The organism is Mesorhizobium sp. M6A.T.Ce.TU.016.01.1.1, from assembly GCF_003997065.1.
Lineage (GTDB): Bacteria > Pseudomonadota > Alphaproteobacteria > Rhizobiales > Rhizobiaceae > Mesorhizobium > Mesorhizobium mediterraneum.
Genome location: NZ_RZTJ01000028.1, coordinates 1 through 54,611 on the forward strand (window position 1 = coordinate 1; position 54,611 = coordinate 54,611).

The following is a 54,611-nucleotide window of genomic DNA, read 5'->3' on the forward strand; positions in this document are numbered from 1 at the left end:
CTTAACCTCTGTTTTATGCATGTCGTTATCCCAAAACCGCTGCGCACTTTGGGCGACATGCATTGGCGTCCTTAGCGGACGCTGGCGACCGCGTCGGAGCGGCCGTCGTTGATCGTTACCCAAGCACCCGAATTCTGGCTCGATTGGCGCTTCAGGTAGGTGTAGTCGGTGTTGGTCCAGGACAGCACCCTGGACTCCAGATTGTCGAGGATGAACTCTCCGAGGCTGGTGCGCACGGTCAGCACCGCATGGCCGTCTCCATTCGGCTGGCGCGCAACCGTCATCAGCAGGTCGCCGGCCGGAATGCCGATGTTCATCAACGCGCGGCGCTTCGCCAGCGCATAGTCCTCGCAGTCGCCGAAGCCGCTGGTGGGATAGGACCAGACTTCTTCCTTGCCCCAAAGTTCCATGTCGGTGCGCGGCGCGATCTTGCTGTTGACCGAATTGTTGATGCTCACGATTTTCGCCCACAGCTTGCGGGTCAGCTCGACCGGCGCCTGCTTCGGCGTGCGCTCATTGCATTCCTGCGGAATCTTCTGGCAGAACTCGTAATGGCCGACCGGCTGTGTGGTGCGGCTGCCAGTGTGCATGAAGGCAGGTCCCGCTGCGTACGCCGTTCCCCAGGCGGTAAGCTGCATCGCCATTGCCAAGAGCAACAGCTTGCCCCTCGTCTTCTTCATCGTCCAGTCTCCCCGTTTGAGGAGACAATGACACGATTGGATTTATTCGACGCAAAGGCTCGAAGTAGATATTAAGTAAAACGCCTGTAGAATAAACATAAAATTTGAATCGTTTAAGTATAAAATTGTTGAGGCATTTTCGCGGAGCCGCATCGGCACGGCGTGGCGCCTTGGCGCGGCATCGGTTGGCAAGCCGCGTCGGTCGGTGCGGGACAACGAAAAAACCGGCCGAAATGGGCCGGTTCGTTTGCGATAATGTGTTGTTGTTTGTCAGGTGCCGGATGCGTTGAATTCGGAATCGAGCGTTTCGGGCCGCTGGATGACGGCGAACTCGATGGCGACGCCGTCCTCGAAATGGCGCACCACCTGGCCGCGCATGGTGCCCAGCATGACCTGGATGCCGATTGCCGGCTTGACGTTGATCTCGACCGCGGCGCCCGAAAGCGACAGGTCGATGATGCGGCACTGGTACTGGCGCCCGTCGGCGAGCTGAAGCACGCTGGTCGGATTGCGCGGCGCCACGCGTTCGTGACGGCGGTCTTCCGGCAGATCGAGCTCATGCTTGTTGGCAAGCCAGGTCAATTGCGCGGCAAGCTTGTCCTTCTTGCGTTCCGACGCGATGACCGTCATCGCGAAACCATCCTGCAAGATACGAGTGACGACGCCTTCGATGCGGCCGATGTGATCGATATAGGCGATGACCTTCTCGCCCGGCATGCCGATGCGCTCGGTGCGAAGCGCAACATTGCCCGGCGACATGTCGACCACCTGGCACGGATGTTCGGTGCGATCCTCCAGCATGAAGCGCCCATAGATCTTCACGCGGACGCGCTGAAAGTTACGCCTTTCAGCTTGGGACGGCGCGGTGTCGACCGCCGCTGACCTCATGACTGCCTACACCCCGTCTGGCATTCCGCGCGTTGATGCGAGGAACTTCAGCGGAAAACTACAGCAAAGCAGGTTAACAAAGGGGAAAGCCTGGCACCGTTACTTTAGCGTTCGCGATTATTCCTCGCGCCCGCCGTCGAACACGACCAGATGGCGGATGCGGCGCGCCTGGCCGAGCGCCGAAATCGTCTGGGGCGGATCGAGATCCAACGGGACAAGCGAGGGGACGTCGATGGCCGGCCGGTTCTTGGGGAATATCGGTTCCTTCTCCGGATCGACGATGCGGATCGAATCGATCAAGGCGTCGGTGATCGGATCCGCGCCCAGCCAGAAGGGTTTTTCAGCGGCGCTTATCACGCCGAGGCAGCGCGGGTTTTCGACGCCGCCGTCGAGCGGCAGAGCGAGCAGCTCGAACTTGTTGGAACGGTCGCCGCGGCTGAAACCTTCATAAGTGATGAGCACCACGGATTTCTGGTCGAAGACCCCATGGATCAGTTTTGAGACAAGCCGCTGGTCCTTCTCCCGCCACAGCGACGGGAAGGAAAACCCCTTGAGCTCACGGCCATAGACCGCGCAAAGTCTTGTGCCGGCGAGCCGGAACACCGCCTCGCCGCGTGTATCCTTTTCCAGGATGAATGTGTCGGCCAGCAGCGACTTGATGTCGGCTGGCTCGACTTCCGAACGCTTCGGGGCAGGGCGCCCGTCACGCAACCGGTTCCAATAATGGAACAGCGTGATCGATCCGTTCTGGTTCATGCTATGCTGCTCCGCGCAATCTGTCGTCTGATGTCCCATCGGTGAACAGAAGGGCGCCCTCCGAGGACCTACATGCGTTGCGGAGCAGGATGCGTGCCAGCATCGTTAACACTTGTTCACGGGTCGGGGTCGTTAAGGTTAACAAGTGGTTTACGTTGCGCCCCACCCAAGCCCGTGGCACGCTAAAACCACTCCAGAAGCGGTCGTTTCGCAGCGATCGGCAGCACTTCAGTCAAGAGTTTTGGGGAGCGTGGGGGCTCGACCAGCCGTTCAAGGGCAACCTTGGACGGCTTCTTTTTGATTCGCGCCCAAGCGATTCGCGGCGATTCGCCCTTTGTGAATCGGGTGACCGTGATCTACATGCTCGCGAAGGCGAGCGACTGAGTGCAAGGCATATGAGCGAACCAGCAAGCCCATCGGAAATCGAACAGGGCGAGGGCAGACCTATCGGCCGCGAGCCGGTATTCAACATGCCACCCGTTGTGCTGGCGGTGATCGGCATCTGCGTCGCCGTTCACCTGATCCGGTTCTATTGGCTCACCGACGACCAGGATTTCTCGCTGCTGATCCGGACTGCCTTCATCCCGATCCGCTATTCCGGTCGCTTCGACCTCGATTTCTACGCGTTTTCGAGCCCCTTCACCTATGCCTTCCTGCATGGCGGCTTCGCTCATCTAGCCATCAACATGGTGTGGCTGGCGGCTTTCGGCTCGCCACTGGCGAATCGATTCGGCGCGCTTCGTTTCAGTCTGTTCTTCGCGGCGACGGGGCTGGCGGCGGTGGTGCTGTTCTGGGCCATGCATCCGCTCGGCCAGGCGCCGCTGGTCGGCGCATCGGGAGCGATTTCCGGCATGATGGGGGCCGCCGCCCGCTTTGGCTTCCGCACCGACCGCTCGTCCGGCAAAGCCGCCTTCGCCGGCGCGCCAATGCCCATGGCGGCGGTGTTCCGCTCGCGCGGCGTTATGACTTTTCTCGCCATCTGGATGGTGATCAATCTCATCACCGGCCTCGTTGCCTTCGCGCCCGGCATCGACAGCCAGATCGCCTGGGAGGCCCATATTGGCGGTTTTGTCGCCGGCTTCTTCGGCCTGCGCGTTTTCGATCGGCGGCAGCAGGCGGATGAGTCCATGGCCTGAGCCTCGCCGCACTTGAAATGCAATCGATCGCGGCGCACGATGTTTACTACAGCGCCGCGCGTCCTCTTGGACGCGCAAAGGACGCTGTAGAAACTTTGATTTGGCGCATGATCTTTTCCGAAAATCGAGGCCGATTTTCGGGCTCATGCGCAGGAGGAAAGCCGGTCAGGGCAGGAACCGGCAAGTAAAACAGAGGAGGACGCCATGACTGTTAAGGCAATTCTCGAGCAGAAAGGCCATGACGTGTTGACGCTCGGGCCGAACGAAAAGCTGAGCGAGGCCATTCGCATCCTGGCCGAGCACAGGATCGGTGCGCTGGTCATCACCAATGGCGATCACAAGATCGTCGGCATTCTTTCCGAGCGCGACGTCGTGCGGGTCCTCGCCAGGGAAGGAGCCGCCGCACTGGACATCGCGGTGCGTTCGGCGATGACGCCCAAGGTGAAGATTTGCAATGAGAACCACACCGTCAACGAGGTCATGGAGATCATGACCAGTGGCCGTTTCCGCCATCTGCCGGTGGAAAAGGACGGCCTGCTCGACGGCATCGTGTCCATAGGCGACGTGGTCAAGCGGCGCATCGAGGATGTCGAGCGCGAGGCAGCCGAGATCAGGGCCTACATCGCGACGGCCTGAATGCGGCGAGAGCGACGGCGGCGGCGAGACTCGGTGCGAAAGCGCCAGCTTCGGCTTTGCGCTTGTCTCTTTTCGTGGTTTGCACTAGCGAATGACTTTCACGTCCGGCGTGGCGGAATTCACGTTCAGATGTGAATCCGCCACCGAAAGTTCGCAGGCCACTATGACCCTCATCGACACCCGCACGCCAGAAGCCAAACGCTTGATATCAGGCGCCACCGGCGACTGGGAAATCATCATCGGCCTCGAGGTCCACGCGCAGGTGACTTCGCAGGCAAAGCTGTTCTCCGGCGCCTCGACGGCTTTCGGCGCGCCGCCGAACGCCAATGTCAGCCTCGTCGATGCGGCGATGCCGGGCATGCTGCCGGTTATCAACGAGGAATGCGTCAAGCAGGCGATCCGCACCGGCCTCGGGCTGAAGGCCGAGATCAACCACAAATCGGTCTTCGACCGGAAAAACTATTTTTATCCCGACCTGCCGCAGGGCTACCAGATCTCGCAGTTCAAACAGCCGATCGTTGGCGAGGGCAAGGTGATCGTCTCCGTCGGTCCGGACCGGCAGGGCGAGTTCGAGGACATCGAGGTCGGCATAGAGCGCCTGCACCTGGAGCAGGACGCCGGCAAGTCGATGCACGACCAGCATGCGACGATGTCTTACGTTGATCTCAACCGCTCCGGCGTGGCGCTGATGGAGATCGTCTCCAAGCCCGATATGCGCTCCGCCGACGAGGCCAAGGCCTATGTCACCAAGCTGCGCACCATCGTGCGCTATCTCGGCACTTGCGACGGCAATATGGACGAAGGCTCGCTGCGCGCCGACGTCAACGTCTCGGTGCGCCGGCCCGGCGGCGAATTCGGCACGCGCTGCGAGATCAAGAACGTCAACTCGATCCGCTTCATCGGCCAGGCCATCGACTACGAGGCGCGCCGCCAGATCGCCATTCTGGAGGACGGCGGCAAGATCGACCAGGAAACGCGGCTATTCGACCCCAACAAGGGCGAGACGCGCTCGATGCGTTCCAAGGAAGAAGCGCATGACTACCGCTATTTCCCGGATCCCGACCTTCTGCCGCTGGAATTCGACCAAGCCTATGTCGATGCGCTGGCAAAGGATCTGCCTGAACTGCCCGACGCCAAGAAGGCACGGCTGATCTCCTCGCTCGGCCTGTCGACCTACGACGCCTCGATCCTGGTATCGGAAAAGGCGGTTGCCGACTATTTCGAGAAGGTGGCCGCTGGTCGCGATGGCAAGCTTGCCGCCAACTGGGTCATCAACGATTTGCTGGGTGCGTTGAACAAGGCCGGCAAGGGTATTGAAAATGCTCCGGTTTCGCCTGATCAGCTCGGCGCGGTCATCGACCTGATCAAAGAGGGCACTATCTCCGGCAAGATCGCCAAGGATCTGTTCGAGGTCGTCTGGAGCGAGGGCGGCGATCCGCGCCAACTGGTCGAAAGCCGCGGCATGAAGCAGGTCACCGACACCGGCGCCATCGAAAAGGCGGTCGACGAGGTGATATCAGCCAATCCCGACAAGGTCGAGCAGGCGCGCGCCAAGCCGACCATGGCCGGCTGGTTCGTCGGCCAGGTGATGAAGGCGACAGGCGGCAAGGCCAACCCCCAAGCGGTCAACGACCTCGTCAAGGCCAAGCTCGGGATCGAATAGGATGATGTTCGTTCGCACCGCCGGCGAGCGCGATCTTGCCGCGGTCCGCGCGTTGCTGGTCGAAACGTGGCACGCCACCTACGACAACATCTATGGTGCTGCCAAAGTCACCGAGATCACAGACGAATGGCATTCGATCGCCTCGCTCAAGGCGCGGCTGACACGGCCGAACTCCGAATTCCTGGTCGCGGACGACGGCAAGCGCATCGGCGGCATGGCTTTCGCGGCAACCACCAAGGATGCGAAGATCGTCATGCTGAACCAGCTCTACGTGCATCCGGCCTGCCAGCGGCAAGGGATCGGCCAGGCGCTGCTGGAGGAGGTCGAGGCCAGCTTTCCGGAGGCGCGGACGCTGCGTGCCGAAGTGGAAGAGGCAAACGCTCCGGCCGTCGCCTTCTACCGCTCGCAAGGGTTTTTGCCCGCCGGCAACACCACCGACTGCGGCGGTGGCTCAGGGCTGCCGGCGCTGATTTTCGAGAAGACGATCGGCTAGACTTGTCTGCCGGACACGTCGCAGTCGGTTGCGTTTCATGGGCAGCGCCGGTCGATTGCGGGCAGCCACGCCGTCAGTGTTGGCCCTTGAGGACGACAAGATAGCCTCGTTCGACGCGAACGCGGAAAGCGATTTGCTCCGATGTCCCAGGGTCCTTGGATTTGTCGATGACATAGCCGCCAGGATGGGAACGAAGCCATTCCTCGGGATTGTCGGTGCTTTCGAACGGCTTCTGCAATCGGGCAAGGAAGCCGACCTCGTCCTGGTAGTCGAAGGCGACAGCCCAATCCGCATTCTTTCGCTCGTCGATAAAGTTGGCCAGCGGCATGAGATCGTCACGTTTGAAAACGGTCGCTGATGCTACGGCATGGCCGATGCCGAAAATGGCAAGCAGGATGAAGGCCGAGTTTCTGAGCCTCGCTAGTGGGATCTCCGCCATGAAATACCCGAACAGGATGGTCGCAAATGGCAGGATCGGCACCACATAGTGAGGCTGCTTGCCGGATATCGCGCTGAAGACCAGTAAAACCGCGACGAACGAGAACGACAGCAGGCGCAGCGCGCGCAGGTCTGGCGATCTCGTGTCGATTAGGCCACGTATCCGGGCGCCCAGCCTCAGCCGCCATATTTCGGGTATGAAGATCCACGGTATGAGCATGATCGGCATCAGCACGACGTAGAAATAGAACGGCCGGTGATGGGAGTTGTGCAGATTGCCGGTGACACGCCCTGCCGACTGGTTCCAGACAAGGTCGTAGACGAAGTTGCCTTTGGTCAGGATGGTCGCCGGCACTAGCCACATCGCCACCGGGATCAATGCGGCGAGAATTGCCAGGCCTACCCCAGCGAAGAATTTCGGCGTCGCCAGTCCGGCCTGCCGATCGCGCCAGAATGGATGGAGCAGGATGGGGGCGCCGACATGGATGAGCACCACCGGACCTTTCGTCAAGACACCCAGCCCGATGAATAATCCCGCCAGCACGGCGTGCCAGCGGTTGCCGCTCCTGGCAAAGGCAAGCAACGACAAAAGCGCGGCAAGCACGAAGACCGTCAGCAGCATGTCGAACAGGATCAGGGTCGAATAAATGACGAAGACGATGCTTCCCGCGACCAGCCAGGGGACACGGCCTGCGATGTCGTCGCGTCCGGGAAAGAGGGTTTTTGCCAGACGAGTCGTCAGCCAGATGACGAGCGACGAGGCAACGAAGATAACGAGCATCGCGGCAACCCGGCTTACGCCAAAAATGTCCCAGACCAGATCGATAAGCCAGAACAGCAGCGGCGGCTTTTGCAGATAGGGCGCGAAATTCATCGTCGGAACGAAGATCTTTCCGCTCAGATACATCTCCCAGGTGACGCTGAGATATCGCGTTTCATCGACAGGCAGCAGCGGCCGGAAGGCGACCGCGATGCAGATCAATGCAAGCGCGAACAGATAGGGGAGCAGCCGCTCGACAAATGCTGGTATCAAGATTGAGGATCCGCGCCAGAAATCGTTCTCTTTCCAGCCGAGCATGATGCAGCGCTCCTGGAGCGCGCAGGACCGCACCATGATTTTGGCCGAATTGTAACGGAGCCGGCCTGATGCTGCGGATTTTGGGAATCAGCCATGCATCTTTGTCCCAGAAAAGCGTGGCAACGGTGTCACACCCGATCTTCCGCCGTGGCATCTGTTACGGCTCAAGTCCCCCACATCGCCGGGCCGAACCGTGTGTCGGACAGGCGCGCTTGAAGCGGGCCACTGTTTTGCAATTCTTGCCTGAATACTTTCTCAGCTGTCGTCCGCAAAACACGCCCGGTAAGAATTCAGCAGTGGCTAACGCTGAGGCAAAAAAGGCATGGTGCGATGCACAAAAATATTGCAATGCACTGCAGATGCCGTAACGTCAGGTTCCTAAATGAACGAGACGGCTTTTTCTAAAAGGCCGCCCACTGCAAAGGATGGAAACTATGACCAAGACCGCCGACAAAACTGCTGAAATCATCGAGAACGCAGAAGTCCCGACCGAGGTAACCGATCAGTTCCGCGCTGTCGCCGAAAAGGGCGTCGAGCAGTCGAAAGAAGCCTTATCGAAATTGGCGACCGGCGCCGAGGCGACCCAGAAGGCTCTCGAGTCATCCATCGAAACAGCCAAGACCGCTAGCAATGAGCTATCGCTGAAGACGATCGCCGCGCTGCGCGCAAATGCTGAGGCCAGCTTTTCTCACCTCGAAGCCCTGGTTGCCGTGAAATCGCCCTCCGAGTTCATCGAACTGCAGACTGCCTTCTTGCGCAAGCAGGTGGAAAAGACCGTCGAGCAGGGCAAGGAGTTTCAGGCGGCGGCGACGAAAGCCGCCGAAGACGTATCCAAGCCGATCAAAGATGTCTACGAGAAGGCGTTGAAGGATCTCAAGGTCGCCTGATTGGCCTAGGCGGAGGGAGTTTCCATATTATCGATCAGCCTGGTCTTGCCCAACCAGGCGGCCGCGAGCAGGCGTCCGGCACGGTCTCGTCGCCACGGGGCGAGCGTCATGCTCTCGCGCGCCGCGACATAGTCGACTTTGTCGAAGCCAGCCTTGACGAGCGCGCGGCTGGCCTCGGCGGTCGCGCTGCCTTCGTCACTGCCGGCCGCAAGTGCCACTGCTGCCCGGCGCAAAATGACGTTGAGTTGGCGCGCCACCTCGAGCTCGGCTTCGCTCAGATAGGCGTTGCGTGACGACATGGCGAGGCCATGCGCGTCGCGTACCGTTGGCGCGCCGATGATATCCACCGGCAGATCGAGGTCACGGCAGAGCTGCCTGACGACGCAAAGCTGCTGGTAGTCCTTTTCGCCAAAGACCGCACAATCGGGCAACGCCTGCAGGAAGAGCTTAGCCACGACCGTGGCGACGCCGTCGAAGAAGGTTGGCCGGAAATCCGATTCCAGCCCGGCGGCCGGTCCGCCGACCGAGATCTTTGTGGCGAAGCCGGCCGGATACATCTCCGCAACATCGGGGGTGAAGACGAGTTGTGCGCCGGCCTCGGCCAGCCGGTCGAGATCGCGGGCGAGTTGGCGCGGATATTTGTCGAGGTCTTCGCTCGGCGCGAACTGCGTCGGGTTGACGAAGATCGAGACAACGCAGCGCTCGGCCTTTTCGAGCGCGATCTCCACCAGCGAGATATGGCCGTCATGCAAGGCACCCATGGTCGGCACCATGGCGACGCTGAGGCCATCGCGGCGCCAGTCGCGGATTTGCGCGCGTAGGGCGGCGACGCTGTCGACGACGAGCGGCCGGCTCATGCCTTGTCCTTTTCGGCTGCGGCGGAAAAGACATGGCCCGGGCCGGGAAAAGTCCGGCTTCGCACCTCCGCTGCATAGCTGGCTGCCGCCTGCGATATGGCGCTGCGCAGGTCGGCATATTGCTTGACGAATTTCGGCACGCGATCGACGGTCAGGCCGACCATGTCGTCGACGACCAGGATTTGGCCGTCGCAGTCGCCGCTGGCGCCGATGCCGATGGTTGGAATGGAAATGTGCCGGGTGAGGTCGGCGGCGACGGTCTCGACGGTGCCTTCGATGACCACAGAAAACGCGCCGGCCTTCTCGACCGCGTCCGCATCGCGATAAAGGGCGGCCACATTCTCCTCGGTCCGGCCCTTGATCCTGTAGCCGCCGTCGCTTTCCACCGATTGCGGCTGCAAGCCGATATGTCCCATGACCGGAATGCCGGCAGCGACGATCGCCGCAATCTGCCGGGCAACTGTGACGCCGCCCTCCAGCTTGACCGCCTGGCAACCAGTTTCGTCGACGATCCGCTGCGCCGAGGCAACGGCTTGGCGCGGCGTTGCCTCGTAGCTTCCGGCCGGCATGTCGACCACCACGCAGGCCCTGGCTGAGCCCCGCATCACCGCTTGTCCATGGGCGATCATCATCTCCAGCGAGGCGCCCAGCGTGGTCTTGTGGCCATGGAGAACCATGGCGACGCTGTCGCCGACCAGAAGCAGGTCGACATGATCGTCGAGCAAGCGCGCGACGGGGTAGGTATAGGCGGTGAGGCAGACGATCGGCACGCCGCCCTTGCGCAGGCGAATGGAGCTGGCGCTGATCCGCGGCTCGGGGTCGGATGCGTACGGAGCCAAGCTTCATCTCCCTCAAGACCGGTCAACCATGTACCCGCACGGGGCGCGCAGAGCTTTAGGGAGACGAAACAAACTTGGCAAGCATGCGTCCGGCAGGCGCGAAATCGCTATAAGCGTCGTTCTCGATGAGATGCGCAACGAATTGCCCGGTTGGTTGCGAACCTTCGGCTTCTTCGGCGGGTTCACGAGGACAAACCTTCGTCTAAAATTTAGGGGCGTCCACCATCACCCTCGGCGCGATGAAGAAGCCTCTTACGTGGTAATGGTTATACATGCCTTCGATACCGCTCCCGTTCGTCATTTCGCTTGTTCTGCTCCTTATCCTCGTGCGGATGATCCGGCGGGGACAAGGAAGGCTCGGGCTGTTTCCGCTGCTCGTGGCCGCCTTCGCAATTCAGGCGACTGTGTCAGGATTGAACTGGAACGTCGGTTGGTATCCGGCACGCTTCATCCAGCCAATCCTCGCAGCTGTCCTGCCCGCGCTTTCCTTCGCCGCCTTCGATCAGCTTCGTCGCAAGAACCTAGCGAAACCCTCAGACCTGTGGCCGCATTTAATGCCGGCGTGTCTGGTCGCGGTTCTCGTCGCCTTCTGGCGTGCGCCAATCGACATTGTTCTTTTCGTGATCGAACTCGGATACGGCCTCGCGCTCTTGCGAGTTGCGCGGCAAGGCCCGAGTGCGCTTGCGGCTGTGCGTCTCAGCGACGAGTGGACCGCGCACAAGGCGCTCGTCGCGGTCGCGCTGCTTCTCATTGTCACCGCCTTTGTCGATGCAACGGTATCGCTTGATCTCCTTTTTGGTGATGGGCGGCAGGCCCAAATGCTCCTGACCGCTGCGAGCGTTCTGTGGCTGGCGGTCGCCGGTTACGCCGCAACGGTCGCGGACGACACTCGCCCTGAAATGGAATTCAAAGCTACAGAGGAGGGTCTCGCATTCGCCACCTTCGAGCAACAGCCTTCACTCTCTTACTCTTCGCCGGTCAGCGAGGATCTTTCCGTGGCGGACGAGGTCGTTATACGCCGGATTGATGCATTGATGGCTGAGCAGCATCTTTATCGCGATCCGGACCTGACGCTGGACCGTGTGGCACGGCGCGCCGGAATACCTGCGCGACAGATTTCTGGAGCGATTAACCGGGTTCATGGCCGCAACGTTTCCCAAGTCGTAAATGAATACCGGGTCAGCGATGCGCAGCGACGGTTGGTCTCGACACGCGATCCGGTGACAGTCGTCATGCTGGAATCGGGTTTTGGCACGAAGTCGAACTTCAACCGCGAGTTCCTGCGCGTCACGGGCATGACACCCAGCGCCTATCGCCGGGTCGGTGGCGAAACGTCTGCGGCGCCCGAAACGCAAAACGGGGCACCTGTCGCCTCGTAATCCTGCACCTAGGGGCTGAATTCATCGCGCGAAACGACCTTGATCACGATCTCGGACGTCCAAGATCGCGTTCGAGGGCGAGCCAGCCTGGATTCCGGTCAATCTTTGGGCCTGAACGCTGAAGCTCATTCTTATCGGCAACTATCCGAACTCCGGTACGAGAATTGACAGCGTGACGATGATGACGAGCGCAAGAGGAAAACAATGAAGTGCTTGATGAATGTCTTGGCTATGCTTTGGACCGTCGCGTCTTCGACATTGGTGGTGCAACAGCCAGCCGTCGCCAGCGACAATGTCGGTGTGCGTCAGATTGGGGCTTTCTCCAGAGAGCGCGGGATCGATCTCGACGTGACCGTTTGGTACCCGGCATCTTCGGGTGGCAAACCGATTATGCTTGGGGAGAGCATGTTTTTTGTGGGAACGCCTGCCATGCTCGATGCCCCAATCTCGGATGGAAAATTTCCTCTCATATTGCTATCCCATGGCGCTGGCCTGGCAGGAAACGCGCATGCCTTGAGCTGGATTGCGATGCCATTGGCGAAGCAGGGGTTCGTTGTGGCGGCCCCTACCCATCCCGGAAATACAGGCGCAAACCGATCCGCGGTGGAAACGATGAAGCTTTGGCTGAGACCTGCGGATATCACCGAGACATTGAATGCGATGAACAAAGTCTCTTTTTTCGAAGAGCACCTCGAACATGACAAGGTAGGTACTCTCGGGCTTTCCATGGGCGGAAGCACAGCTTTGGCGATAGCTGGTGCCCGCATCGATGCAAAACGTTTGGCGGGCTATTGCGATACGGACGCGCTCAACCCTTCTCTTTGTGGATGGGTCAGGCAAAGCGGCGTTGATCTTCACGCCATGGATTTGACATGGGCAGGCCGCAACAATGAAGATACGCGTATCAGATTTGCAATGGCGATTGATCCTGCACCCGTCGATGTCTTCGAATTCAACGGCTTTTCGCAGATCTCAATTCCTGTCGAGCTCATAAATCTAGGTCAACCAGGGAAAATCCCTCTGACCGCGCAGGCCGCCAAAATTGCAAAAGCCATCCCAAATGCCACTTATTCCACAATCGGAGATGCGAGCCACTACAGCATGTTTGCCGAATGCAAACCTGGTGCGCCTGAGCTCGCCGAAGCTGAAAAGGTTGGTGATCCGATTTGCATGGATGGCGGAGGCCGCACACGGCGCGAGATCCATACGGAACTGACCAGTATGGTCACCACTGCCTTCAGTCGAGCATTGATGGCAAGCCCTTAAACATCGACTGTCCCGTATGCGTCCGCATCGATAACGGACGTCGGTCTTCTGACAACCATTTGTACGGCACCTCAGGCAAAAGTCTTGCCTTCGCGATGACCTGACGCCATAAGCAGGCAACGGGCGCCCGCCGCGAGGATTTGGATGAAAACTTTCCTTCTGCAGTTTTTCACCTGGTGGAATAGCCAGACGCTGGGAACGCGCTTCCACACCTGGCGCCACGGCAAGAAGGTCGGGCAGGACGAGGCTGGCAACATCTACTACGAGGGTGGCGTCGATTCGGAAGGCCGCACCCGCCGCTGGGTCATCTATCGCGACTATTCGGAAGCCTCGATGATTCCGCCCGGCTGGCATGGCTGGATGCATCACCGCGTCGATGTCGCGCCGCCGAGCGACAACTACAAGCCACGCGACTGGCAGAAGCCGCATGAGCCGAATCTTACCGGAAGTGCCGCCGCCTATCGCCCCAAGGGCTCCGTGCTCACCAATCAGCATCGTCCGCAGGTGACAGGCGATTACGACGCCTGGACGCCGGGTTCGTAACCGCTCGTCAAGGGCGGATCGGTCCTTTATCGCCACAATTGGCGTTTAGCTGCTTGCTGATCTGACAGCAGCGACTAGCCTTGGGCGCGACAGAATCACCCCGGGCGCAAACCACCGGACCCCTTGCATGAGCATTTTCAGCCGAATCTCGATAGGCGGACTGACGGTGGCCGCCGCCGGTTTTGCCGCTTTTAGCATGGCCGTCGCGCAGACGTTGGAGGTGCCAGCGGACCCGGGGGCGCCGACGGAATTTGAGGCGCCAGTGGACCCGGGGGCGCCGACGGAATTTGAGGCGCCAGTGGACCCGGATGCGTCAATGGAACCGGATGCGCCAGTGGAACCGGATGCGACAGTGGCGCCGGCGGCACCGGCGGCACCACAACGCATCACCAATCCCGTCGCCGAATTCGCCGGCATCGACAAGATCACCGGCCGCATCATCACCTTCGATGTCTATATCGACGAGACGGTGCAGTTCGGTGCTTTGCAGGTGACGCCGCGCATCTGCTATTCGCGGCCGCAAACCGAAGAGCCGAAGACCGATTCCTTCGTCGAGGTCGACGAGATCACGCTGGATCGCAAGATCCGCCGCATCTTCACCGGCTGGATGTTTGCCGAAAGTCCCGGCCTCAATGCCGTCGAGCACGCCGTCTACGACGTCTGGCTGAAGGGCTGCAAGCAGAAGTCGGATGTGCCGGCACCCGACGCGGCCAAGACCAACTAGAGCGCTGCGTCCTTTCGGAACTGCCCTGCCAGCCGCGCGTTAGGGCATGTGCGGAGGACGTTCCGATGATGGCCAACCAAGGCGAGCTCCTCGAGCTCGAAAAAGGGTTCTGGACCGGCGACGCAGCCTATTTCAAAGCCAATGCCGACACCGAATGCCTGGTGGCGTTCCCACAGATGGCGCAAACGATGAGCAACACCGATCTGGCCGAAACCGCGACAGACCCGAACCGCTGGCGCGATCTCGACATTGACCTCAAGGGTATCATCGAGCCGGGTAGCGACATTGTCATGCTGACCTATGAGGCCCACGCCACTCGCGAGAATGGCGAGCCTTATGCGGCGCTGGTCAGCACCGGCTATGTCCATCGCGTCAATGGCTGGAAGATGATGTTCCACGCACAGACGCCGCTCGAAGTTGCGGCAAAAGACTGATTGGACGGGTCGTCAGGGAAAGACGGGTCGTCAGGGAAAGAAGACCGCTTCGCCCTTCAGCGCGTCAGCCAGCATCTTTTCGTATCTGCCCCTTGGCACGTCGACCGCGCCGAAGCGTTTGAGGTGCTCGGTGGTGAACTGCGTGTCGAGCAGCGCAAAGTGCCGTTGCTTCAGGCGCTCGACCAGATGCACCAGGCAGACCTTCGACGCGTCCGTTTCCCTGGCGAACATGCTTTCGCCGAAGAACACCCGGCCGAGCGAGACGCCGTAAAGGCCGCCGACCAGCCGACCCTCGCGCCAGGCTTCGACCGAATGGCAATGGCCCATTCGATGAAGTTCGACATAGGCTTCGCGGATCGGCGCATTGATCCAGGTCGACCGGCGCTCCTCGCGCCGCTCGGCGCAGCCATCGATGGTCGCCTCGAAGTCGAAATCGAAACGGATGTCGAACTGCCTTTTCCGGATCGCTTTCCTCAGGCTTTTGGGCGTGTGAAAACCATCGAGAGGGATGATGCCGCGCGTCTCCGGCCGCACCCAGAACACTTCGGGATCGGTGGCGCTTTCGGCCATCGGGAAGACGCCCGAGGCGTAGGCCTTGAGCAACAGGTCGGTCGGTATGCGATAGCCTGGCGCGTAGGGACGGGTCATCGCATCATTATATTCTATAAGTTCACGACCTAATCCTCTTTGGCCAGATATTTTTCCAGCCAGTGGATGTCATACTCGCCATTGGCGATATCGGCATTGCCGACGAGATCACGAAACAGCGGCAGCGTTGTCTTGATGCCGTCGACGACGAATTCGTCGAGCGCCCGCCGCAGCCGCATCATGCATTCGACACGGTTGCGGCCGTGCACGATCAGCTTGCCGATCAGGCTGTCGTAATAGGGCGGGATCTTGTAGCCGGAATAGACGCCGGAATCGACGCGGATGCCGAGGCCGCCCGGCGTGTGGAAATGGGTGATCGTGCCGGGTGACGGGGTGAAGGTGCGCGGATCCTCGGCATTGATGCGGCATTCGATGGCGTGGCCCTGAAAGCGGATATCTTCCTGGCGCACCGAAAGCCCGCCGCCCGAGGCGACGCGGATCTGCTCATGCACGAGGTCGATGCCGGTGATCGCCTCCGTCACCGGATGCTCGACCTGCAGGCGGGTGTTCATCTCGATGAAGTAGAATTCGCCGTTCTCGTAGAGGAATTCGATGGTGCCGGCGCCGGAGTAGCCGAGATCGGCGATAGCCTTGGCACAGACGCCGCCGATATGCGCGCGCTCCTCGGCATTGAGCGCCGGCGAGGGCGCCTCTTCCCAGACCTTCTGGTGGCGCCGCTGCAGCGAACAGTCGCGTTCGCCGAAATGCACGCCGCGGCCAGCACCGTCGCCGAACACTTGCACCTCGATATGGCGCGGCTTTTCGAGATATTTCTCGATGTAGACGGCGTCGTCGCCAAAGGCGGCTCCGGCTTCCGAGCGCGCCGTCTGCAGCGCGACCACAAGATCGGCTTCGCTGCGCGCCACCTTCATGCCGCGTCCGCCGCCACCGGCCGACGCTTTGATGATCACGGGATAGCCGATCTCGGCGGCGATGCGTTTGGCTTCCTTTTCCTCGGTGACCGCACCGTCGGAGCCGGGCACCACCGGAATGCCAAGACGCTTTGCGGTGCGCTTGGCCTCGATCTTGTCGCCCATGATGCGGATGTGGTCGCCGGACGGGCCGATGAAGGTGATGTTGTGCGCGGCGAGGATATCGGCGAATTTGGCATTCTCCGACAGGAAGCCGTAGCCCGGATGCACAGCGTCGGCGCCGGTGATCTCGCAGGCCGCGACGATCTGGTGGATGTTGAGATAGCTGTCGCGCGACGGCGGCGGACCGATGCAGACGCTCTCGTCGGCGAGCCGCACATGCATGGCATCGGCGTCGGCGGTCGAATGCACCACCACTGTCTGGATGCCTAGCTCCTTGCAGGCGCGCAGCACCCTCAGAGCGATTTCGCCGCGATTGGCGATGAGGATTTTCTGGAACATTTTTCGGCTGTTCCCGGCTCTACTCGATCACGACGAGCGGCATGCCATATTCGACCGGCTGCGCGTCCTCGAACAGGATCGCCGTCACTGTGCCGGCACGGGGTGAGGGGATCTGGTTCATCGTCTTCATCGCCTCGATGATCAGCAGCGTCTGGCCTTCCTTGACCTGCTGGCCGACCTCGATGAACGCCTTGGCGTCGGGCGATGGCGCCAGATAGGCGGTGCCGACCATGGGCGAGGCCACCGCGTTCTTGGATATCTCGGCCGCTGCCGGGGCGGATGCTGCCGCCGGCTGCGCTGCCGGCGGCGCATAGGCGGGCTGCGGTCCGGCGACGGCATGGACGGCTGGCGCCTGTCGCGATACGCGCACCTTCAAGTCGCCCAGCTCGACCTCGATCTCGGTGAGGTTGGTGTCGTTCAGTATGCCCGCCAGATCGCGGATAAGCTGCTGGTCAACACCGTTCTTCTTTATCGACATTTTCGAGCCTTCTGTTTGTTGGCCGGTCATAGGCGTGCGGCCAGCGCCTGCAGCGCCAGCGTGTAGCCGAGCGGCCCGAACCCGCAGATCATGCCGACGGCGACCGGCGAGACCATGGAGACGTGGCGAAATGATTCCCGCGCATGGATGTTGGAAAGATGAACTTCGGCGACGGGCAATGGCGCGACGGAGCGGATGGCGTCGTGAATGGCGATCGAGGTGTGGCTGTAGGCGCCCGGATTGATGACGATGCCGACAGCCTTGTCGGCGGCTTCCTGTATCCAGTCGACGAGGTCGCCCTCATGGTTCGACTGACGGAAATCGATCTCGAGCCCGAGTGCCGCACCCGCCTGCTTGCAATCGTCGGCGATCGCCGCAAGCGTCTTGCCGCCATAGATGCCTGGCTCGCGCTTGCCGAGCGCGTTGAGGTTGGGACCGTTCAGGACGAAAACCGTTTTCAAAATGCCGACCTTTCCCGCCGCCCGCATCAGCCGGCGCACCGGGCCTCTATACTGGGCTTAGACGCCTGCGAAAAGAGCGCAAGTGGGTTCTTTCGCTGTCCACAACAGGTGGAAAAAACGGCTTGCGCCGAAAACAAGCGGTCGATCAGAGTGCGGCCTTGGCCGCCTCGATCTTCTCCGCCAGCACTTCCTGCCCGAGCGCCCCGAATACCACCTCGTTGCCGACCACATAGGAGGGCGTTCCGGTGATAGCCAGCTTGTTGGCAAGGTCATAGGTCTTGGAGAGGGCCTCGGCGATCGACGGGTCCTTCATCTTCTCGCGCAGCGCCGCTTCGTCGGCGCCGAGCGAAAGCGCTACCTTGAGGGCCGCCGCCTCGGTGGCGCGTCCCTGGCCGCCGAGCAGCGCGTTGTGGAACTCGCCGTATTTCTCCGGCATCATCAGGTGGAAGGCCATCGAGACGACGCTCGCCTTCTGCGAATCCGGGCCGAGGATCGGAAACTCCTTGAGCACGAAGCGCAGGTCCGGATCGGCTGTCGTCAGCGCCTGCATGTCCTCCATGGCGCGTTTGCAGTAGCCGCAATTGTAATCGTAGAACTCGACGATGGTGACCTTGCCGTTCGGATTGCCGACGACGCCGTCGAAGGTCGAATTGAAGATCTGGTCCTTGGCATTTTTGATGACGCTGAGGCTGGCAACCTGCTGCGCCTCCTTCTGCTTGGCCTCGAGCGCTTGCTGCGCCTCCAGCAGCACTTCCGGGTTCTTCAAGAGGTAATCGCGGATGATGCCCTCGACTTCGGCCCTGTCGATCTTGGTGTCGGCAGACGCTGCCTGGGCGATCTGCGCGGCATCGGCCTTTGCCGCCTGCGGACTTCCGGTCACGAACCCGAAACCCAGCATGGCGAGAGCGACCGCCACTCCCGTGGTGCCTAGCAGAATTGCCTTGTTCATGGTCCTCGATCCTCTTGCCTGGTTTCCGGCCCAATTGGTCCGACTATATGTCGCCGCGCATGGCCGGAAGGTTCACTTTTTCTTGCCTGATGGTGCGTAGTTTATGATGTCCTGCGCGCGGATCCAGCCCGGCTCGCCGCGCTTCATTTTCATCTGCGCGCGCATTGCGAAGATCTTGGCATCCTTATAGGCGCCGGAATAGAAATGGCCTTCGGCGGTCGCAAGGTCGGCGGCCGGGATTTTGCCGAGCTCGCCATAGGCCTGCGCCAGATAGCGATACCCAACCGCGTTTTCCCGGTCGCGCCCGAGGCCTTTGTTGATCTGCACCACCGCTTTCTCCAGGGAATCGGGCGTGCCGACGGCCATCAGCGCCTGGCCGTAGGAGACCGGCAGCAGCCCGGATCTGGCCGGATCGAGGCTGACCGCCTTGGCATAGGCTTCCGCTGCGTCCCTCGGCTTGTTCGCCTTCATCAGGACGTCGCCGCGCAATTCCTGGAAATAGGGGTTTTTCGGCTGTGCCTTGATCAGTGCGTTGGTCTTGGCAAGCGCTTTGGCCAGATTGCCATAGAGATAGGCCGTCTGCGCGTCACCATATTGCGAGGCGAGGCTGCCCGGGTTTTTGCGCATCAGCCGCGATGCGGCAGCCTGGCCTTCCATGTAGGCGGCGATCTTGATGCGCATCATGTCGTGCCGCTGCTGCAGTGCCGGCGGATCGACCTTGTCGACATAGGGGCTCTGCTTGACCAGCACTTCGAGATTGGCGATGCGTTCCCGCGGCAGCGGATGGCTGATCCGGTAGGGATCGACCTGCGCCCCCGACAGCGAGAGCGCGCTCTGGAAGCGGTCGAAGGTTTTCAGCATGCCCATGCCGGACTGGCCGGTGGCATTGAGATAGGTTATCGCCGAGCGGTCGGCGGTCATCTCCTCGGTGCGCTGATAGGCGAGGATACTGCGCTGCGCCATCTCGCCGCCGCCAGCCGCAACCCCCATGCCGGCGCCGGCGAGGCCCCGGCTTTTGGTGGTGGCGCCGGCGACGACGGCACCGGCGCCAAGCAGTGTCGCGATGATTGCCATCGTCTTGGCGCGTTCGAGTTGGTTGCGTAATTTTTGCTGGTGCCCGCCGGCAATGTGGCCGGCCTCATGGGCGATGACGCCGATGATCTCGTTGGGCGTCTCCGCCGACATCAGGGCCCCGGTGTTGATGAACAGACGAGACCCGGCAACGAAAGCGTTGAAACTCTGGTCGTTGACCAGCACGATGTCGACGCCGTCTTCCGGCAGGCCCGCGGCCCTGAAGATCGGCCGCGCATAGTCACGCACCAGCGCCTCGATCTCGGCATCGCGCACGACCGGCACGTTTTGCGCGAAGGCGCTGACCGTGCTGGTCACGGCGACCGTCGCGGCAAGCGAAAGCGTCGCGAAGACGTGCGCTGCCCTGGCAATCGTCGATTTGGGTCGATTCAACATGGCAGGTCCACTGGTAGACGAGCGGGCGGAGGATGAAAAGTCGGCGCCGAAACTTTACTGAACTTGTGATCCTCACATCAATCGGGCATTTGTGCGGCGCGGGACGCCAAAGCTCGGCACCGGCAGCCGGCAAGTGCCGTCCCAAGGACTGACCCAGGGCCGACCCAAGGGCCGACAAGGAATGAGGTCAAATGGTTGTATCGCTTTCGCGTCGCGGCGAAGTCGAGCCGTTCCACGCCATGGACATTCTGGCGGAAGCGAATCGGCTGAAGGCTAAGGGCGTTCCGGTTGTTTCCATGGCCGTTGGCCAGCCGTCCGATCCGGCGCCGGCCGGGGTCAGGGAAGCGGCGACGAACGCATTGAAGATGGGGCGCATCGGCTACACCGACGCACTGGGTCTTGCGGGCCTGCGCGAGGCAATCGCGCAGCACTATGCGGACCACTACGGGCTTGACGTCTCGCCCGGCCGGATCGCCGTCACCACCGGATCGTCGGCCGCCTTCAACCTGGCCTTTCTGGCGATGTTCGATCCAGGCGATCGTGTCGCCATCGCCGCACCCGGCTATCCGGCCTATCGCAACATCATGGCCGCGCTCGGCATCGAGATCGTCGAGATCGAGCTCGACGGTGATGCCTATCTCCACGCTGAACACCTGAAGGCCGCGCATCGCGAAAAGAAGCTGAAGGGCGTGTTGTTCGCCAGCCCGGCCAATCCGACCGGCGCGATTATCCCCGCCGACGAGCTGTCGGCTCTGGTGACGACGGCGGAAGAGCTCGGCATTGCCGTGATCTCCGACGAGATCTATCACCGGCTGGCTTATGCTGCGCCGGACACCACGGCGCTTGCCTACGGCCGTGACATGACGGTGATCAATTCCTTCTCGAAATATTACTGCATGACCGGTTGGCGCATCGGCTGGATGGTGCTGCCGGAACAATTGGTGCGGCCGGTCGAGCGCATCGCCCAGAGCCTTTACATCTCGCCGCCGGAACTGTCCCAGATCGCCGCGATCGAGGCATTCAAGGCGACTGGGGAATTGGAAGCGGTGAAGGCGCGCTACGCCTGGAATCGCGAGCTTTTGATGAAACGCCTGCCCGAACTCGGCTTTGCGCTGGCGGCACCGATGGATGGCGCCTTCTACGCCTTCTGCGATGTCACCAGGCACACCAACGACAGCATGGCCTTCGCGCGCAGGATGCTGGCCGAGGCGCATGTTGCGGCGACGCCCGGCCGCGATTTCGATCCGCTGCAAGGCCATCGAACCATGCGCTTTTCCTATGCCGGCAGCCACGACGAGATGGTCGAGGCGATGGCGCGCATCGAACGCTGGCTGAAGTAGCGCGAATGCCGGACCTTGAACAAGCTTTGACCGAAGTTGCCGCCGAAATGGCGGAGCGCACGGATCGCGGCGATGTCGCGACCTACATTCCGCAACTCGGCAAGGTCGATCCGAAGAAGTTCGGCATTGCCGCCGTGACCAATGACGGTCGCGTGCTGATGGCGGGCGACGCCGATGAGCCGTTTTCAATCCAGAGCATTTCGAAGGTGTTCACGCTGACATTGGCGCTCGGCAACGTCGGCGACGCGCTGTGGCAGCGTGTCGGGCGCGAGCCTTCGGGCAACCCGTTCAACTCGATCGTCCAGCTCGAGCATGAGAACGGCATTCCGCGCAATCCGTTCATCAATGCCGGCGCCATCGTCATTTCCGACATTCTGCTCGCCGGCCACCAGCCGCGCGAGGCGATCGGCGAGATCCTGCGCTTCATCCAGTTCCTGGCCGACGACGAGACCATCATCATCGACCGCGAAGTCGCGGCTTCGGAACGCGCCACCGGTTTTCGCAATTTGGCGCTTGCCAACTACATGAAATCCTTCGGCAATCTCAACCACGCGCCGGACCTGGCGCTGGGCGTCTATTTCCACCATTGCGCCATCGCCATGAGCTGCCGGCAACTGGCTTTGGCCGGCCGCTTCCTCGCCAATGGCGGCAAGAACCCGGCGACCGGCCATTCCGTGGTGTCGGCCGAGCGCGCGCGCCGCATTGGCGCGATGATGCTGACTTGCGGTCATTACGATGGCTCCGGCGATTTCGCCTTTCGCGTCGGCATCCCGGGCAAGAGCGGCGTCGGCGGCGGCATATTGGGGGTCGTTCCTGGTGTGGCGTCGCTCGCCGTCTGGTCGCCCGGCCTCAACGCCAACGGCAATTCCAGGCTGGGATCGATCGCGCTGGAAAGGCTGGCGAAAATGATGAACTGGTCGATCTTCGCGCCATAGCGTTGGGATCTCAGGCAAGAAAAATCCCGCGCCGTCTTTGGATGGCGCGGGATTTTTTTGTCAGAAGATCAGTCTAATCAACTGAAAGGCTTAGAAAAAACCTTTCTTCTGCCACCAGCCGGCACGCTTCGGCTTGTCCTCGGTCTTTGCCTCGTCGGCAACGGTCGAGGACACGATCGGCTCAACCGGAGCATCAACCGGTGCCGGCTTGCGTCGCGATGGGCGGGCCTTCGGCTTTTCGTCGATGGCGGCCACGGCTGTTTCCTCCGAAGCAGGTGCGGGAGCTTCGGCGGAGGCTTCCGGCTCGGCAACCGGTGTCTCGGCGACGGCGTCTGCTGCAGCCTTCTTCGGCTTGGCGGCGCGACGCGGCTTCTTCGGCTTCTCGGCGCTCGGCGTGTCGTCGTTGGCCGGAGCAAGGTCCGCAGGCTCTTCGACCGGCGTTGCTGCTACCGGCTCGCTGGAGACGGACTCCAAGACGTCGCCTTCGGGACTGTCAGCCGCCTCGGCAGTGCCTGCATCGACCTCGCCTTCGCCGTCTTCACGGCGATTGCGCTTGCCGCCGCGCTTGCCACGCCGGCGCTTCTTGCCCTGACCGTCATCCGACGCGTCCACCGCCTCGGTAACGCCGACCTGCGCCTCTTGGTCTGCTTCGGCGCCTTCATCGTTTGAGGCTTCGGAGACGCCATCGGCGGTGGCCGAGAGGGACGCGCCTTCCACGGGGGCGCCATGCTCGCGGTCGCGATCCTTGCCGCCGCGCCGTCTGCGGCGCTTGCGACGCTTGCGGTCGCGGCCTTCGCCATCCTCGGCGAGCCTTGGCTGCTGCGGCTGCTGGGCCTGGCGCGGTTGCTCGGCCGGTGCAACAGCCTCGTCCTCATCCTCCTCGATGACGATTTCGTCCGCGGGCTCTTCCGGCTCGACATAGGCGGGCAAGGTGCGCACCTCGACGAAGCCTTCAGGCTTTTCCGCCAGCGCGCCGCGGAAGATCGCATAGTGCTGGGCGCCGACCGTGTCGTCGGCTTCGACGGTGATGGTCAGGCCGAAGCGGCTTTCGAGCTCCACAAGCGTGCCGCGCTTGTGGTTGAGCACATAGAGCGCGGTCGCCGCCGGCGTCCGCACCGTGATGTGGCTGCGCGAATCCTTGAGCAGGAATTCCTCGATCGCCCGCACCACCATCAGCGCGACAGACGAATCGGACCTGACATGGCCGGTGCCGCCGCAATGCGGACACGGCTTCATCGTCGATTCCAGCACGCTGGCACGGATGCGCTGGCGCGACATCTCCATCAGGCCGAAATGCGAGATGCGGCCGACCTGGATGCGGGCGCGATCGTTCTTGAGGTGATCCTTCAGCCGCTTCTCGACGGAGCGGTTGTTGCGGTTCTCCTCCATGTCGATGAAGTCGATGACGATCAGGCCGGCGAGATCGCGCAGCCTCAGCTGCCGTGCGACTTCCTCGGCCGCTTCCAGATTGGTGTGAAGCGCCGTGTCCTCGATCGAGTGCTCCTTGGTCGAGCGGCCCGAATTGACGTCAATGGCGACCAGCGCTTCGGTCTGGTTGATGATGATGTAGCCGCCGCTCTTCAGCGTCACCTGCGGCTGCAGCATGCGGTCGAGCTGCGCTTCGATGCCATTGCGCACGAAGATCGGCGTCGTGTCGCGGAACGGCTGCACGACTTTGGCGTGGCTCGGCATCAGCATGCGCATGAAGTCCTTGGCCTCGCGATAGCCCTCTTCGCCGGAGACCTGGATCTCGTCGATGTCCTTGTTGTAGAGGTCGCGCACCGAGCGCTTGATCAGGCTGCCTTCCTCGTAGACCAGGGCAGGGGCCGTGGACTGCAGCGTCAGATTGCGGACGTTTTCCCAAAGCCGCATCAGATATTCGTAGTCGCGCTTGATCTCGGCCTTGGTGCGGCTTTCGCCGGCCGTGCGCAGGATGACGCCCATGCCCTGCGGCACTTCGAGATCGGCGACGACCTCCTTTAGTCGCTTGCGGTCCTGTGCATTGGTGATCTTGCGCGAGATGCCGCCGCCGCGCGCCGTGTTCGGCATCAGCACCGAATAGCGGCCGGCAAGCGACAGATAGGTGGTGAGCGCCGCGCCCTTGTTGCCGCGCTCTTCCTTCACGACCTGCACCAGAAGGATCTGCCGGCGCTTGATCACTTCCTGGATCTTGTACTGCCGGCGCACCGGCTTGCGGCGATTGCGCGCTTCTTCCAGCGCATCCTCGGCGCCGACCGATTCGACCTCATGGTCGTCCGAATGCGAGGAATGCACCTCTTCCAGCATGCCGCGATCATTGTCGGTGGACGTGGCTTCTCCGGTCGTCTCCGCCCGGGGCATGGCTTCGGAAATCACATCCGCTTCGATGCTGGCGGCAATGGAATTGGGTCCGCCTTCCGAAGGCCCAGTCTCATCATGACTCGTCTCATCACGACTCGCCTCATGACTGGCGACCTCGCGATATTCCGAAGTCTCGGGCGCCGTATCCACATTTTCGGAAACGGCATCGACGCTCTCCGCGCCCGCATCTTCGCCACTCTCATTGGAGCCGTTCTCGCTGGAATCGGCAGAAACGGGGGAATCGACAGAATCGTCGGAATCGGCCGCACCTGCATCACGCTTGTGCTCGCCTCGGTCGCGGCTCTTGCCACCGCGCCGGCGCCCGCGCCGGCCGCGATCGCGGCTCTGGCGGTCGTCGCCTTCGCCGTCCTCATCGTCCTCGTCTTCAGCCTCCTGCGCTTCCGCGCGCAGCAGCGCCTGACGGTCGGCGACCGGAATCTGGTAGTAGTCGGGATGAATTTCACTGAAGGCGAGGAAACCGTGACGGTTGCCGCCATATTCGACAAAGGCTGCCTGAAGCGAGGGTTCGACGCGGGTTACGCGGGCGAGGTAGATATTTCCTTTGAGCTGCTTCTTGTCCTGGGATTCAAAGTCGAATTCTTCAATACGGTTACCGCGAACGACGACAACGCGTGTTTCCTCCGGGTGGGAGGCGTCTATCAGCATCTTGTTGGGCATTATTTCGTTTCCCCCCGGCAGCCGTCAGCCGCAGCTTGCGGGGCAAAGCCCGCCGCTGTGAGTGTGGATGAACATGGGTGCCGGGCAATTGAATGTCCGCCGGCCGCTGCCTTAGCGCCATGGCGGTGCCGCCCGCAGCCATAATGGCGCGGTTTGCTGCGGACCTTTCCATGATTGCGCTTGAAGCCATCGTAACCAGCAGAACCTTTTTGAACCAAAGCCCGGGAAAACCGGACCAGCTTGTTTGCTCGTACAGAGCCGGCGCGGGACAATCCCGGCCGTTTTCCTCACGCAGGCGTTTCCCCCGCCACGGGCTCACACCTGCGAAATTCGTCGCGATCACCTGATACCTTTTTCGCCTGAAGCGAAAGGAGCCGTCGTTCATCTGACCTGTAGCGGGAAGCTGCGGAGAAGGACGGTTCCAGGATTGCAGTGATCCACCATCGCTTTTATGATTTGGCGGGTTGGAAGGCAACCCCGATTTCGGATGCCGGCAAAAAGCGGTTCCGCAACGGAAGCACGGCTTTAAGCCTTTGGATGAAAAGGCTTGGTTAACCTTCTCTGGATACCAATCGTTAATCGAGTTCGCGGCCTAGCCGGCATTTCGACAAGACGCCGACACTCCGACAAGTAAGATTGGGCGCCTGGCGCCAAACCGGAGCGACTGGAAAGAGATGGGACTGGCAGTCTTCACGCACAAGGGCGGTCGTGCCAGAGACGATCTCTTCCACGCCGCTTGTCTGCTGTTGCTGGTTGTCGCTTGCCTGGCTTCTTCGCCTGTTTCCTTTGCTGGCGACGCGCCGCTTACCGCGACGACCTATAAAATGGCGGGTGACGCCACCAAGATGCGCATCGTCATGAATTTCGACCGCGAGCCCGACGTCAAATGGTTCCTGCTGCGTGGCCCCCACCGTCTGGTCGTCGACCTGCCAAGCACGAAATTTGCCATCAATGCCAAGGATGTGAAGGCGCGCGGCCTGGTCAGGGGGGTGCGCTACGGCGATCTCGGCGAGGGAGTGTCGCGGCTGATTCTCACCGGCAAGGGCCCGTTCGCCGTCGACAGGCTCGACGTGCTCAAGAATGAAGACGGCAACGGCTACCGCATCGCCATCGACATGTCGGCGGCGTCCGCGCGGGAGTTCGACGCCGCCCTTGCCAATCAGGCGCTGACCACCGGTTCGACGATCTCCCCCGACAAGGGCGGCAGGGTCGGCACCGGGCCGATCTCCAATCCAGGCCGTCGCTTCACTGTTGTCATCGATCCAGGCCATGGCGGCATCGACGGCGGCGCCGAGGGCCTGAACGGCACGGTCGAGAAGAACGTCACGCTCGCCTTCGCCACCGAGTTGCGGGCCAGACTTGCCGCAGTCGGCAAGTACGACGTGTTCATGACGCGCGAGACGGACCAATTCCTGCGGTTGGACGACCGCGTGCGCATTGCTCGCCAGCACGAGGCCGATCTGCTCATTTCGATCCACGCCGACACGATCAGGGTCAAGGGCCTTCGCGGCGCAACCGTATACACGGTCTCCGACAAGGCGTCCGATCCCGAAGCGCAGGCGCTCGCCGATCGTGAAAACCTTTCCGACCAATTCGCCGGCATGGAGATCAAGGACGATAACAAGGAAGTGACCGACATTCTGATCGACCTGATTCGCCGCGAGACGCATAGTTTCTCGATGAGTTTCGCCCAGACTTTGGTCGGCCAGCTTTCCACCAGCGTCGGCCTCATCAACAATCCGCAGCGTTCGGCCAGCTTCAAGGTGTTGAAGGCGCCAGATGTCCCCTCCGTGCTGGTCGAGCTCGGCTATCTGTCGAACGCCAAGGATGAGGCGCAACTGCTCAGTGCCGATTGGCGCGGCAAGGCGGCCCAGAGCATAACCAATGCCATCGCCCTGTTCGCTTCAGCCAGGGTCGGAGCAGGAACCGGAGGCTGAGATGCCAGCCGTCGCCCACAACCAGAGGCAGCGTTGCACGACAACAACACCCCGTACTTATTTCCCCGATTCGAGACCGAAATTCCGTGCTGCCGCATTTTCCCCACATGGTGGCGACATGGGTTTTCGATTACTGGTCGGGATTATCTCGAAAGCTTGCGCGAAAGGCGGCTTCGTTTAGGAGATTCCCGAACCAAGGACTGGAGCGGGCATGATTCGTCTCATTGGCTATTTCTTCGGCATCGGCACGGCTCTGGCCCTTTTGGTCGCGGCGGGCGTGGCGATCTATATCAGCCATTTGTCGAAGGATCTGCCCGACTACGAGGTCCTGGCTAAGTATGAACCGCCAGTGACGACCCGCATCCATGCGTCCGATGGTGCGCTGATGGCCGAATATGCGCGCGAGCGCCGCCTGTATTTGCCGATCCAGGCGGTGCCGGATCGTGTCAAGGCGGCCTTCCTGTCTGCCGAGGACAAGAATTTCTACAATCATCCCGGCATCGATATGACCGGCCTTGGCCGCGCAATCATGGTCAATCTGCAGAATTTCGGCTCGGGCAAGCGCCAAGTCGGCGCCTCGACGATCACCCAGCAGGTGGCGAAAAACTTCCTGTTGTCCTCGGACCAGACTTACGAGCGTAAGATCAAGGAGATGATCCTCGCCTTCCGCATCGAGCAGGCCTATTCGAAGGATCGCATTCTCGAGCTCTACCTTAACGAGATTTTCTTCGGACTTGGCGCCTACGGCGTCGCCGGCGCAGCACTCACCTATTTCGACAAGGCGGTGAATGAGCTCACCGTGGCGGAGGCGGCCTACCTGGCGGCTTTGCCGAAGGGCCCCTCCAACTATCACCCGTTCAAATATGCCGACCGCGCCATCGAGCGCCGCAACTGGGTCATCGACCAGATGGTCGGCAACGGCTACGTCACGCCCGAGGAAGGCGCCAAGGCCAAGTCCGAGCCGCTCGGCGTCAAGCCACGCCGCTCCGGCACCTATCTGTTCGCCGGCGAATACTTCACCGAGGAAGTGCGTCGCCAGATCAGCGCGCGCTACGGCGAGAATGCGCTCTACGAGGGCGGCCTGTCCGTCCGTACGACGCTCGATCCCAAGATGCAGCTCATCGCCCGCAAAGCCATGCAGAACGGCCTGATGAAGTTCGATACGCTGCGCGGTTATCGCGGGCCGGTGAAGACCATCAGCGTATCCGGCGACTGGGGCGTGCCTTTGAGCGAAGTCAAGGGACTTGACGACGTGCCCGAATGGTCGCTCGCCGTCGTGCTCGACAGCTCGGAGAGCGGCCTGTCCATCGGCCTTCGGCCGACGCGGCAGATCTCGGGCGAACTCGTCAAGGATCGCATCGAAGGCACCGTCAGCCGCGAGGACATGAGCTTCGCCATGCGTCATGTAGTCGACGGCAAGACCGTCAAGGCCAAGTCGCCGGCGGATGTGCTGAAGCCGGGCGACGTCATCTTCGTGCAGAAGAAAGAGAGTACGGACGGAGCCTATATCCTGCGCCAGGCCCCCGAAGTTGAAGGCGGCTTGATCGCCATGGATCCGCATACCGGCCGTGTTCTGGCCATGGTCGGCGGGTTCTCCTACTCGCAATCCGAATTCAACCGTGCCACGCAGGCCATGCGGCAGCCGGGTTCGTCGTTCAAGCCGATCGTCTATTCGGCCGCCCTCGACAATGGCTATACGCCGGCTTCGGTGATCATGGACGGCCCGATCACCATCAAGAGCGGCAACACGACCTGGACGCCGAAGAACTACGATGGAAGGACAGCTGGCCCGGCGACCTTGCGGTCCGGCATCGAGAGGTCGCGCAATCTGATGACTGTGCGCCTGGCCAACGACATGGGCATGAAGCTGGTCGCGGAATATGCCGAGCGCTTCGGCGTCTATGACCGTCTGGCGCCGTACCTGCCGATGGCGCTGGGTTCGGGCGAGACCACCGTGATGCGCATGGTGTCGGCTTATTCGATCATGGCCAACGGCGGCAAGTCGATCAAGCCGACGCTGATCGACCGCATCCAGGATCGCTACGGCAAGACGGTGTACAGACAGGACGAACGCGGCTGCGAAAATTGCAACGCCGCCGAATGGCAGAACCAGCCTGAGCCGGAACTGGTCGACAATTCCGAGCAGGTGCTCGATCCGATGACCGCCTATCAGATCACCTCGATGATGGAGGGCGTCGTAGAGCGCGGCACCGGCGCCACCGTCGCCGAACTCGGCCGCCACATCGCCGGCAAGACCGGAACGACAAACGACGAGAAGGATACCTGGTTCATCGGCTACACGCCCAATCTCGTTGTCGGGCTTTACATGGGCTACGATCAGCCGAAAGGTCTTGGCAAGGGCGCGACTGGCGGCGGCCTCGCCGCGCCGATCTTCAAGGACGTCATGCGCGTGGCGCTGGACGGCACGCCCAATGTCGATTTCAAGGTCCCCGAAGGCATGAAGCTGATCGCCATCAATCGCAAGACCGGCATGCGCGCCAACCCAGGCGACGCTGGCGCCTTTATCGAAGCCTTCAAGCCGGGCACCGGCCCCGCCGACAGCTACTGGGTAATCGGCATGGATGCGGACGGCTCCAACGCCTCCGGCGGTTCGCTGTCGCCACAGGCCAACCAAGCCATCCAGTCCGGCGGCGGCGGGCTCTATTGACATAGGATATGGCATTCTGGGCCGGCTTTCGAGCCGGCCCATTTCGCTTTACAGGCGGCGGTGCCGTCCCTATGTATCGCGCCAACGCAAGCTCTGTTTAAGCAATAGGGCACCATTTCAACACAGGACAGAACAGCCAGCCATGCGCGCGGAAACGCAGAACATTGTCGACGAAATCAGGCAGGCGATTACCCTGCTGAGGAGGCATCTTTGACTGGGATCAGGCCATAAAGCGGCTTGAATACCTGAACGTGCGTGCCGAGGATTCGAGCCTCTGGAACGAGCCGCTGGAGGCGCAGAAGCTGATGCGTGAGCGCCAGGGCCTCGAGGACGGCATCGCCGCAGTCAAAGGCCTCACCCAGGCGCTGGAAGACAATATCGGCCTGATCGAGCTTGGCGAGGAAGAGGGCGACGAGAGCGTCGTCGCCGAGGCGGAAGCGGCGATCCGCTCGATGCGCGGCGAGGCAAAGGCGCGCCAGATCGAGACGCTGCTTTCGGGCGAGGCGGACGCCAACGACAGCTATCTCGAGGTCCATGCCGGCGCCGGCGGCACCGAAAGCCAGGACTGGGCCTCGATGCTTCTGCGCATGTACACGCGTTGGGCCGAGCGGCGCCGCTTCAAGGTCGAGGTGCTGGAAGTGCATGACGGCGAAGAGGCGGGCATTAAGTCCGCCACGCTGCTGATCAAGGGCCACAATGCCTATGGTTGGCTGAAGACGGAATCCGGTGTCCACCGTCTCGTGCGTATTTCGCCCTATGACAGCAATGCGCGCCGCCACACGTCGTTCGCCAGCGTCTGGGTCTATCCCGTGATCGACGATACGATCGAGATCGACGTTTCCGAATCGGATGTTCGCATCGACACCTATCGTTCGTCCGGATCGGGCGGCCAGCACGTCAACACCACCGATTCGGCGGTCCGCATCACCCATCTCGCCACCGGCATCGCGGTCGCCTGCCAGGCCGAGCGCTCTCAGCACAAGAACAAGGCGAAGGCCTGGGAGATGCTGCGCTCGCGGCTCTACGAGGAAGAGCTGAAGAAGCGCGAGGCGGTGGCGAACGCCACCGAAGCGTCGAAGAGCGATATCGGCTGGGGCCACCAGATCCGCTCCTACGTTCTGCAGCCCTATCAACTGGTGAAGGATCTGCGCACAGGCGTCGAGAGCACAAGCCCGTCGAGCGTGCTGGACGGCGACCTCGACGACTTCATGGAGGCCTCGCTGTCGCAGCGCATCGAGGGCGGCGCCGGCGAGGTGGTGGCCGATATCGACTGAAGCTCCTATGCACCAACGCAGCAGCAACATCACGCTTGAGTAACAGGCTCTCACTCTAATTGAGCGGTCGCTTTATAGCTTTGTTTTTTCATCGAATTTTTCACAACAGCTTCTACCTCGGGGGTAGATGCTGCCGGCCTGCCGGCGCCTAGCCCGGAACCACTGCGAGCTGAATCTCGTTATCTGCAATCCCGTCTGCCGGGGTTGATGAAGTCACTCTCGTCAACCCCGGCAGTCTGGTTCCGGCTGCAGATGTCGGCGCTCGGCTTGCACAGCAATTTTCTTGCGCCAACAAAGGAATCAGCCCAGCATTCGAAGGCTGGGGGAAAAAAGCATTTATGGCCGGACGCGGCGTATCTGCGACCTGACGATCCGGCCACTGGGAAGACACGATCCGGGAACGGGCAAGCGAAACGCTTGAACTCGTTGATAGGAACTGCGCCCATGCCTGCTTTCACAACCCGACCGGCCTCAGCCGTCCAGACGGCGCGCCGCCTCCTGAATTCAATCATCGCGGTGGTGGCTCTGACGGCCGCCACCATGACATTTGCAGTGCCTGCTTTGGCGCACGACGCCAAGCCGACCGCGGCGAGGCCGCAAGGCTGGAGTTATCCGTTCTCCTGTTGCTCGGGCTATGATTGCCGCGCCGTCTCGCAGACCTCGATCAGCGAGCGTCCAGAGGGCTACGTCATCAAGGGGACAGGCGAGGTCGTGGCCTACAGCGACACACGGATCAAGAATTCGCCCGATGGCGAATATCACTGGTGCTCGGTCGCCGGCGCCAACGACGGAAAGACCATCTGCCTGTTCGTGCCGCCGTCGTCGTTTTAGTGCATGTCGCCCAAAAGTGCGCAGCGGTTTTGAGATGACGACTTGCATCAAAAAAGATTGAAGCGCCACGCGTCTGACGCAGGCAAGCGAGTTTGCTGCAGACGGTTGTCAGAAGCGTCTCTTTATGTTGCCTTGCCGCGCGGGCGGCAGGCAATCGGGAGGAAGGCGTTCATGACCATAAAGGCAAGCTGCCACTGCAGGGCGACGACATTCGAGGTCTCGCAAGCGCCGCAGACCGTGACGCAATGCACCTGTTCTTTCTGCTCGAAGCGCGGCTCGTTATGGGCCTACTACACCCCGTCGCAATTCAAGCTCACCAGCCCACTCAAGAATGTCTCATTCTACCAGTGGGGGTCGAAAACGATCAAACACGGTTTCTGCGCCACCTGCGGCTGCGGCACCTTTACCGAAACGCCGGACTGGTCGACCGGCAAGCCGGATTTCGACAATCCGAAGATCAGCGTGAACTCGCGCCTGTTCGACGATTTCGATCTCGATCAGGTCGAGGTCGTCGTCATCGACGGCAAGAATCTCTGGTAACCGATAGTCTCTGGTAGCCGATCAAAATTGCGCAATATCGCGGCCGTGGAATTTGACCGGGAAAAGCCATAGCCAGCCGCGTTCCCGTTCCATTTTTCGCCGCATTTCATGTTACAAGACATTAGAGCGACGTGCCTCCACTTGGACGCACAAAGTACGCTCTAAGACTTTGAATCTATGCATCGTGCCTTCCGAAATCGATGATTTTCGGGTCGATGCGACGGAAGGGCTGATGCGGCGCGCCGTCGGTGGGACCGCGGACTGGAGAGGGACTACCCAATGAAAAAGACTGTGCTCGTCGCCGTGGCGACGGCTGTACTCGTGAGCGCCTGCACCACCACCGATCCGTATACCGGAGAGCAGAAGGTTTCCAACACTGCGGCCGGCGCCGGCATCGGCGCGCTGGCGGGTGCGGGGCTCGGCCTGCTTGCCGGCGGCAACGATCGCCGTAATGCGCTGATCGGCGCTGGCGTCGGCGCGCTCGCCGGCGGCGCCATCGGCGCCACCATGGACCAGAACGAGGCCGAACTGCGCCGGCAGCTTCAGGGCTCCGGCGTCAGCGTCACCCGCACCGGCGACCAGATCATCCTCAACATGCCGTCCGACATCACCTTCAACGTCGACCAGGATGCGGTGAAGCCCGGCTTCTATCAGGTGTTGAATTCAGTCGCACTTGTGCTGAACAAGTTCCGGCAGACCACGGTCGACGTGTTCGGCCACACCGATTCGACCGGTGGCGATCAACACAATTTCGACCTGTCGCAGCGCCGCGCTTTGGCGGTCGCCAACTATCTGTCCGGGCAGGGCGTCGATTCCCGCCGCTTCGCCGTCACCGGCTTCGGCAAGACGCGTCCAATCGCTTCCAATGCGACGGCCGACGGCCGTGCCCAGAACCGCCGTGTCGAGATACAACTTTCACCGCTCACCTGAGCAAGACAAAATTAGAAGACGGCATTGAACATGAGAACGGCCCCGCAAGGGGCCGTTCTTGTTTGCTTTTCTTTTGCTGAACCGACGAAACGTCGGTGCCCGTCGCTTCGTTTTCAGGGTCGGACCGACTGATCGACAATTGCCGCAACGATCCGGCGCACGATCGGAAGGACAATCAGCAGGCTCGGAAACGCAACAAGCCATGATACGCCCCATGCGTATGACCAGGTCGCTACGAAACCGTTCGTCCAGCCGGTGCCGATCGCCGTCGAAACCGCCGAGATGATGCAGGTCATGAGGATTGAAAGAACGAACGGCATAACCACTGCACTGTAGGAAGGCGGCAGTTTTCTCAGCTTCAACGTCTTGTGCGGTGATGCTTGCATGGAAATCTCCTAGTCAGAAAATGTTTGTGGGCGCGATCAGGCGACCTGTGCCGTTTGCAAGGCTAGTTCTCGGATAAAGCTTCGTAGCGAACGCGGCTCGCGGCCCAAGGCGCAGCGCAACGTCAGGCTGTTTCCGCCGAGACCATATTTGGCGTAGTGTTCATGGACTTTAGCCAGCAGCTGCAATTGGCGGTCATCGTAGGGAAGACGGGTATTCGCCGCCCACTCACCAAAGGTCGGCTCGCCAGCAGAAATGGACCGGCCAAGTTCCTCACTCATCATTGAAACGATCTCTTCCCGGCTATGCATACCGTCCGCGCACAGTTCAAGCGTCGCATAAGACAACCGCGCTTCGGTCAATGCGATCGCTGCCACTTCGGCGACATCGCGGTAATCGACACGCGCCAGCTTTGCTGTCTTTGGAAACGGTTCCGAGAAAACGCCGTCCCTAACGATGGACGGCCAGGCTGCTGCGATGTTCTGCATGAAATTGGCAGGATGCAAAATGGTGTATTCCATGTTCGTCGAGTAGAGAGCATCTTCGACCGGCACCTTGCTCGCATGGTTTTTTAGCCTCGTATTGGTCGGCTGGATCACCGACGAGAAGACGAATTTTTGAACGCCCGCTCGTCCAGCGGCCTCGACCATGGCAACACCCATGGCTGTTTCGTCGGGGGCAAAGGCCGGTCCGATGTGGAAGACGCCGTCGACGCCCTCGACGGCATTTCCGAGGCTCTGAGGGTTGCGCAAATTGCCGGTCACGACCTCGGATGCCCCGAGCCTCCGGGCCTTTTCGGCGTTCGCAGGGTCGCGAATGAGTGCTCGAACAGTGGCATTGCGGCGGATAAGCTCAGGCACGACAAATCCGGCAAATCGGCCTGTTGCGCCCACGACCAGGACGGTTGGATCGGGTGCTCGCATGACAATTCCCTTCGATGAAACCTGCCCTTTCGGGATTTCTTCCAGGGAAATAAAACGTCGCGAACAGCGTTACAATTATTTGGCTTTGCGATAGTTTCTCTCGATTTTCGAGAGAAACGGAGATGTCATGAGCCGGATAGACGATTTTGAAGCTTTCATGGCAGTCGTCGAGCACGGAAGTTTGACGGCCGCCGCACGCCGGCTGAACCGCTCACTGCAATCGATCAGCCGGTCTTTGGCGACGCTGGAGGAATCCGTCGGGGTCGAGCTTGTACAGAGAACGACGCGCCGTTCGACACCAAGCGAAGCTGGGGCGGCGTTTTTCCACCGCATCAAACCCGCCATCGACGAAATAAACGACGCAAGACTCCAAGCCGCCAACCAACGATCGGAACCATCGGGCATCTTGCGCGTGGGCGCGCCAGTTCTGTTCGGCCCGGATTTCGTAATACCTGTCATCGCCGACTACATGCAGATGCATCCTCAGGTCGAGGTTGACCTCCAGCTCGCCGACGGATTTGTCGACCTTGATGCCGAGGGCCTCGATCTGGCAATACGGATCGGCAATTTGCCGGATTCCAGCTTGCGAGCCAGACGCCTGGGCGCGTTGCGGCGCGTCGTGTTCGGCTCGCCTTCCTACTTTGAACGCCGTGGCCGACCAACGCATCCCTTTGAACTGAGCAAGCACAGTTGCATTGTTCGAACCTCCGACCAGCGTCCAGGCGAATGGATGTTTCAGATCGAGGGGAAACCTCGGGCGTTGAAAGTGGCTGGCAGTTTTCGATCCAATTTGATGGCACCGATCTATGCGGCCGCAGTTCACGGATTGGGTTTGGGCTACTCGCCCCTTTGGCAGATAAGGCATTTGGTGGATGATGGCCGCCTAGAGGTGGTTTTAAGCGACTTCGAGCCGGTGCCAGTGCCGATGCATGCCGTGTGGCCGGAAGGCAGATCATCTTCAGCCAAAGTTCGCGCGTTTCTGGATATGTTGCCGTCCCGCCTGGAATTCAAAAATCTGTAGCCACCGGATCAGGCAAGACAACGCGGCGCGGTCGACGGCCTCGTGGTCATGGCGGCCTCGACCCCGCCTAGGACTAGAACCGACACGCTGAGATCCAGCTTTCGCGCCGCCAACCTGAACAAAGCAAATATCAGACATGAAAACGGCCCCGCAAAGGGCCGTTTTCGTTGGCATTTGAGAATTTCTGCTGTGATCAGACCTTGGCCACGATGCGCATGAAGGCGGGCATATCGTCGCCGAAGCCGACGGTCGCATCATTGTCTTCCTGGCGATTGCGGGCAGGGCGATTGCCGTCGCGCTGCGGCCTGGTGTCGCCACGTTCCGGCGCACGCTGTTCGTTGCGATTGCGATCGGGCGAAGCCTTACGCTCGGGTGAAGCCTGGCGTTCGGGTGAAGCGTGGCGTTCGGGGGAGGCTTGGCGCTCGGTATTTTCCGAGCGGATCGCTTCCTTGCGCGCGCGCCGCTCACCGGCATCGGTGACTGCGGTCTCGGCCATCACTGGCTCGCCCGTCGTATCCGGTGCTGCATCTTCGCTTTGCCTGGCGTGGCGTTCGCGCGGTTTGCGTTCGCCCCTGTCCTTGCGGTCGTCGTCCTTGCGACCGGCGCGGCGCGGCGCGCCGCGGCCACGGCGGGGAGCATCGTCCTCTCCGCCCTCGCTGGCGACGACCGTCGACAGATCGCCGTCATGCCACTCGATCTTGTTGCCGATCAGCCGTTCGATCGCGTCGATGTATTTCGTGTCGGACTTGGTGGCGATGGTGAAGGATTTGCCCGAGCGGCCGGCGCGGCCGGTGCGGCCGATGCGGTGGACATAGTCCTCGGCATGGATCGGCACGTCGTAATTGAAGACGTGGCTGACATCGGGGATGTCGAGGCCGCGCGCGGCAACGTCCGACGCAACGAGGTAGCGCAGTTTACCGTCACGGAAATTGGCCAGCATCTGCATGCGCGCGCGCTGGTCCATGTCGCCATGCAGCGCGCCGGCGTCGAAATCATATTTCAGCAGCGACCGGAAAAGCTCCGAAACCTCGACCTTGCGGTTGCAGAAGATGATGGCGTTCTTCAGCTCGGCGTCCTCGGCCTTTATCAGATTGCGCAGCGTCTCGCGCTTATCCCAGGGTTTTGAGCCGGATTTCACCAGTCGCTGGATGATGTTGGTCGCGGCCGACGCGGCCTTCGAAACCTCGACGCGCACCGGCGCGTGCAGGAATTTCTCGGTGAGCTTGGTGATCTCAGGCGGCATCGTCGCCGAGAAGAACAGCGTCTGCCTCGTGAACGGGATCATTTCGCAGATGCGCTCGATGTCGGGAATGAAGCCCATGTCGAGCATGCGGTCGGCCTCGTCGATGACGAGGATCTCGACGCCGTTGAGCAGAAGCTTCCCGCGCTCGCGGTGGTCGAGCAGGCGGCCGGGCGTCGCGATCAGCACGTCGGCGCCGCGCTCCAGCTTCTTGTCCTGCTCGTCAAAGGACACCCCGCCGATCAACAGCGCGATGTTGAGCTTGTGGTTCTTGCCGTATCTGATGAAATTTTCTTCGACCTGCGCGGCAAGCTCGCGCGTTGGCTCGAGGATCAGTGTGCGCGGCATGCGGGCGCGTGCCCGGCCTTTTTCGAGGCGGGTCAGCATCGGCAGCACGAACGAAGCCGTCTTGCCGGTGCCGGTCTGGGCGATGCCCAAAATATCCTTGCCGAGCAAGGCATGCGGGATGGCGCCCGCTTGGATCGGCGTCGGCTCGGTGTAGCCGGCATCGGTGACTGCGGAAAGGACCTTCGGCGACAGGCCGAGGTCTGCGAAGGTCAACGCTTCTTGAGCGATCTGGGCGTCTGAGGACAAGTTTGGCTGTCTTTGGCTGGTTCGGGGGCGCAACGTAAGCAGTCGCGGCAAGCGCCGCGCGCCTGCAAGATTGGTATTGCAGGTAGGCGCAAGCCCACGATTTGTCAACAGAAACGGGCGGGGAACGGCATGATTGTGAAGTCGTAACCTTAATCGCGATGCTTAATCGAGCTGTCGGTCGCTGTACCGGCTCAGTAACGGAACTGTTCGGCGAGAATGCGCTCGTTCCACGAATGGTTGGGATCGAACAGCAGCGTCGCAGTCGCCGTCGGTGATTCCCTGACCGTGACCGTGGTCACCCCCTTGACCTCGGTGTGGTCGGCGGCGGCATTCACCGGCCGTTTTTCCGGCTCCAGAATTTCAAAGCGCACGACCGCCTTGTTGGAGAGCAGCGCGCCGCGCCAGCGGCGCGGGCGGAACGGACTGACCGGGGTCAGCGCCAGCAGCGGTGCGTCGAGCGGCAGGATCGGCCCGTGCGCGGACAGATTGTAGGCGGTCGAGCCGGCCGGCGTCGCGATCATCACACCGTCACAGTTCAATTCCTCCAGCCGCACTTGCTCGTCCACGGTGATACGGATCTTGGCCGTCTGGTAGGATTGGCGCCACAGCGCAACCTCATTGATCGCCAAGGCCGAAATCGTTTCGCCCTCTGCCGTCACCGCCTGCATCTCCAGCGGACGGATCGTTTCGGCAACGGCCGCCGCGATGCGCCCCGTCAAACCGCTGGCGCGGTATTCGTTCATCAGGAAGCCGATGGTGCCACGGTTCATGCCGTAGACCTTTTTTCCTGTGCTCATCGTGTCGCGCAAGGTCTGCAACAGGAAGCCGTCGCCACCCAGGGCGACGACAATCTCGGCATCCTCGATGGATGCCTGGCCATAGCGCGCCGACAGGCTTTCCAGCGCCGCATTGGCGTCAGCGGTGCCGGACGAGACGAAGGCGAAACGGTTGGCGGCTTTGCTCATGGCTCCCCAATGGCGACCGGTTGCTGGGGCCGCGCCAGCGCCGGGTTAGCATGGGCGGGCAAATCTGCAAAGGCAGGCATGTGCTGAGTTCTACACAGTGCCGGGAAGCGCGCCGGCCAGGCGCTCGCGCATCGTGTCGAGTGACAAGCGAATGTGATGGTTAAGACGGAGATTAAACTCTCGTAAAGCCGGATCGATCATGTTAGCCGGCAGTGGATGGGCGGCGTGGGGGCCAGCCAGTCGGACCAATCTATTGCCGGTAACACGCCTGATCATCATCGTCCTGATGCTGGGAAGTTTTGCTCTTGCCTTTGCCCAACTGGTGCGCCAGTCCGAAGAGACGAGTTTGAGACCCCAACCCACGGCTTCACGCTGCGGCGATGCCGCCGGCACGCCGTGCCCGCAAAGGGCGCTGTGAATTCGCCAAGCACCTCCCGCGATACGTGAGGCCGGTGCCTATCGCGCCTGCAGCAGATGGCAGCCGGCCTGCCGCTTTTGTGCGAGATACTCCTCGATAAGCTGGCGATAGCGCACCTTGCCGAAACTCGGGAAATGGCCGCCATGCACGACCGCGATATCGAGCTCGCGCATCCGTAACAGCGTCTCGACATAGTCGTCGACGGCTGAATGATAGACATCGTCGATCAGCGGGCCGTCATAGATGATGTCGCCGGAAAGCAGGATGCCAGTCTTCTGCTCGTAGAGCGCGATGCCGCCGGGCGAATGGCCCGGCGTGTGGATCACCTCGAAGACACGGTCGCCGAGATCGATGATGTCGCCTTGCCCGAGCAAGCGATCGGCCGGCGCCGGCAGGATCCGGTAGCGCGCCGTATTCCAGCCCTGCGGCAGGCCGTCGAACATTGCGTCGGTCGCGTAGCGGTCGGCGACCGTCCATTCATTGCGAGGATCGGCGAGGATTTCTGCCTCGGCCGGATGCACGCAGCGGTCCGGAAATTCGTGATGGCAGCCGATATGGTCGAAATGCGTGTGGCTGGCCACGCAGGTGAGTTTTCGTTCCGTCACCAGCGGCACATGGCGCCGCAGGCTGAAATGGCCGAGGCCAGTGTCGAACAGCAGGTCGCGGTCGCGACCGCGCACATGCCAGATGTTGCAGCGGAAGAACGGCTTGATCCACGGCTCGTGGATCAGCGTCACGCCTTCGCCCATGCGGATGGTTTCATACCAATTCGGAGCGTCGATGACCGGAAGCGTGCCCATGGCTCAACCCGCCAGAGGGATGATGTCGCCAGCGTCGCACGAAACCGCAACGATGTCGCCCGGCCGGACGGCCGCAGCGGCGGGAACCCTGGCGATGAAGTGCAGCGCCGGGTCTTTCTCGGAGACGGCAAGCACGCGCTTGAAGCTGCCTTGAAACACAACGTCGCTCACCTTGGCTGTGCCGAGCCTTATAGCGCCGCTGGCCGCGCCGAGAACGAGATGCTCCGGACGGATGGCAAGGGCGACGGCCGTCCCGGCTAACGCTGTGCCGGGCAGCGAGAACGATCCAGTCTGCGTCGCGACAGTGGTTGTTCCGTCCTTCGCCTTCGTCACCGTTCCCGATATCAGCGTGCTTTCGCCCATGAAGGTCGCGGAAAACCGCGTCGCCGGCCGCGCATAGACGCGCTCGGGCGGCCCTTCGTCTTCGATGCGCCCGTCATTCATCACCACGCAGTGGTCGGCCAGCGCCATCGCTTCCTCCTGGTCATGGGTGACATGGATGAAGGCGGTGCCGACGCGTTTCTGGATTGCTTTCAGCTCGTCCTGCATCTGCCGGCGCAGCTTGAGATCGAGCGCGCCGAGCGGCTCATCGAGCAGCAGCACCGCCGGCTCGATCACCAGCGCTCGCGCCAATGCGACGCGCTGCCGCTGGCCGCCCGACAATTGGTGCGGCTTCTTGTCGAAGGCGGCGGCCAGCCCGACCAGCGCCAACGCCTCGCGCGCCCGCGCGGCACGTGTCGCGGCATCGACGCCTTGCATGCGCAGGCCGAAGCCGACATTGCCGCCGACGCTCATATGCGGAAACAGCGCATAGTCCTGAAACACCGTGGTCGTCGGACGCTTCGCCGGCGGCACGGTGGTGCAGTCCTCGCCGCGGATCAGCACCTTGCCTTCGCTCGGCGTGACGAAACCGCCGAGAATGGAGAGCAGCGTCGTCTTGCCCGAGCCCGACGGCCCGAGCAGGATGGTGTAGCTGCCCGGCTCGATTTGCAGCGACACGTTCTTCAGCACGGTGTGCTGGCCGAAGCGATGCGAAACAGAGCTTATATCGACCAATGGCGCGGTCATGCCGGCTTCCTCCGCAACAGCATCAGTTCGAACAATACCACCAGCACGATTGAGACGGCGAAGACCAGCGAGCCGACGGCGTTGGTCTTGGGATTGAGGCCTGAGCGGAGGAGGTTCCAGATCTCGACGGGCAGCGTGGTGTCGAAGCGCGTCAGCAGGAAGGAGATCACGAACTCATCCCAGGAGAAGGTCATCGACAGGAAAAACCCGGCGAAGATCGCCGGCGCCATCACCGGCACGGTGATCAGCAGCAGCACCTTCCATTCGGGCGCGCCGAGGTCGCGCGCGGCGCGCTCGATGTTGATCTGATGGTCGCCCATCTGGCTGTAGATGATGGCAAAGCACAGCGGCAGGTTGATCACGACATGGCCGATGCCGGCTGCAAGCAGCGATTTTGGCACGCCGGCCCAGTTGAACAGCACCAGCAGCCCCATGCCGATGATGAGATAGCTCACAGTCAGCGGCAGCGTGATCAGCCCGCGCAGCAGGGCCGAGCCCGGCAAGGCGAAACGTGCAAAGCCCCAGGCGGAGAGGAAGCCCAGCGTAACGGCGATAGCTGAAGAGAGGGCGGCCACTAGAAGCGAATTGACCAGTGCCGAGGTCAGCCGCGTGTCGGCGAGCACGGCGTCGTACCAGCGCAGCGACGGCCCGGTGAAGGGCGGGATCGGAAACGACGTCGCCTGCAGCGAAAACAGCACCAGCACGACGACCGGCAGGAAGATGAAGCCATAGATGGCTATGGCGTAGATCCAGGAGGCAAAGCGGACAAGAGCGCGCATCTCAGGCGCGCTCGATCTTCAGCCAGCGGGCGCAGGCGAGATAGGCGACAGTGACGACCGCCATGAGGATGATCGACAGCGCCGAGGCGAGCGGAAAGTCGCCGCGCCGGCCGATCTGCATCATCACCAGCTGCGGCATCAAAAGCTCGTTGTTGCCGCCGAGGATCTGCGGCGTGATGTAGTCGCCGATGCACAGCACGAAAGTGAGGAAGGCGCCGACCATGATGCCGGGGAGCGTCAGCGGCAGGATAACGTGCAGGAACGTCCGCACCGGCCCGGCGCCGAGATCGGCGGCGGCCTTGCGGTAGCTCGGGCTGAGTTGCTTCAGATTGGCGAAGATCGTCAGCGTCAAAAGCATGACGAAGAAATGCACGAAGCCGATGATTGTGGCCAGCCGTGTGTTGGCGAGCTGCACCGGCTCGCTGAACAGGCCGGAGCCGGTCAACGCGCGGTTGATCACGCCGTTCTGCGCCAGCACCAGAAGCCAGGAGTAGGAGCGCACGACATAGGAGGTCCAGAACGGCAGCACAGCCAGCATCAGCGCCAGCCGCTGCCAGCGCTCCGGCACCTGTTCGGCCAGGATCCAGGCGAAGGGGTAGGCCAGCAGCACCGAAACCACTGTGACGATAGCGGTGACCTGCAGCGAGTTCACCATCGCCTGCCAATAGGCCGGATTGGCAAAGAACTGGCTGTAGTTGGCGAGCGTAAAGCCACCGCCGTCATGCGCAGTCAGGCTGGAAAACCCCATAGCCAGGAAAGGCAGGACGAAGAACAGCAGCGTCCAGCCGAGCGCCGGCGTGACCAGCGCCCAGGGCAGGGCACGGCCCGCCCGGGGCAAGGCACGCCCGCTGTTTGTGGCAGCGCTCACGACCGGCGACCGGTCACTGCGCCTGCAGCATTTCGGTCCAGACGTCCTGCATCTTCTTGTCGAGATCGGCGTTCGGCGCCGGATAGGACTGGGCGCGGGCGAGGAAATTCGGCTGCTCGTCGAAGCGCAGAATCTTCTTCTGCTCGTCGCTCAGCGCCGCCTTGGCATTCGCCGGCATGCCCCAATAGCAGGCAGAGGTGGCAAGCCGCGCCTGGCCTTCAGGGCTCATAATGTACTGGATGAATTTCAGCGCCATGTCCTTGTTTTTGGAATCCTTGAACATCGCTAGCGACTGCGACCACAGCACAGCACCTTCCTTAGGAATAGAAAAGTCGAGGGCAGGGTTCTCCTTGGCCAGCCCGGCAGTCACCCATTCGCCACCGCCGACCAGTATGTCGACCTCGCCAGTCGCCAGCGCCGTCTGGCTGGCGGTCACCTCGCCGACCAGCTTGGCATTGGCCTTCATCTTGAGCAGCTCTTCCTTGATGGCAGGAAGGTCGGCTTCGGTCAGCTCGGCGGTCTTCTTGCCGATCGCCAGCGCTGCCATGCCGATGACCGGCAGGTAATAGTCATAGATGGCGATCTTGCCTTTATACTTGTCGCCGGTCAGCGCAGCCATCGACTGCATGTCGGCCGGATCGACCTTGGTCTTGTTGTAGCCGATCGTGTTGTAGCCGAATTTTTCGGTGATGCCGTAGCGCTTGCCGTCGACGACAGTGGAGCTATCCATCTTCACCTGGGGAAAGAGGTCGGCGAGCGGCAATTTGTCTTCCGGCAGCGGCTCGAACAGGCCTTTTTCCACGCCGCGCGGTATGTCGATGCTGTCGATCACCATCACATCCCAGTCGCCGGGCTGCGACTGTTCGACAATTGCCATGCCGGCGCCGGTGCCCTCGAATTCCTTGACATTGACCTTGACGCCATTGGCCTCCTCGAAGGGCTGCAGCAGTGCCGGGTCGGCGTGATCGCACCAGATCAAGGCGTTGAGATCCGCAGCCTGAGCGAGGCTGCCCGTCGCCAGCAGCAGTGCTGTCGAAGCACACGCGGCGTGGAGATGGCTCTTCAGAACGGAAACCGGATTCTTGGTCGTCGGATTCGGGGTCTTTGGATTGATAGACATCGAGTGTTCTCCCTTGCCTTTTTGGCTTCTGGTAAAAAATTGAACCAATTCTAAAATTGAGTCAATTATGTTTTTATGGCAAATAGCCGATATGAGTGGATTGAGGGCAAGGCAAAAGGCGGATCGGCACCGCCGTATCATCGAGGCGGCGGCGGCGCTTTTCCGCGACGCCGGCTATGAAGGCGCCAAGATCGAGACCATCGCGGCGCAGGCCGAGGTGTCGGTCGGCACGATCTACAATTACTATGAGAATAAGGGCGATATCCTCGGCGCCATCGTCTCGATGGAGGTCAACGAGGTGCTCAACGCCGGGCAGGGCGTCGTCGCCAACCCGCCGGCCAATGTCGGCGACGCGCTCGACACGCTGCTCGGCATCTATATCGAGCATTCGCTGCACTATCTCAGCAAGGAGATGTGGCGGCAGGCGATGGCGATCTCGACGCAACTGCCCGACAGCCCGTTCGGCCAGGCCTACACCGCGCTCGACCGGGCACTGACCGAACAGATCCGCGCTCTGATCGCCCGGCTGCAGGCGATCGGCCTGGTGCGCCGCGATATCGACGGGCAGGCCTTGGGCGAGCTGGTCTTCAACAACATGAACATGATGTTCATCGAGTTCGTGAAACGCGACAAGGCCAGGATTGCCGAACTGCGGGCGGCGATACGAAGGCAGAACCGCATTCTGGTGGCGGCGATCGCGGTTTGACCGCAAGGGTTGAGAAGAACCTAGGCACTACCTTGAATACATGTTAGGAGTTGATACAACTCAAGGCTGCATTGCATGGAGGGGAAATGGGTTTTTCGTTCTGGCACTGGGCAATACTGTTTTTGCTGATTGGGGTGCCTGTCTTTGTCGCTGTGCAGTCTGCGACCAAACCTTCGCAGAATCCAGCGAGCCTCGTGGGGTTTGGAGGTTGGCTAATGCTGCTTGGGATCCTTCAGGCTTTCTCGCCGCTACGCACACTCGTGTCTTTGGGTTCATCGAGTGAAGGCTACCGACAGCTCATGGCGCTCCCGAATGGCACTTTGGCGGTCTATGGCGAGGTTGCCCTCTTGCTGGCGTTTGTGGTGTTCCAGGTGGTTGTGCTCGTTACGATGCTGCGGCGGAGTTACCGCTTCAAGCAGCTATTCCTGTACCAGTGGTTTGTAATGCCAATCGTATTTATTCTGGACACGGCTTGGATTTCAGCGGTTCTTGGCATTCCGGTGAGCCAGGTGCTTGCCGGAAATGCGCTGATAGCGCCTATAGTGTCTTTAGCCCTGACCGGAATTTGGGTCGCCTACGTCTACAAGTCAGTCAGGGTGAAGAACACGTTCACCAAGACGGGCGCGTCTGGTCAAGTCGTAAGTGTGCCATAGAGCCGATCGGCAATTTTACCGAGCATGCTTGGGCCGTGCGCGCGGAAACGGCACGACGGTCAGTGGCGCCTTGCGGAATTCCGCGATGGCTATTTCCTCGATCAGGGAATCCAGCGCCTCGCTGACGCGTTGGCTCGTTTCGTCCATGCCGCAGAGCCGGTTTTGGGCGCACTCCAAGAGCTCGCGCGCAGCGGCGAAGTCGCTTCGCATGACATCACCCATTTGATTTTACCCGCCGCCCGGTCATTGTCGGCGCGCTAAATTGAGCGATTGCTAATATACACAGGGGCATTTTAATCGAATGGCTTTAAATGCCCGGTAGCAGGATGCGAGCGGTACCCATCGCCCTGTTGCATCAGTTGGTTCGATTTTACTGAATTTTTCTGATGGCCTGATGGCCTGATGGCCCGGGCTTTGCGTTGCAGACCGCGGGGATCAGTCCTGATACGATCTTGGACGGCTTAGAAATTTTCTGGCGGCAGCGATCTGGCGTCGATGCTCGCGAAGGAAAGTCAGGCTGAAACAAATCGAAAAGGCCAGTCCTGAAAGGATTATCGTTGTTTGCGAGGTTGGATCAGGATCGGGAATTATCAGGAAGCGGAAACCGAACGCCAACGCGAGGGCAACAAGGCTGCCATACATGCCACCAATAAAGGGGGCGATCGTGCGTTTCTGCTCCAACAGAGACTCCTATGGTTTCCACTAGGGAATATAAGCGTTGGAACTGATATGCTACGGTCCCAACCTGTGGAAATCGGGGATGAGCAGATATCGACCGCCTTAAGACGTTCTCACAAGAGGCGCTTGCTGGTGCCCCGGACCGCGATAAGGCCCAAATCCAACTTGAGCGTTCCACCAGAATTTGACCAGAAATCAATCGGATAGAAAGGGCCTCTTCCTCTGAAGCAGTTAAGCCCGTGCACCGCTTTGTACCCGAGCGTTGGACCTACTGTTAACCTCGTTTGGCCGCTTTCAGGTGCCGGCGATTTTGATCGGTTCGGGAAACGGGCTCGCAAGTTTCTTCCAGAGCAATGAGTTCCGCCGCGACCGGCCAAGGCCCGCCATCTGCCCGCGCCAGACCCAATTCGGTGCGATTTCCCGCGTCGGTTGCATCGCAGCCCCAGACACGCTATCATTACCTTCTTACGTTCCCGGGGGGGAAGGTGGATGAGAATCGTCCATAGGGTCGGTCCAGTTCTAGATCAGGCGATTGCCGCAGTCCTCAACAGGGCCGGCCATGGGGACACCGTTTCGGTCAAAGCAGCATTGAACCAAGTTCGGCAGGATGCACCTGGTTTGGTCGCATCCAACGACGATTTAACCGAAGCTATCCTCGAAGTAGCTGCTGCCCTGGGCCTGTTCGTGGCTTTCGATGAGCGCGATACGTTCAATCCAGCTTAGTTATCCGACGAGTTGCGTTCAAAGCTGAAGGTGACCGTTATGGCAACCCGAGATTTCGATCGTGGCTTCCGAGAATTGTTCGGAAGGCAATCGCCGGAAGTTATATTGGCTTCCTTCCGCCTCTATTTTGACAGCGTCGGGTAAGACGAAATCCTTTTTGCCATCCAGCACCATCGCGACAACAGCCTGCTTCGGCTCAATTGTGGTTTGTCCGAACTGGCACTGGTAGCGTTCCGACCATGAACCGAATACGATGCGGGGTTGGTTCCCCCGTAGGTTCCCCCGGACAAACGATCTGGGATGATCCCAAACCAAGGCCGTTGATTTTATTTTGTTTATTCGAGTTTCTGGTGCCCCCGGACGGAATCGAACCGCCGACCTTCGGTTTACAAAACCGCTGCTCTACCAGCTGAGCTACAAGGGCACGGCGCTCCGGTTAGCATATTTGTTGCGCCAGTAAAGACAAAACTCTGTTTTCGGTTGCCGGCGAACCCGCCGGAGCGGCCGGCGCGGGCCTCCTGAAAACGGCCAATTCGCTTCCTATATTGATCGAAGGTGCAATCGGATAGGCGAGGGTGCCGCATGATCAGATTTGTTGTCATTGCCCTGGTCGTCGTCGTGGCCTGGATTCTCTTGGTGAAGCTCGTCAAGAATCTGAAGAGCGCCAATGTCGATTGGACCGGCGTCACCACCATCATCGGCTTCATCGCGCTCGCCTTCTGGCTGCGTCATATCACCGGCATGGGCTGAGGCCTCCCCGCCGGGATGTCGACCGCGCCGCCTGCCGGTCATGATTGCGTGCTGACAGCGAACCTTGTCAGACCGGTCGATTTGCCTAGTTCGAAAAAATCCAAAAAAATCATCGAACCTTTTTCCTTGCTGCAACGACTGATGGTCAAGAGGCGGATGGATCGCCTCTCACACAACGCAGCAAGGAGATCATCATGTTCAAGCGCACCATCGTTTCCGGCCTCATCGCCACCACTGTCGCTGGCGCCATGCTGGCCGGCACCGTTCAGCCTTCGGCCGCCCATCACAAGCATTACAACAAGCACCTTGGCATCGGTATTGCCGCCGGCGTCGGCGGCTTCCTGCTCGGGACCGCGCTCGCCCAGCCGCGCACCGTCTATATCGAGGAACACGGCGGCTCGTGGCACGTCCGGCGCTGCCTCAACCGTTATCAGAGCTACGATCCGTACTCCGACACCTATGTCGGCTACGACGGCTACCGTCACCGCTGCCGGCTTTGAGGGGAGGTGAACCGTTTCAGGCAAGGGAAAAGGGGCACCCACTGCCCCTTTTTCAGCTGACTGAGTTGCAAAATTGAACCCGGCACCGCAACCGGTTCCAGCGAGGGATGTACAGGGATTTTTCGACAGCTTAGTCTGGCGGTGAAGGCACCAGAGGGAGAGGGGACGCTTGGACGAGCACGAACCCAAGGAAGAGCGGATTGAAACGGATTTCCGCAACGGCACGATCACCACCGTCGGTATTCTACTGGCTTTCTCGCTGGGCTTCATCACGCACTGGGCCGCCAACCCGCTCCCTTGGGAAATCTATCACCTGGCTGCCGTCGTGCCGATTTTGATAGGCATCGCCTTGCAGATACGAGCGCTGCGGTTGCTGCTCGACACAACGTCTCTACAGCGACGCGTCTATGAACGCGCCACCCGCATCTTCATCGCCGGCCTCATCTTCACCGCCTGCGGAGTTGGGCTGGCGATGCTGCTTGATTTCTACGACCTATCGACCAAGAGCGCGGTGCCCGGGGCCTAGCTCATCCTGACAGATGTCGCACCATTCGGCGTCGGTCAGCGCTGCCATGCGCTCGACGCCTATTTTCACCGCTGCATTGGTTGCGCCGGCCGCTGGCACGACCTGATCGTAGGCGCGCAGCGATACGTCGCAATAGACCGGCAACGGCGAGGCGAGGCCGAAGGGGCAGACGCCGCCAATCGGATGGCCAGTGATTTCGGCCACCTGCTCGGCATCGAGCATGCGCGGCTTGCCGCCGAATGCATCGCGCGATTTGCGATTGTCGATGCGCGCGTCGCCGCGGGCGACGACCAGCATGACCCGGTCACCGACGCGCAGGCAGATGGTCTTGGCGATCTGCCCCGGCTCGACGCCGTGCGCCTCGGCCGCGAGCGCGACGGTCGCCGAGCTTGTCGGCGTTTCGATCACCTCGATGTCGGGGGCATATTCGGCGAAGAAGGCTTTGACGGATTGCAGGCTCATGCGTCTTTCGGGCGTCGGCTGGCGGAAGGTGGACGCAAACTTGGCCGTAGCCGGGCGGCTGTCAAGGTGAGCGCGCTGCGCCAATCTCGAAGAGTGAACCCGGTTCGGCGGTGCGGCTTGGTGAAGAAGGGGGCGGCAGACCACCAATCATCCTGGTTATTTCCGCCGCCGCGTCGTGCACCAGCGGGCCGATCTCGGCCAGCCGCTCCGGCGTCACTCGCACCGTCGGCCCCGAGACCGAAACGCCGCCGATCGGCTCGCCGAACTCGTTGAAGATCGCGGCGGCCACGCAGCGCATGCCGGGATGCCGCTCCTCGTCGTCGACCGACCAGCCGCGCAGCTTGATCGTCACCAGATCGCGCGCCAGCGCCGAGATGTCGGACAGCGTCTTTTCGGTGAAGCGCTCCAGCCCGGCCCGGCGCAGGATGGCGCCGACGCGCTCCGGCTCGAGATGCGCCAGCACTGCCTTGCCGATGCCCGACGCATGGAAGGAGCTGCGCGTGCCCGGCCGGAAGAAGGCGCGGATCGCCTGATGCGTCTCGACCTGGCTGACGAAGACGACGCAATCATCCTCGGCGACGCCGAGATTGGCGGTCTCGCCGGTCTTCTCCATCAGTTCCTGCATGACAGTGCGGGCACGGTCGACCAGCTTGCGGCGGCGCAGGAATGCCGCGCCCATGCGATAAGTCTCGACGCCGATCGACCAAAGCTGGTCGGTGCTGTCGAACTCGACCATGCCGTGGTTTTCCAGCGTCGTCAGCATGCGGTAGGCGGTGGACGCTGCGAGGCCGCTCTGCGCGGCGATCTCGCTCAGCGACAGGCCGCTGCCGTCGGCGACGATGGCCAGGATGCGCAATGCCCGATCGAGCGACTGCACCGAAGCCGCCTCAGATGGACCGTGGAAGGCGCGCGGCCGTCCGCGCTGGCGTTTTTCGGTCGTTTCCATGACGGCATTCTTGCCAATTTCGCGAAATGCGCAATGAAAAACTTTTTCACTGCTCGGCAATGACAATATTATGAAAAACGGAAAAGCTAATTAAATCAGCGAATAATGGTCGTTTCTTAGAAATGAAAAAATATTCTGAAAAAATTGAAAAATAGTCGGCGCACTGGCATTCTCGGCCATCAACAAATTCCGTGGAGGCTGAAATGGCCAGGATGCGCGCGGTCGACGCAGCGGTTTTCGTTTTGGAAAAGGAAGGCATTTCCTGCGCCTTCGGCGTGCCGGGCGCTGCCATAAACCCGTTCTATTCGGCGCTGAAGGCGAGGGGCACGATCCGCCATATCCTGGCGCGCCATGTCGAGGCGGCATCGCACATGGCCGAAGGCTATACCCGCGCCGGATCAGGCAATATCGGGCTGTGCATCGGCACCTCCGGCCCGGCCGGCACCGACATGATCACCGGGCTCTATTCTGCGGCGGCCGATTCGATTCCCATCCTGTGCATCACCGGCCAGGCGCCGCGGGCGCGTCTCAACAAGGAGGATTTTCAGGCCGTCGACATCGCCGCCATCGCTGCGCCCGTCGCCAAATGGGCGGTCACCGTCATGGAACCTTATCTCGTGCCGATGGCGCTGCAGAAGGCGTTCCACCTGATGCGCTCGTCGCGGCCGGGGCCGGTTCTCGTTGATCTCCCGGTCGATGTGCAACTGGCCGAGATCGAGTTCGACATCGATGCCTATGAGCCGCTGGTGCCGTTCAAGCCGGCGATGTCGCGCAGCCAGGCGGAGAAGGCGTTGGCGATGCTAAACGCGGCCGAAAGACCGCTGATCGTCGCCGGCGGCGGCATCATCAATGCCGATGCCTCGGACCTGCTGATCGAATTCGCCGAAGTTACCGGCGTGCCTGTTATCCCGACGCTGATGGGCTGGGGCGCGATCCCCGACGACCACCGGCTGATGGCCGGCATGTGCGGGCTGCAGACGTCGCATCGCTACGGCAACGCGACGATGCTCGAGGCCGACTTCGTCTTCGGCATCGGCAACCGCTGGGCCAACCGCCACACCGGCTCTGTCGACGTCTACACCAGAGGCAAAAAATTCATCCATGTCGACATCGAGCCCACTCAGATAGGCCGCGTCTTCGCGCCGGATCTCGGTGTCGTGTCGGATGCGGGCGCGGCGCTCAAAATGCTGCTCGACGTCGCCACCGAGTGGAAGACGGCGGGGAAACTGCGTGACTGGTCGGGCTGGGCCAGGGAATGCCAGGGTCGCAAGAAGACGATGAAGCGCAAGACGCATTTCGACCAGGTGCCGCTGAAGCCGCAGCGCGTCTATGAGGAGATGAACAAGGCATTCGGCCGCGATACCACCTATGTCACCACGATCGGACTTTCGCAGATCGCCGGCGCGCAGTTCCTGCATGTCTACAAGCCGCGCAACTGGATCAATTGCGGCCAGGCCGGCCCGCTTGGCTGGACGCTGCCGGCAGCGCTTGGCGTCCGCGCCGCCGATCCGCAGCGCAACATCGTGGCGCTGTCCGGCGACTATGATTTCCAGTTCATGATCGAGGAATTGGCGGCCGGCGCGCAGCATAAATTGCCCTATATCCACGTCGTCGTGAACAATGCCTATCTCGGCCTGATCCGCCAGGCGCAGCGCGGCTTTTCGATGGATTTCGAGGTCAGTCTCGCCTTCGAGAACGTCAACCGGAAAGACGATCCCGAGGCTGGCTACGGCGTCGACCATGTCGCCGTCGCCGAGGCCATGGGCTGCAAGGCGGTCCGGGTGCGCAGGCCGGAGGAATTCGCCGGCGCCTTCGATCAGGCACAGCGCCTGATGAAGGAGCACCAGGTTCCCGTCGTGCTCGAATTCATCCTCGAGCGCGTCACCAACATTTCGATGGGCACCGAAATCGACAAGATCACCGAATTCGAGGAGCTTGCCGAACATCACGAAGATGCGCCGACCGCGATCGTGATGCTCGATTAGAGCCTGATCCATCCCGCTGGGATGGGGCTCTATCTTCTTGTTTGACCATGATCTTTCCGAAAACCGATTTTCACTTTTCGGGATCATGGTCTGGAACCGGAGAAAAAAGAATGCCGCGTTTTTCAGCCAATCTCTCGATGCTCTTTGGCGAGCACGATTTCCTCGACCGCTTCGATGCCGCCGCCCGCGCCGGCTTCAAAGGCGTCGAATATATCGGTCCTTATGACCATGCGCCGGAAGTGGTTGCCGCGAGGCTCAGGAAGAACGGCCTGACCCAGGTGCTGTTCAACCTGCCGGCCGGCGATTGGCCCAAGGGCGAGCGCGGCATCGCCGTGTTGCCGGATCGCGTTCCCGAGTTCCGGCAAGGCGTCGCCAAGGCGATCACCTATGCCCATGCGCTGGGCTGCGAACAGGTCAACTGCCTCGCTGGTATCGCGCCGCAAGGCGTCGAACGGAGCGTGCTGGAAGATGTCTTTGCCGAGAACCTGGCTTTCGCAGCGGAGAAGCTGGAGCAGGCCGGCATCAGGCTTCTGATCGAGCCGATCAACACGCTCGATATTCCAGGCTTCTTCCTGAATTATTCGGTTCAGGCCTTGGCGCTCATCGACCGCGTCGGCTCGAAGAACCTGTTCCTGCAATACGACATCTATCACATGCAGATCATGGAGGGGGATCTCGCCCGCACCATCGAGGCAAACCTCGGCCGCATCGCGCATATCCAGCTTGCGGACAATCCCGGCCGTCATGAGCCGGGGACGGGCGAGATCAATTTTCCCTTTCTGTACAACCACATCGACCGCATTGGTTATTCCGGCTGGATTGGCGCGGAGTACAAGCCGAAGGCCGGCACGGAAGCCGGACTCGGATGGTTCCGGAACTTGGCCGGGCAGGGTAGTGCGGCGGCTTAGCGACCGGGGAGGTAGTGATTGAGGTCGCATTCCTTCGCGCCCCCCTCTGGCCTGCCGGCCATCTCCCCCACGGGTGGGGAGATTGGCAGCTTCGGCTCGCTCACTCCTGCAACCTTGGAGATTGGCGAAGGCGGCGGTGACAATCCAATCTCCCTCCTTGTGGGGGAGATGGCCGGCAGGCCAGAGGGGGGCGCGAAGGAACGCGGCCTTAACAAGGAACACGACGGAGAAAATGAATGGAAACCATCGGTTTCATCGGCCTCGGCATCATGGGCACGCCGATGGCGGGGCATCTGCTCGCCGCTGGCTACACCGTCGTCGCCAGCGACCACCGCTCGAAACCGCCGGCCGATCTCGTCGCCAAGGGTTTGAAGACCGTCACCGGCCATGACGTCGTGGCGAAAACGGCGGACATCATCATCACCATGGTTCCCGACACGCCTGAGGTGGCCGATGTGCTGTTCGGCAACAACGGCGTCGCCTCGGGTCTGTCCGGCGGCAAGCTGGTCATCGATATGAGCTCGATCTCGCCGATCGAAACGAAGGAATTCGCCAGAAAAATCAATGCGCTTGGCTGCGACTATCTCGACGCGCCGGTGTCCGGCGGCGAGGTCGGCGCCAAGGCCGCATCGCTGACCATCATGGTCGGCGGCGAGGAAAGGGCCTTCGAGCGCGCCAGGCCGGTGTTCGAGAAAATGGGCAAGAACATCACGCTGGTCGGGCCGAACGGCGTTGGCCAGATCACCAAGGTCGCCAACCAGATCGTCGTTGCGCTGACCATTGAAGCGGTCGCCGAAGCCCTTGTTTTCGCTTCAAAAGCCGGTGCCGACCCGGCCAAGGTCCGGCAGGCGCTAATGGGCGGACTAGCCGCCTCGCGCATCCTCGAAGTGCATGGTGAGCGGATGATCAAGCGCAGCTTCGCGCCGGGCTTCCGCATCGAACTGCACCAGAAGGATCTTAATCTCGCTCTTGAAGGCGCGAAGGCGCTCGGCGTCGCGCTACCCAACACCTCTACCACACAGCAATTGTTCAACTCCTGCGCGGCCAATGGCGGCGCCAAGGAGGATCACTCGGCGCTGGTCAGGGCGCTGGAGAGGATGGCGGGGCATGGGTTAGGACAGTAGGGCAGTAGGGCAGTAGGGCAGTAGGGCAGTAGGGCAGTAGGGCAGTAGGGCAGTAGGGCAGTAGGGCAGTAGGGCAGTAGGGCAGTAGGGCAGTAGGGTGGATCCACTCTGAGCGAAACATACTGCCTTATTGCCCTACTCCCTTACTGCCCTAGAAATTTCCTCGCCGCATAAAGGCTCACTGCCGCGGCGTTCGACACGTTGAGCGAGCGGATGGCGCCGGGCATGTCGAGCCGGGCGAGCGTCGTCACCGTCTCGCGCGTCTTCTGGCGCAGGCCCTTGCCTTCGGCGCCCAGCACCAATGCGATCTTTTCTCCCGAAAAACTCTTTTCGAGTTCCGCCGGCCCATCCGAATCAAGGCCGATGGTCTGGAAGCCGGCCTCGTGCAACTGGCCGAGCGCGTCGGCGAGGTTCTTCACCTCGATCTGGTCGATATGCTCCAGCGCGCCGGAGGCCGATTTCGCCAGCACGCCGGATTCATGCGGGCTGTGGCGCGCCGTGGTGATCAGCGCGCCGGCGCCGAAGGCGACTGCCGAGCGCAAGATCGCACCGACATTGTGCGGGTCGGTGACCTGGTCGAGCACCAGCACCAGCGTCGTATCGCCGAGCGCATCGAGGCGCTTGGGCTTCAGCGGCTCGGCTTCGATCAGCACGCCCTGATGGACGGCATCGGAGCCGGTGATCTTGTCGATGTCCTTCGGTTCGACCAGCTCGGCCTTGAAGGGCAGGGCGGCGAGGTCGGCGATCGCCAGCCGCTCGGCCGCGTTGCGCGTCACCAGCATCTTCCTGATCCGCCGGCGCGGATTGTCGAGTGCTGCCCGCACCGTGTGCAGGCCGTAGAGCCGCACCAGGCCGTCCGCGGCTGTCTCTCCCGGCGGCACCGGCGGGAGAGACAGCCGCGGACGGCCTGGTGCGGCTCTACGG

Annotated in this window: 55 protein-coding genes, 1 tRNA gene and 1 pseudogene; 29 read left to right on the forward strand and 28 right to left on the reverse strand. The window is 61.4% G+C overall.

The window, feature by feature from the left end; all coding sequences use genetic code 11:
• Positions 1-71 precede the first annotated feature (71 nt).
• From EOC94_RS29850 to EOC94_RS29860, 3 genes are all read right to left on the reverse strand, one after another.
• Positions 72-644 carry a transglutaminase-like cysteine peptidase gene (locus EOC94_RS29850; protein WP_245465684.1) on the reverse strand — a complete coding sequence of 191 codons (573 nt, stop codon included), beginning with the start codon at positions 642-644 and terminating at the stop codon, positions 72-74.
• A 306-nt stretch (positions 645-950) separates the two neighbouring features.
• The gene (locus EOC94_RS29855; protein ID WP_126106758.1) at positions 951-1,568 is read right to left on the reverse strand and encodes a PilZ domain-containing protein; all 618 of its coding nucleotides are present in this window, start codon (positions 1,566-1,568) and stop codon (positions 951-953) included.
• 117 nt (positions 1,569-1,685) lie between these two features.
• Entirely contained in the window at positions 1,686-2,324 is a 639-nt protein-coding gene (locus tag EOC94_RS29860) for a PAS domain-containing protein (protein ID WP_095489501.1), read from the reverse strand.
• Positions 2,325-2,719: 395 nt separating this feature from the next.
• On the opposite strand from EOC94_RS29860, the gene EOC94_RS29865 reads away from it, so the two are divergent.
• The 4 genes from EOC94_RS29865 to EOC94_RS29880 all read left to right on the forward strand — a co-directional run bounded on the left by EOC94_RS29865 (position 2,720) and on the right by EOC94_RS29880 (position 6,252).
• Complete coding sequence (locus tag EOC94_RS29865) at positions 2,720-3,460, forward strand: rhomboid family intramembrane serine protease (RefSeq protein WP_095489500.1); 741 nt, start codon at positions 2,720-2,722, stop codon at positions 3,458-3,460.
• Between the two features lie 204 nt (positions 3,461-3,664).
• The gene (locus tag EOC94_RS29870; protein WP_023798170.1) at positions 3,665-4,096 is read left to right on the forward strand and encodes a CBS domain-containing protein; all 432 of its coding nucleotides are present in this window, start codon (positions 3,665-3,667) and stop codon (positions 4,094-4,096) included.
• A 163-nt stretch (positions 4,097-4,259) separates the two neighbouring features.
• The gene (gene gatB, locus EOC94_RS29875) at positions 4,260-5,759 is read left to right on the forward strand and encodes an Asp-tRNA(Asn)/Glu-tRNA(Gln) amidotransferase subunit GatB (RefSeq protein ID WP_126106755.1); all 1,500 of its coding nucleotides are present in this window, start codon (positions 4,260-4,262) and stop codon (positions 5,757-5,759) included.
• Positions 5,760-5,763: 4 nt separating this feature from the next.
• The gene (locus EOC94_RS29880; RefSeq protein WP_126107510.1) at positions 5,764-6,252 is read left to right on the forward strand and encodes a GNAT family N-acetyltransferase; all 489 of its coding nucleotides are present in this window, start codon (positions 5,764-5,766) and stop codon (positions 6,250-6,252) included.
• Between the two features lie 73 nt (positions 6,253-6,325).
• Here EOC94_RS29880 and EOC94_RS29885 read toward each other — a convergent pair whose 3' ends face one another.
• Positions 6,326-7,723, reverse strand: coding sequence for a glycosyltransferase family 39 protein (locus EOC94_RS29885; RefSeq protein WP_164759085.1), 1,398 nt, complete (start codon positions 7,721-7,723; stop codon positions 6,326-6,328).
• A gap of 479 nt (positions 7,724-8,202) precedes the next feature.
• On the opposite strand from EOC94_RS29885, the gene EOC94_RS29890 reads away from it, so the two are divergent.
• Entirely contained in the window at positions 8,203-8,655 is a 453-nt protein-coding gene (locus EOC94_RS29890; RefSeq protein ID WP_126106753.1) for a phasin, read from the forward strand.
• Between the two features lie 5 nt (positions 8,656-8,660).
• On the opposite strand, the gene panC is transcribed toward EOC94_RS29890, so the two are convergent.
• Both panC and panB read right to left on the reverse strand, forming a co-directional pair.
• On the reverse strand, positions 8,661-9,512 hold the full coding sequence (panC, locus tag EOC94_RS29895; RefSeq protein ID WP_127295099.1) for a pantoate--beta-alanine ligase: 852 nt from the start codon (positions 9,510-9,512) through the stop codon (positions 8,661-8,663).
• The gene (gene panB, locus EOC94_RS29900) at positions 9,509-10,351 is read right to left on the reverse strand and encodes a 3-methyl-2-oxobutanoate hydroxymethyltransferase (RefSeq protein ID WP_127295101.1); all 843 of its coding nucleotides are present in this window, start codon (positions 10,349-10,351) and stop codon (positions 9,509-9,511) included. The genes panC and panB overlap by 4 nt, the downstream gene beginning before the upstream one ends.
• A gap of 404 nt (positions 10,352-10,755) precedes the next feature.
• Between panB and EOC94_RS29905 the strand changes: the two genes are divergently transcribed.
• From EOC94_RS29905 to EOC94_RS29925, 5 genes and pseudogenes are all read left to right on the forward strand, one after another.
• A complete protein-coding gene (locus EOC94_RS29905; protein WP_245465685.1) occupies positions 10,756-11,730 on the forward strand; it encodes an AraC family transcriptional regulator in 975 nt (324 codons plus the stop codon).
• A gap of 204 nt (positions 11,731-11,934) precedes the next feature.
• Positions 11,935-12,996 (forward strand): dienelactone hydrolase, encoded by a 1,062-nt coding sequence (locus EOC94_RS29910; protein WP_127295105.1) that lies wholly within the window; start codon positions 11,935-11,937, stop codon positions 12,994-12,996.
• A gap of 144 nt (positions 12,997-13,140) precedes the next feature.
• A complete protein-coding gene (locus tag EOC94_RS29915) occupies positions 13,141-13,539 on the forward strand; it encodes an NADH:ubiquinone oxidoreductase subunit NDUFA12 (protein ID WP_095489493.1) in 399 nt (132 codons plus the stop codon).
• 355 nt (positions 13,540-13,894) lie between these two features.
• Positions 13,895-14,263 (forward strand): annotated as a pseudogene (locus EOC94_RS29920) (DUF2155 domain-containing protein); the annotation flags it as partial.
• Between the two features lie 65 nt (positions 14,264-14,328).
• Positions 14,329-14,697, forward strand: coding sequence for a hypothetical protein (locus EOC94_RS29925; RefSeq protein ID WP_126106747.1), 369 nt, complete (start codon positions 14,329-14,331; stop codon positions 14,695-14,697).
• Positions 14,698-14,727: 30 nt separating this feature from the next.
• Here the strand turns inward: EOC94_RS29925 and aat are convergent, their stop codons facing one another.
• From aat to EOC94_RS29955, 6 genes are all read right to left on the reverse strand, one after another.
• Complete coding sequence (gene aat / locus EOC94_RS29930) at positions 14,728-15,345, reverse strand: leucyl/phenylalanyl-tRNA--protein transferase (RefSeq protein ID WP_095489490.1); 618 nt, start codon at positions 15,343-15,345, stop codon at positions 14,728-14,730.
• Positions 15,346-15,374: 29 nt separating this feature from the next.
• Positions 15,375-16,718 carry an acetyl-CoA carboxylase biotin carboxylase subunit gene (gene accC, locus EOC94_RS29935; protein WP_095489489.1) on the reverse strand — a complete coding sequence of 448 codons (1,344 nt, stop codon included), beginning with the start codon at positions 16,716-16,718 and terminating at the stop codon, positions 15,375-15,377.
• Positions 16,719-16,737: 19 nt separating this feature from the next.
• Positions 16,738-17,196 carry an acetyl-CoA carboxylase biotin carboxyl carrier protein gene (gene accB, locus EOC94_RS29940; RefSeq protein WP_127295107.1) on the reverse strand — a complete coding sequence of 153 codons (459 nt, stop codon included), beginning with the start codon at positions 17,194-17,196 and terminating at the stop codon, positions 16,738-16,740.
• Positions 17,197-17,222: 26 nt separating this feature from the next.
• The gene (aroQ, locus tag EOC94_RS29945; RefSeq protein WP_126106746.1) at positions 17,223-17,657 is read right to left on the reverse strand and encodes a type II 3-dehydroquinate dehydratase; all 435 of its coding nucleotides are present in this window, start codon (positions 17,655-17,657) and stop codon (positions 17,223-17,225) included.
• A gap of 145 nt (positions 17,658-17,802) precedes the next feature.
• Positions 17,803-18,606, reverse strand: a complete 804-nt coding sequence (locus EOC94_RS29950; protein ID WP_095489487.1) for a DsbA family protein — start codon at positions 18,604-18,606, stop codon at positions 17,803-17,805.
• Between the two features lie 72 nt (positions 18,607-18,678).
• Positions 18,679-20,073, reverse strand: a complete 1,395-nt coding sequence (locus EOC94_RS29955) for a M48 family metalloprotease (RefSeq protein WP_127295109.1) — start codon at positions 20,071-20,073, stop codon at positions 18,679-18,681.
• Positions 20,074-20,264: 191 nt separating this feature from the next.
• Here EOC94_RS29955 and EOC94_RS29960 point away from each other — a divergent pair, with 191 nt between their 5' ends.
• Positions 20,265-21,413 carry an aminotransferase class I/II-fold pyridoxal phosphate-dependent enzyme gene (locus tag EOC94_RS29960; RefSeq protein ID WP_127295111.1) on the forward strand — a complete coding sequence of 383 codons (1,149 nt, stop codon included), beginning with the start codon at positions 20,265-20,267 and terminating at the stop codon, positions 21,411-21,413.
• A 5-nt stretch (positions 21,414-21,418) separates the two neighbouring features.
• Positions 21,419-22,348 (forward strand): glutaminase, encoded by a 930-nt coding sequence (locus EOC94_RS29965; protein WP_164759084.1) that lies wholly within the window; start codon positions 21,419-21,421, stop codon positions 22,346-22,348.
• A 90-nt stretch (positions 22,349-22,438) separates the two neighbouring features.
• On the opposite strand, the gene EOC94_RS29970 is transcribed toward EOC94_RS29965, so the two are convergent.
• Complete coding sequence (locus EOC94_RS29970; RefSeq protein ID WP_127295113.1) at positions 22,439-25,366, reverse strand: ribonuclease E/G; 2,928 nt, start codon at positions 25,364-25,366, stop codon at positions 22,439-22,441.
• A 674-nt stretch (positions 25,367-26,040) separates the two neighbouring features.
• Here EOC94_RS29970 and EOC94_RS29975 point away from each other — a divergent pair.
• The 6 genes from EOC94_RS29975 (at position 26,041) to EOC94_RS30000 (ending at position 33,546) form a co-directional block, all read left to right on the forward strand.
• The gene (locus tag EOC94_RS29975; RefSeq protein WP_127295115.1) at positions 26,041-27,303 is read left to right on the forward strand and encodes an N-acetylmuramoyl-L-alanine amidase; all 1,263 of its coding nucleotides are present in this window, start codon (positions 26,041-26,043) and stop codon (positions 27,301-27,303) included.
• A 211-nt stretch (positions 27,304-27,514) separates the two neighbouring features.
• Complete coding sequence (locus tag EOC94_RS29980) at positions 27,515-29,971, forward strand: penicillin-binding protein 1A (RefSeq protein ID WP_127295117.1); 2,457 nt, start codon at positions 27,515-27,517, stop codon at positions 29,969-29,971.
• A 142-nt stretch (positions 29,972-30,113) separates the two neighbouring features.
• Positions 30,114-31,245 (forward strand): peptide chain release factor 2 gene (gene prfB, locus EOC94_RS29985; RefSeq protein WP_101954579.1). Its coding sequence is split into 2 segments (ribosomal slippage): positions 30,114-30,179 and positions 30,181-31,245, totalling 1,131 coding nucleotides; the frame shifts between segments, so codons are not numbered across the junction.
• Positions 31,246-31,689: 444 nt separating this feature from the next.
• Complete coding sequence (locus tag EOC94_RS29990) at positions 31,690-32,076, forward strand: hypothetical protein (RefSeq protein ID WP_127295119.1); 387 nt, start codon at positions 31,690-31,692, stop codon at positions 32,074-32,076.
• Positions 32,077-32,247: 171 nt separating this feature from the next.
• The gene (locus EOC94_RS29995) at positions 32,248-32,616 is read left to right on the forward strand and encodes a GFA family protein (RefSeq protein WP_095489479.1); all 369 of its coding nucleotides are present in this window, start codon (positions 32,248-32,250) and stop codon (positions 32,614-32,616) included.
• Positions 32,617-32,895: 279 nt separating this feature from the next.
• Complete coding sequence (locus tag EOC94_RS30000) at positions 32,896-33,546, forward strand: OmpA family protein (RefSeq protein WP_095489478.1); 651 nt, start codon at positions 32,896-32,898, stop codon at positions 33,544-33,546.
• 113 nt (positions 33,547-33,659) lie between these two features.
• On the opposite strand, the gene EOC94_RS30005 is transcribed toward EOC94_RS30000, so the two are convergent.
• Entirely contained in the window at positions 33,660-33,932 is a 273-nt protein-coding gene (locus EOC94_RS30005) for a DUF2798 domain-containing protein (RefSeq protein ID WP_127204406.1), read from the reverse strand.
• Positions 33,933-33,968: 36 nt separating this feature from the next.
• On the reverse strand, positions 33,969-34,853 hold the full coding sequence (locus tag EOC94_RS30010) for an NmrA/HSCARG family protein (RefSeq protein ID WP_127295121.1): 885 nt from the start codon (positions 34,851-34,853) through the stop codon (positions 33,969-33,971).
• 127 nt (positions 34,854-34,980) lie between these two features.
• On the opposite strand from EOC94_RS30010, the gene EOC94_RS30015 reads away from it, so the two are divergent.
• Positions 34,981-35,874: a LysR family transcriptional regulator gene (locus tag EOC94_RS30015; RefSeq protein ID WP_127295123.1), complete on the forward strand. Its 894-nt coding sequence runs from the start codon at positions 34,981-34,983 to the stop codon at positions 35,872-35,874.
• Between the two features lie 193 nt (positions 35,875-36,067).
• Here the strand turns inward: EOC94_RS30015 and EOC94_RS30020 are convergent, their stop codons facing one another.
• Both EOC94_RS30020 and EOC94_RS30025 read right to left on the reverse strand, forming a co-directional pair.
• Positions 36,068-37,708: a DEAD/DEAH box helicase gene (locus tag EOC94_RS30020; protein ID WP_185928355.1), complete on the reverse strand. Its 1,641-nt coding sequence runs from the start codon at positions 37,706-37,708 to the stop codon at positions 36,068-36,070.
• 191 nt (positions 37,709-37,899) lie between these two features.
• Positions 37,900-38,673 (reverse strand): NAD kinase, encoded by a 774-nt coding sequence (locus EOC94_RS30025; protein ID WP_126106734.1) that lies wholly within the window; start codon positions 38,671-38,673, stop codon positions 37,900-37,902.
• Between the two features lie 253 nt (positions 38,674-38,926).
• On the opposite strand from EOC94_RS30025, the gene EOC94_RS30030 reads away from it, so the two are divergent.
• Positions 38,927-39,091, forward strand: coding sequence for a hypothetical protein (locus EOC94_RS30030; protein ID WP_245458044.1), 165 nt, complete (start codon positions 38,927-38,929; stop codon positions 39,089-39,091).
• A gap of 38 nt (positions 39,092-39,129) precedes the next feature.
• Here EOC94_RS30030 and EOC94_RS30035 read toward each other — a convergent pair whose 3' ends face one another.
• Genes EOC94_RS30035 through EOC94_RS30055 form a run of 5 tightly spaced genes read right to left on the reverse strand, consistent with a single transcriptional unit; the run spans position 39,130 to position 43,726 of the window.
• Positions 39,130-39,891, reverse strand: a complete 762-nt coding sequence (locus EOC94_RS30035) for an MBL fold metallo-hydrolase (RefSeq protein WP_127295125.1) — start codon at positions 39,889-39,891, stop codon at positions 39,130-39,132.
• Positions 39,892-39,894: 3 nt separating this feature from the next.
• Positions 39,895-40,959 carry an ABC transporter ATP-binding protein gene (locus EOC94_RS30040; protein ID WP_127204401.1) on the reverse strand — a complete coding sequence of 355 codons (1,065 nt, stop codon included), beginning with the start codon at positions 40,957-40,959 and terminating at the stop codon, positions 39,895-39,897.
• Positions 40,956-41,738, reverse strand: coding sequence for an ABC transporter permease (locus tag EOC94_RS30045; protein WP_127295127.1), 783 nt, complete (start codon positions 41,736-41,738; stop codon positions 40,956-40,958). The genes EOC94_RS30040 and EOC94_RS30045 overlap by 4 nt, the downstream gene beginning before the upstream one ends.
• Before the next feature lies 1 nt (position 41,739).
• Positions 41,740-42,606, reverse strand: coding sequence for an ABC transporter permease (locus EOC94_RS30050; protein ID WP_127295129.1), 867 nt, complete (start codon positions 42,604-42,606; stop codon positions 41,740-41,742).
• A 13-nt stretch (positions 42,607-42,619) separates the two neighbouring features.
• Entirely contained in the window at positions 42,620-43,726 is a 1,107-nt protein-coding gene (locus EOC94_RS30055; protein ID WP_127295131.1) for a spermidine/putrescine ABC transporter substrate-binding protein, read from the reverse strand.
• Between the two features lie 91 nt (positions 43,727-43,817).
• Between EOC94_RS30055 and EOC94_RS30060 the strand changes: the two genes are divergently transcribed.
• Together EOC94_RS30060 and EOC94_RS30065 are read left to right on the forward strand one after the other, a co-directional pair.
• On the forward strand, positions 43,818-44,432 hold the full coding sequence (locus EOC94_RS30060; RefSeq protein WP_127204397.1) for a TetR/AcrR family transcriptional regulator: 615 nt from the start codon (positions 43,818-43,820) through the stop codon (positions 44,430-44,432).
• 86 nt (positions 44,433-44,518) lie between these two features.
• Complete coding sequence (locus EOC94_RS30065) at positions 44,519-45,085, forward strand: DUF2569 family protein (protein WP_127295133.1); 567 nt, start codon at positions 44,519-44,521, stop codon at positions 45,083-45,085.
• Positions 45,086-45,100: 15 nt separating this feature from the next.
• On the opposite strand, the gene EOC94_RS30070 is transcribed toward EOC94_RS30065, so the two are convergent.
• Complete coding sequence (locus EOC94_RS30070) at positions 45,101-45,295, reverse strand: hypothetical protein (RefSeq protein ID WP_126107507.1); 195 nt, start codon at positions 45,293-45,295, stop codon at positions 45,101-45,103.
• Positions 45,296-45,520: 225 nt separating this feature from the next.
• On the reverse strand, positions 45,521-45,766 hold the full coding sequence (locus EOC94_RS30075; RefSeq protein WP_126106725.1) for a hypothetical protein: 246 nt from the start codon (positions 45,764-45,766) through the stop codon (positions 45,521-45,523).
• Positions 45,767-46,252: 486 nt separating this feature from the next.
• Here EOC94_RS30075 and EOC94_RS30080 point away from each other — a divergent pair, with 486 nt between their 5' ends.
• Positions 46,253-46,486, forward strand: coding sequence for a hypothetical protein (locus EOC94_RS30080; protein ID WP_126106720.1), 234 nt, complete (start codon positions 46,253-46,255; stop codon positions 46,484-46,486).
• Positions 46,487-46,834: 348 nt separating this feature from the next.
• Here the strand turns inward: EOC94_RS30080 and EOC94_RS30085 are convergent.
• A tRNA-Thr gene (locus tag EOC94_RS30085) sits at positions 46,835-46,910 on the reverse strand.
• Between the two features lie 158 nt (positions 46,911-47,068).
• On the opposite strand from EOC94_RS30085, the gene EOC94_RS34235 reads away from it, so the two are divergent.
• The 3 genes from EOC94_RS34235 to EOC94_RS30095 all read left to right on the forward strand — a co-directional run bounded on the left by EOC94_RS34235 (position 47,069) and on the right by EOC94_RS30095 (position 48,262).
• The gene (locus tag EOC94_RS34235) at positions 47,069-47,236 is read left to right on the forward strand and encodes a hypothetical protein (RefSeq protein ID WP_095489459.1); all 168 of its coding nucleotides are present in this window, start codon (positions 47,069-47,071) and stop codon (positions 47,234-47,236) included.
• 194 nt (positions 47,237-47,430) lie between these two features.
• Positions 47,431-47,736, forward strand: coding sequence for a BA14K family protein (locus tag EOC94_RS30090; RefSeq protein WP_127295135.1), 306 nt, complete (start codon positions 47,431-47,433; stop codon positions 47,734-47,736).
• 169 nt (positions 47,737-47,905) lie between these two features.
• Complete coding sequence (locus EOC94_RS30095) at positions 47,906-48,262, forward strand: hypothetical protein (RefSeq protein WP_127295137.1); 357 nt, start codon at positions 47,906-47,908, stop codon at positions 48,260-48,262.
• Here the strand turns inward: EOC94_RS30095 and EOC94_RS30100 are convergent.
• Together EOC94_RS30100 and bhcR are read right to left on the reverse strand one after the other, a co-directional pair.
• A complete protein-coding gene (locus EOC94_RS30100; RefSeq protein WP_127295139.1) occupies positions 48,230-48,724 on the reverse strand; it encodes a YbaK/EbsC family protein in 495 nt (164 codons plus the stop codon). The genes EOC94_RS30095 and EOC94_RS30100 overlap by 33 nt on opposite strands.
• Positions 48,725-48,785: 61 nt before the next feature.
• Positions 48,786-49,670 carry an HTH-type transcriptional regulator BhcR gene (bhcR, locus tag EOC94_RS30105; protein WP_127295141.1) on the reverse strand — a complete coding sequence of 295 codons (885 nt, stop codon included), beginning with the start codon at positions 49,668-49,670 and terminating at the stop codon, positions 48,786-48,788.
• 203 nt (positions 49,671-49,873) lie between these two features.
• Between bhcR and gcl the strand changes: the two genes are divergently transcribed.
• From gcl to EOC94_RS30125, 3 genes are all read left to right on the forward strand, one after another.
• Positions 49,874-51,655, forward strand: a complete 1,782-nt coding sequence (gcl, locus tag EOC94_RS30110) for a glyoxylate carboligase (RefSeq protein ID WP_127295143.1) — start codon at positions 49,874-49,876, stop codon at positions 51,653-51,655.
• Positions 51,656-51,765: 110 nt separating this feature from the next.
• A complete protein-coding gene (hyi, locus tag EOC94_RS30115) occupies positions 51,766-52,563 on the forward strand; it encodes a hydroxypyruvate isomerase (RefSeq protein WP_127295145.1) in 798 nt (265 codons plus the stop codon).
• 236 nt (positions 52,564-52,799) lie between these two features.
• Positions 52,800-53,687 (forward strand): 2-hydroxy-3-oxopropionate reductase, encoded by an 888-nt coding sequence (locus EOC94_RS30125; protein WP_127295149.1) that lies wholly within the window; start codon positions 52,800-52,802, stop codon positions 53,685-53,687.
• Positions 53,688-53,830: 143 nt separating this feature from the next.
• On the opposite strand, the gene EOC94_RS30130 is transcribed toward EOC94_RS30125, so the two are convergent.
• Positions 53,831-54,611 (reverse strand): RNA methyltransferase (locus EOC94_RS30130; protein ID WP_148128442.1); only part of this gene is annotated, 781 nt, incomplete at its 5' end.

What these genes read in the sequence shown, in the direction of transcription:
- EOC94_RS29850 (WP_245465684.1), bottom strand. Translation starts at nt 644, where the DNA reads ATGGCGATGCAGCTTACCGCCTGGGGAACGGCGTACGCAGCGGGACCT.
- EOC94_RS29855 (WP_126106758.1), bottom strand. Translation starts at nt 1,568, where the DNA reads ATGAGGTCAGCGGCGGTCGACACCGCGCCGTCCCAAGCTGAAAGGCGT.
- EOC94_RS29860 (WP_095489501.1), bottom strand. Translation starts at nt 2,324, where the DNA reads ATGAACCAGAACGGATCGATCACGCTGTTCCATTATTGGAACCGGTTG.
- EOC94_RS29865 (WP_095489500.1), top strand. Translation starts at nt 2,720, where the DNA reads ATGAGCGAACCAGCAAGCCCATCGGAAATCGAACAGGGCGAGGGCAGA.
- EOC94_RS29870 (WP_023798170.1), top strand. Translation starts at nt 3,665, where the DNA reads ATGACTGTTAAGGCAATTCTCGAGCAGAAAGGCCATGACGTGTTGACG.
- gatB (WP_126106755.1), top strand. Translation starts at nt 4,260, where the DNA reads ATGACCCTCATCGACACCCGCACGCCAGAAGCCAAACGCTTGATATCA.
- EOC94_RS29880 (WP_126107510.1), top strand. Translation starts at nt 5,764, where the DNA reads ATGTTCGTTCGCACCGCCGGCGAGCGCGATCTTGCCGCGGTCCGCGCG.
- EOC94_RS29890 (WP_126106753.1), top strand. Translation starts at nt 8,203, where the DNA reads ATGACCAAGACCGCCGACAAAACTGCTGAAATCATCGAGAACGCAGAA.
- panC (WP_127295099.1), bottom strand. Translation starts at nt 9,512, where the DNA reads ATGAGCCGGCCGCTCGTCGTCGACAGCGTCGCCGCCCTACGCGCGCAA.
- EOC94_RS29910 (WP_127295105.1), top strand. Translation starts at nt 11,935, where the DNA reads ATGAAGTGCTTGATGAATGTCTTGGCTATGCTTTGGACCGTCGCGTCT.
- EOC94_RS29915 (WP_095489493.1), top strand. Translation starts at nt 13,141, where the DNA reads ATGAAAACTTTCCTTCTGCAGTTTTTCACCTGGTGGAATAGCCAGACG.
- EOC94_RS29925 (WP_126106747.1), top strand. Translation starts at nt 14,329, where the DNA reads ATGATGGCCAACCAAGGCGAGCTCCTCGAGCTCGAAAAAGGGTTCTGG.
- aat (WP_095489490.1), bottom strand. Translation starts at nt 15,345, where the DNA reads ATGACCCGTCCCTACGCGCCAGGCTATCGCATACCGACCGACCTGTTG.
- accC (WP_095489489.1), bottom strand. Translation starts at nt 16,718, where the DNA reads ATGTTCCAGAAAATCCTCATCGCCAATCGCGGCGAAATCGCTCTGAGG.
- accB (WP_127295107.1), bottom strand. Translation starts at nt 17,196, where the DNA reads ATGTCGATAAAGAAGAACGGTGTTGACCAGCAGCTTATCCGCGATCTG.
- EOC94_RS29950 (WP_095489487.1), bottom strand. Translation starts at nt 18,606, where the DNA reads ATGAACAAGGCAATTCTGCTAGGCACCACGGGAGTGGCGGTCGCTCTC.
- EOC94_RS29955 (WP_127295109.1), bottom strand. Translation starts at nt 20,073, where the DNA reads ATGTTGAATCGACCCAAATCGACGATTGCCAGGGCAGCGCACGTCTTC.
- EOC94_RS29960 (WP_127295111.1), top strand. Translation starts at nt 20,265, where the DNA reads ATGGTTGTATCGCTTTCGCGTCGCGGCGAAGTCGAGCCGTTCCACGCC.
- EOC94_RS29965 (WP_164759084.1), top strand. Translation starts at nt 21,419, where the DNA reads ATGCCGGACCTTGAACAAGCTTTGACCGAAGTTGCCGCCGAAATGGCG.
- EOC94_RS29970 (WP_127295113.1), bottom strand. Translation starts at nt 25,366, where the DNA reads ATGCCCAACAAGATGCTGATAGACGCCTCCCACCCGGAGGAAACACGC.
- EOC94_RS29975 (WP_127295115.1), top strand. Translation starts at nt 26,041, where the DNA reads ATGGGACTGGCAGTCTTCACGCACAAGGGCGGTCGTGCCAGAGACGAT.
- EOC94_RS29980 (WP_127295117.1), top strand. Translation starts at nt 27,515, where the DNA reads ATGATTCGTCTCATTGGCTATTTCTTCGGCATCGGCACGGCTCTGGCC.
- EOC94_RS29990 (WP_127295119.1), top strand. Translation starts at nt 31,690, where the DNA reads ATGCCTGCTTTCACAACCCGACCGGCCTCAGCCGTCCAGACGGCGCGC.
- EOC94_RS29995 (WP_095489479.1), top strand. Translation starts at nt 32,248, where the DNA reads ATGACCATAAAGGCAAGCTGCCACTGCAGGGCGACGACATTCGAGGTC.
- EOC94_RS30000 (WP_095489478.1), top strand. Translation starts at nt 32,896, where the DNA reads ATGAAAAAGACTGTGCTCGTCGCCGTGGCGACGGCTGTACTCGTGAGC.
- EOC94_RS30005 (WP_127204406.1), bottom strand. Translation starts at nt 33,932, where the DNA reads ATGCAAGCATCACCGCACAAGACGTTGAAGCTGAGAAAACTGCCGCCT.
- EOC94_RS30010 (WP_127295121.1), bottom strand. Translation starts at nt 34,853, where the DNA reads ATGCGAGCACCCGATCCAACCGTCCTGGTCGTGGGCGCAACAGGCCGA.
- EOC94_RS30015 (WP_127295123.1), top strand. Translation starts at nt 34,981, where the DNA reads ATGAGCCGGATAGACGATTTTGAAGCTTTCATGGCAGTCGTCGAGCAC.
- EOC94_RS30025 (WP_126106734.1), bottom strand. Translation starts at nt 38,673, where the DNA reads ATGAGCAAAGCCGCCAACCGTTTCGCCTTCGTCTCGTCCGGCACCGCT.
- EOC94_RS30035 (WP_127295125.1), bottom strand. Translation starts at nt 39,891, where the DNA reads ATGGGCACGCTTCCGGTCATCGACGCTCCGAATTGGTATGAAACCATC.
- EOC94_RS30040 (WP_127204401.1), bottom strand. Translation starts at nt 40,959, where the DNA reads ATGACCGCGCCATTGGTCGATATAAGCTCTGTTTCGCATCGCTTCGGC.
- EOC94_RS30045 (WP_127295127.1), bottom strand. Translation starts at nt 41,738, where the DNA reads ATGCGCGCTCTTGTCCGCTTTGCCTCCTGGATCTACGCCATAGCCATC.
- EOC94_RS30055 (WP_127295131.1), bottom strand. Translation starts at nt 43,726, where the DNA reads ATGTCTATCAATCCAAAGACCCCGAATCCGACGACCAAGAATCCGGTT.
- EOC94_RS30060 (WP_127204397.1), top strand. Translation starts at nt 43,818, where the DNA reads ATGAGTGGATTGAGGGCAAGGCAAAAGGCGGATCGGCACCGCCGTATC.
- EOC94_RS30065 (WP_127295133.1), top strand. Translation starts at nt 44,519, where the DNA reads ATGGGTTTTTCGTTCTGGCACTGGGCAATACTGTTTTTGCTGATTGGG.
- EOC94_RS30070 (WP_126107507.1), bottom strand. Translation starts at nt 45,295, where the DNA reads ATGCGAAGCGACTTCGCCGCTGCGCGCGAGCTCTTGGAGTGCGCCCAA.
- EOC94_RS30080 (WP_126106720.1), top strand. Translation starts at nt 46,253, where the DNA reads ATGAGAATCGTCCATAGGGTCGGTCCAGTTCTAGATCAGGCGATTGCC.
- EOC94_RS34235 (WP_095489459.1), top strand. Translation starts at nt 47,069, where the DNA reads ATGATCAGATTTGTTGTCATTGCCCTGGTCGTCGTCGTGGCCTGGATT.
- EOC94_RS30090 (WP_127295135.1), top strand. Translation starts at nt 47,431, where the DNA reads ATGTTCAAGCGCACCATCGTTTCCGGCCTCATCGCCACCACTGTCGCT.
- EOC94_RS30100 (WP_127295139.1), bottom strand. Translation starts at nt 48,724, where the DNA reads ATGAGCCTGCAATCCGTCAAAGCCTTCTTCGCCGAATATGCCCCCGAC.
- bhcR (WP_127295141.1), bottom strand. Translation starts at nt 49,670, where the DNA reads ATGGAAACGACCGAAAAACGCCAGCGCGGACGGCCGCGCGCCTTCCAC.
- gcl (WP_127295143.1), top strand. Translation starts at nt 49,874, where the DNA reads ATGGCCAGGATGCGCGCGGTCGACGCAGCGGTTTTCGTTTTGGAAAAG.
- hyi (WP_127295145.1), top strand. Translation starts at nt 51,766, where the DNA reads ATGCCGCGTTTTTCAGCCAATCTCTCGATGCTCTTTGGCGAGCACGAT.
- EOC94_RS30125 (WP_127295149.1), top strand. Translation starts at nt 52,800, where the DNA reads ATGGAAACCATCGGTTTCATCGGCCTCGGCATCATGGGCACGCCGATG.